At 73.5% G+C, this 42,730-nt stretch carries 37 protein-coding genes; 18 read left to right on the top strand and 19 right to left on the bottom strand.

Annotated elements, in window-relative coordinates:
* Nucleotides 1–113 precede the first annotated feature (113 nt).
* Genes ACFV9Q_RS06495 through ACFV9Q_RS06465 form a run of 7 tightly spaced genes read right to left on the bottom strand, consistent with a single transcriptional unit; the run spans nucleotide 114 to nucleotide 6,335 of the window.
* Nucleotides 114–626, bottom strand: coding sequence for a Dps family protein (locus ACFV9Q_RS06495; RefSeq protein WP_377231338.1), 513 nt, complete (start codon nucleotides 624–626; stop codon nucleotides 114–116).
* A gap of 51 nt (nucleotides 627–677) precedes the next feature.
* The gene (locus ACFV9Q_RS06490) at nucleotides 678–1,295 is read right to left on the bottom strand and encodes a hypothetical protein (protein ID WP_377233689.1); all 618 of its coding nucleotides are present in this window, start codon (nucleotides 1,293–1,295) and stop codon (nucleotides 678–680) included.
* Nucleotides 1,292–2,752, bottom strand: a complete 1,461-nt coding sequence (locus ACFV9Q_RS06485) for a DUF58 domain-containing protein (RefSeq protein ID WP_377233688.1) — start codon at nucleotides 2,750–2,752, stop codon at nucleotides 1,292–1,294. Before ACFV9Q_RS06485 ends, ACFV9Q_RS06490 begins: the two co-directional genes overlap by 4 nt.
* Nucleotides 2,749–3,771: an AAA family ATPase gene (locus tag ACFV9Q_RS06480; RefSeq protein ID WP_377233848.1), complete on the bottom strand. Its 1,023-nt coding sequence runs from the start codon at nucleotides 3,769–3,771 to the stop codon at nucleotides 2,749–2,751. The genes ACFV9Q_RS06485 and ACFV9Q_RS06480 overlap by 4 nt, the downstream gene beginning before the upstream one ends.
* A 1-nt stretch (nucleotide 3,772) precedes the next feature.
* Nucleotides 3,773–4,306, bottom strand: coding sequence for a hypothetical protein (locus ACFV9Q_RS06475; RefSeq protein ID WP_377233687.1), 534 nt, complete (start codon nucleotides 4,304–4,306; stop codon nucleotides 3,773–3,775).
* On the bottom strand, nucleotides 4,303–5,157 hold the full coding sequence (locus ACFV9Q_RS06470; protein ID WP_377233686.1) for a DUF4129 domain-containing protein: 855 nt from the start codon (nucleotides 5,155–5,157) through the stop codon (nucleotides 4,303–4,305). The genes ACFV9Q_RS06475 and ACFV9Q_RS06470 overlap by 4 nt, the downstream gene beginning before the upstream one ends.
* The gene (locus tag ACFV9Q_RS06465) at nucleotides 5,154–6,335 is read right to left on the bottom strand and encodes a DUF3866 family protein (RefSeq protein ID WP_377233685.1); all 1,182 of its coding nucleotides are present in this window, start codon (nucleotides 6,333–6,335) and stop codon (nucleotides 5,154–5,156) included. Before ACFV9Q_RS06465 ends, ACFV9Q_RS06470 begins: the two co-directional genes overlap by 4 nt.
* 34 nt (nucleotides 6,336–6,369) lie before the next feature.
* Between ACFV9Q_RS06465 and ACFV9Q_RS06460 the strand changes: the two genes are divergently transcribed.
* The 9 genes from ACFV9Q_RS06460 to lnt all read left to right on the top strand — a co-directional run bounded on the left by ACFV9Q_RS06460 (nucleotide 6,370) and on the right by lnt (nucleotide 17,841).
* Nucleotides 6,370–7,536, top strand: a complete 1,167-nt coding sequence (locus ACFV9Q_RS06460; RefSeq protein ID WP_377233684.1) for a helix-turn-helix transcriptional regulator — start codon at nucleotides 6,370–6,372, stop codon at nucleotides 7,534–7,536.
* The gene (locus ACFV9Q_RS06455) at nucleotides 7,529–8,569 is read left to right on the top strand and encodes a helix-turn-helix transcriptional regulator (protein WP_377233683.1); all 1,041 of its coding nucleotides are present in this window, start codon (nucleotides 7,529–7,531) and stop codon (nucleotides 8,567–8,569) included. Before ACFV9Q_RS06460 ends, ACFV9Q_RS06455 begins: the two co-directional genes overlap by 8 nt.
* An 11-nt stretch (nucleotides 8,570–8,580) precedes the next feature.
* Nucleotides 8,581–8,913, top strand: a complete 333-nt coding sequence (locus ACFV9Q_RS06450; RefSeq protein WP_377233682.1) for a hypothetical protein — start codon at nucleotides 8,581–8,583, stop codon at nucleotides 8,911–8,913.
* A gap of 214 nt (nucleotides 8,914–9,127) precedes the next feature.
* The gene (locus ACFV9Q_RS06445) at nucleotides 9,128–9,865 is read left to right on the top strand and encodes a hypothetical protein (RefSeq protein ID WP_377233681.1); all 738 of its coding nucleotides are present in this window, start codon (nucleotides 9,128–9,130) and stop codon (nucleotides 9,863–9,865) included.
* Nucleotides 9,866–10,061: 196 nt separating this feature from the next.
* Nucleotides 10,062–10,346 carry a Sec-independent protein translocase subunit TatA gene (gene tatA / locus ACFV9Q_RS06440; RefSeq protein WP_377231328.1) on the top strand — a complete coding sequence of 95 codons (285 nt, stop codon included), beginning with the start codon at nucleotides 10,062–10,064 and terminating at the stop codon, nucleotides 10,344–10,346.
* A 36-nt stretch (nucleotides 10,347–10,382) separates the two neighbouring features.
* Nucleotides 10,383–11,123 carry a twin-arginine translocase subunit TatC gene (tatC, locus tag ACFV9Q_RS06435; protein WP_377231327.1) on the top strand — a complete coding sequence of 247 codons (741 nt, stop codon included), beginning with the start codon at nucleotides 10,383–10,385 and terminating at the stop codon, nucleotides 11,121–11,123.
* Between the two features lie 109 nt (nucleotides 11,124–11,232).
* Nucleotides 11,233–14,151, top strand: a complete 2,919-nt coding sequence (locus ACFV9Q_RS06430) for a DEAD/DEAH box helicase (protein WP_377233680.1) — start codon at nucleotides 11,233–11,235, stop codon at nucleotides 14,149–14,151.
* Between the two features lie 95 nt (nucleotides 14,152–14,246).
* On the top strand, nucleotides 14,247–16,028 hold the full coding sequence (locus ACFV9Q_RS06425) for an amidohydrolase (RefSeq protein WP_377233679.1): 1,782 nt from the start codon (nucleotides 14,247–14,249) through the stop codon (nucleotides 16,026–16,028).
* Between the two features lie 79 nt (nucleotides 16,029–16,107).
* Entirely contained in the window at nucleotides 16,108–17,841 is a 1,734-nt protein-coding gene (gene lnt, locus ACFV9Q_RS06420; protein ID WP_377233678.1) for an apolipoprotein N-acyltransferase, read from the top strand.
* A 142-nt stretch (nucleotides 17,842–17,983) separates the two neighbouring features.
* Here lnt and ACFV9Q_RS06415 read toward each other — a convergent pair whose 3' ends face one another.
* Complete coding sequence (locus tag ACFV9Q_RS06415) at nucleotides 17,984–18,328, bottom strand: RNA polymerase-binding protein RbpA (protein WP_026365682.1); 345 nt, start codon at nucleotides 18,326–18,328, stop codon at nucleotides 17,984–17,986.
* 328 nt (nucleotides 18,329–18,656) lie between these two features.
* Between ACFV9Q_RS06415 and ACFV9Q_RS06410 the strand changes: the two genes are divergently transcribed.
* The 6 genes from ACFV9Q_RS06410 to ACFV9Q_RS06385 all read left to right on the top strand — a co-directional run bounded on the left by ACFV9Q_RS06410 (nucleotide 18,657) and on the right by ACFV9Q_RS06385 (nucleotide 25,390).
* The gene (locus ACFV9Q_RS06410; RefSeq protein WP_377232414.1) at nucleotides 18,657–19,811 is read left to right on the top strand and encodes an LLM class flavin-dependent oxidoreductase; all 1,155 of its coding nucleotides are present in this window, start codon (nucleotides 18,657–18,659) and stop codon (nucleotides 19,809–19,811) included.
* A gap of 1 nt (nucleotide 19,812) precedes the next feature.
* A complete protein-coding gene (locus ACFV9Q_RS06405) occupies nucleotides 19,813–20,478 on the top strand; it encodes an FMN reductase (RefSeq protein WP_377233677.1) in 666 nt (221 codons plus the stop codon).
* Between the two features lie 143 nt (nucleotides 20,479–20,621).
* Nucleotides 20,622–21,641, top strand: coding sequence for a hypothetical protein (locus ACFV9Q_RS06400; RefSeq protein ID WP_377233676.1), 1,020 nt, complete (start codon nucleotides 20,622–20,624; stop codon nucleotides 21,639–21,641).
* A gap of 421 nt (nucleotides 21,642–22,062) precedes the next feature.
* Nucleotides 22,063–22,647, top strand: coding sequence for a hypothetical protein (locus ACFV9Q_RS06395; RefSeq protein WP_377233675.1), 585 nt, complete (start codon nucleotides 22,063–22,065; stop codon nucleotides 22,645–22,647).
* 224 nt (nucleotides 22,648–22,871) lie between these two features.
* A complete protein-coding gene (locus ACFV9Q_RS06390; protein ID WP_377233674.1) occupies nucleotides 22,872–23,798 on the top strand; it encodes a ChbG/HpnK family deacetylase in 927 nt (308 codons plus the stop codon).
* A 14-nt stretch (nucleotides 23,799–23,812) separates the two neighbouring features.
* Nucleotides 23,813–25,390, top strand: coding sequence for an MFS transporter (locus ACFV9Q_RS06385; RefSeq protein ID WP_377233673.1), 1,578 nt, complete (start codon nucleotides 23,813–23,815; stop codon nucleotides 25,388–25,390).
* On the opposite strand, the gene ACFV9Q_RS06380 is transcribed toward ACFV9Q_RS06385, so the two are convergent.
* The 6 genes from ACFV9Q_RS06380 to ACFV9Q_RS06355 form a co-directional block, all read right to left on the bottom strand.
* Complete coding sequence (locus tag ACFV9Q_RS06380; RefSeq protein WP_377233672.1) at nucleotides 25,380–26,738, bottom strand: CehA/McbA family metallohydrolase; 1,359 nt, start codon at nucleotides 26,736–26,738, stop codon at nucleotides 25,380–25,382. The genes ACFV9Q_RS06385 and ACFV9Q_RS06380 overlap by 11 nt on opposite strands.
* A gap of 106 nt (nucleotides 26,739–26,844) precedes the next feature.
* Entirely contained in the window at nucleotides 26,845–28,878 is a 2,034-nt protein-coding gene (locus ACFV9Q_RS06375) for an alpha/beta fold hydrolase (protein ID WP_377233671.1), read from the bottom strand.
* Between the two features lie 258 nt (nucleotides 28,879–29,136).
* Entirely contained in the window at nucleotides 29,137–30,867 is a 1,731-nt protein-coding gene (locus ACFV9Q_RS06370) for a DUF222 domain-containing protein (RefSeq protein ID WP_377233670.1), read from the bottom strand.
* Nucleotides 30,868–30,998: 131 nt separating this feature from the next.
* Nucleotides 30,999–31,424, bottom strand: coding sequence for a VOC family protein (locus ACFV9Q_RS06365; RefSeq protein ID WP_377233669.1), 426 nt, complete (start codon nucleotides 31,422–31,424; stop codon nucleotides 30,999–31,001).
* A 123-nt stretch (nucleotides 31,425–31,547) separates the two neighbouring features.
* A complete protein-coding gene (locus ACFV9Q_RS06360) occupies nucleotides 31,548–32,498 on the bottom strand; it encodes a DNA-binding protein (protein ID WP_377233668.1) in 951 nt (316 codons plus the stop codon).
* A gap of 348 nt (nucleotides 32,499–32,846) precedes the next feature.
* Nucleotides 32,847–34,076 (bottom strand): erythromycin esterase family protein, encoded by a 1,230-nt coding sequence (locus ACFV9Q_RS06355; protein WP_377233667.1) that lies wholly within the window; start codon nucleotides 34,074–34,076, stop codon nucleotides 32,847–32,849.
* A 92-nt stretch (nucleotides 34,077–34,168) separates the two neighbouring features.
* On the opposite strand from ACFV9Q_RS06355, the gene ACFV9Q_RS06350 reads away from it, so the two are divergent.
* Nucleotides 34,169–34,996: a TioE family transcriptional regulator gene (locus ACFV9Q_RS06350; protein WP_377233666.1), complete on the top strand. Its 828-nt coding sequence runs from the start codon at nucleotides 34,169–34,171 to the stop codon at nucleotides 34,994–34,996.
* Here the strand turns inward: ACFV9Q_RS06350 and ACFV9Q_RS06345 are convergent.
* The 4 genes from ACFV9Q_RS06345 to ACFV9Q_RS06330 all read right to left on the bottom strand — a co-directional run bounded on the left by ACFV9Q_RS06345 (nucleotide 34,962) and on the right by ACFV9Q_RS06330 (nucleotide 39,669).
* Complete coding sequence (locus ACFV9Q_RS06345; RefSeq protein WP_377233665.1) at nucleotides 34,962–36,161, bottom strand: RNA polymerase sigma factor; 1,200 nt, start codon at nucleotides 36,159–36,161, stop codon at nucleotides 34,962–34,964. The genes ACFV9Q_RS06350 and ACFV9Q_RS06345 overlap by 35 nt on opposite strands.
* A gap of 15 nt (nucleotides 36,162–36,176) precedes the next feature.
* On the bottom strand, nucleotides 36,177–36,593 hold the full coding sequence (locus tag ACFV9Q_RS06340; RefSeq protein WP_377229882.1) for a YciI family protein: 417 nt from the start codon (nucleotides 36,591–36,593) through the stop codon (nucleotides 36,177–36,179).
* Nucleotides 36,594–36,781: 188 nt separating this feature from the next.
* Nucleotides 36,782–38,308, bottom strand: coding sequence for a tyrosine-type recombinase/integrase (locus ACFV9Q_RS06335; RefSeq protein ID WP_377233664.1), 1,527 nt, complete (start codon nucleotides 38,306–38,308; stop codon nucleotides 36,782–36,784).
* A gap of 107 nt (nucleotides 38,309–38,415) precedes the next feature.
* Nucleotides 38,416–39,669, bottom strand: a complete 1,254-nt coding sequence (locus ACFV9Q_RS06330; RefSeq protein WP_377233663.1) for an MFS transporter — start codon at nucleotides 39,667–39,669, stop codon at nucleotides 38,416–38,418.
* A 162-nt stretch (nucleotides 39,670–39,831) separates the two neighbouring features.
* Here ACFV9Q_RS06330 and ACFV9Q_RS06325 point away from each other — a divergent pair, with 162 nt between their 5' ends.
* The gene (locus ACFV9Q_RS06325) at nucleotides 39,832–40,719 is read left to right on the top strand and encodes a winged helix-turn-helix transcriptional regulator (RefSeq protein WP_377233662.1); all 888 of its coding nucleotides are present in this window, start codon (nucleotides 39,832–39,834) and stop codon (nucleotides 40,717–40,719) included.
* 3 nt (nucleotides 40,720–40,722) lie between these two features.
* Here ACFV9Q_RS06325 and ACFV9Q_RS06320 read toward each other — a convergent pair whose 3' ends face one another.
* A complete protein-coding gene (locus ACFV9Q_RS06320; RefSeq protein ID WP_377233661.1) occupies nucleotides 40,723–41,421 on the bottom strand; it encodes a LysE family translocator in 699 nt (232 codons plus the stop codon).
* Nucleotides 41,422–41,530: 109 nt separating this feature from the next.
* Between ACFV9Q_RS06320 and galE the strand changes: the two genes are divergently transcribed.
* Entirely contained in the window at nucleotides 41,531–42,553 is a 1,023-nt protein-coding gene (gene galE, locus ACFV9Q_RS06315) for a UDP-glucose 4-epimerase GalE (protein WP_377229887.1), read from the top strand.
* Nucleotides 42,554–42,730: the final 177 nt, after the last annotated feature.

Here is a 42,730-nt window from a genome sequence, read left to right as displayed (position 1 = left end):
GGGGAAGTCCGAGCCCGGAGGTTTTTTCGTGGGCCACCCGTGCGGAATGGGCAAGACGCCCGGGCCACGGGGGTACCTGGGTCTTTTGCCACGTTCGGCGGCGGGAGCTGAGCTCAGGACTCCGTGAGCGCGCCCGACGTCGACTCCAGGTGGGCGCGGACGAACCAGTGGAACTGCTCGAGGTCGTGCAGGTGCCCGATGAGCAGGTCGTTGGTGACGTCGTCGAGCTTGGCCGTGGCGTCCGCGGCGTTGCGGTGCGCGGTGATGACGCCGGCGTACACGTCGTCGAGGGCCGCGAGGTGCTGGATGGCGGGTGCGCGGCCGAGGGCGTAGTCGTCCCAGGTGCGGGAGGCGACGAGCGCCCCGGGGGTGCCCACGGGCACGACGCCGAGGGTGGCGATGCGTTCGGCGATCTGGTCGACCATGGCGCGGACGGCGTCGACCTGCGGGTCGAGCATCTCGTGGACGCCGATGAAGTGCGGCCCCACAACGTTCCAGTGCACGTGCTTGAGGGTGAGGTGCAGGTCGTTCAGCGCGTGCAGCCGCTGCTGGAGGATCTCGGCGACCTCCGCCCCCTGCTCGGGTGTGAGGGACGGGACGGTGTAGCGGGGCAGCTTCGGGGACATCGGTGGTCCTCCTGTTCCGGCCGGCGGTGGGACGCGTCCATCGTCACGCGGTCAGCGGTGAGTCGCCAGCGCGACGAACGCGATCCCGGCCACGCCGACGGCGGCGAGCAGGACGGCCCCCGGCAGCGTGGCCCCGGAGACGAGCATCGCGAGCGCCGCGAGGAGGGCGGTGCCGCCCAGGACGACGAGGTCGCGCCGCCAGCCGGTGAGCAGGGCGGCGATCTCGGCGCGGCCGCGGAGGGGGACGTGCGCGGCCCACCAGGTGAGGCGGGCGACGAGGTAGCCCAGGAGTGCGACGAGGAGGGACCACGGGTCGAACGACAGGCCTGCGGCTGGGCCAGAGGACAGGCCCCAGAAGAGCAGGGCGGCCAGGACGAGCGCCCCGGCGGCTGTCGCGGGGGTGGGGCGTACCACCAGGAGGATCGTGAAGAGGGCGGCCAGGCTCCAGACGATCCCGGAGGACAGGTCGGGGGTGCGGGAGGCGGCGGTGAGGAACAGGGCGGGGACGAGGACGACGAGGGCGAGGCGGAGGGTCCAGCCGCGCAGGGTGGGTCCGGTCTCGATGGTGATCTCGGGCAGGGGGCGCGCGGTGGGGTCGCTGGTCAGGCGCAGGCGGGTGCGGGCCGAACGCAGGAGGTGGGACCAGTCGGCGGGTCGGGTGGGGTTCATGGGGTGCCCGTCCGTCCGGGGACGTGTCGTTCGGCGGCGCGGGCGAGGGCCTCGAACCTGATGGCGGCCCGGTCGCGTTCGGAGCCGGCCCAGCGGACGACGGGTACGCCCTCCCCGGTGAGGGCGGCGAGCCGGTCCTCGCGTTCCAGGCGGGCGATGCGCCAGGCGATGCGGAGGTGGCTCTCGGTGACGGGGTGGACGTCGGGCAGGGTGTCGATGACGACGACGGGGTGGCCCTTGGTGCGCCAGGTCCGCACGAGGTGCAGGGGCTCGTCGTCGAGCACCGTGGTGAAGAGGTAGACGATGGCGTCGGCGGGGACCTGGGGCGGGCGGACCCGGTGGCCGGCGGCCCGGTCTTTGGGGTGCGCGAGGGCGAGGCCGTGCACGATGCGGCGCAGGTGACGGCGGCCGGACGCGGGCGGCAGGGGCCGGCGGCGTCGGGCGAGGTCCTCCAGGCCGACGCGGTCGCCGCCCTCGACCAGCGCGCGCGCTACGGAGGCGGCGGCGTGCCGGGCGAGGTCGAGGGAGGTGGGTTCGTCGACGCGGAGGGTGCCGTAGCCGCGCCAGGTGTGCAGGTCGGGTCCGACGTCGTCGCGGGAGTCGACGACGAGCACCGCGGTGGCCTCGGCCGTGGCGTAGGTGCGGCGCACGTAGAGGGTGTCGAGGTCGGGCGAGCGGCGGGCGGTGGTGCGCCAGTCGATGCGGCGCAGGCGGTCGCCCGGGGTGAAGGGGTGGATGTCGCGCAGCTCGGCGCCGTCGCCCAGCCGGCGCGAGGAGTGGGGGCCGGTGAGGCCGCGCAGCCGCTGCGGCAGGGGCAGCCTGCCGAGGGGCGCCGCGGCGGGCAGGACGAGGCGGCGGGTGCCGCCCACCTGCACGGGCTCCTGCTCCCAGGTCGCATGCAGCGAGCCGCGCAGGTCGATCGCGAAGGTGTCCTGCGGCCCGGTACGGACGGACGACAGGCGCAGCGGGACGTCGCGGGCCGTCGTCTCGTGCGGGGTCTCGTGCGGTGCCTCGTGAGATGTCGGGTGCTCTGTCGAATGCTGTGTCGCGCGCAGGGCCACCTCGGTGGTGCGGTGCCCGGCGGCGCCGATGCGCAGGTGGACGACGTCGGCGGCGCCGGGGGCGATGCGGAGCGTGGCGGTGAGCTCGCCGGCGGTGGCCGAGCCTTCGGGCTCCCGGAGGGTGCCGCGCGGCTCTGCGGCTTTGTCGTCCGGGCGCCTCGACCGGGCCCAGGCCGCGGCGAGCAGGCCGGGCACGCCGATCAGGGCCAGGTCGGCTCGCCCGGCGAGCACGCCCAGGGCGAGCAGGACGACGCCGGCCACGACGGCGGCGGTGTACACGGAGGTGAGTTGCCAGCCCTGGGCGCCGTCGGACTGCGCAGTGCCGGACCGGGCGCCGCCGGACCGGGCGCCCCGGGAGGATCGACCCTCGGAGCCGATGACGCCGCCGAAACTCATCGCGACCGGACCGTGGCAGGGGTCGGCACGGCCCGCAGGAGGTCGGACACGACGGTCTCGGGGCGGGTCGCGGAGGCCCACGCGGTCGGGGTCAGGGTGATGCGGTGCGCGAGCACGGGCACGGCGACGCGCTTGACGTCCTCGGGCAGCACGTAGTCGCGACCGTCCAGGACGGCGACGGCACGGGCCAGGAGCACGAGGTTCTGCGAACCGCGGGGCGAGGCGCCGACCTCCAGGGCGGTGTGCCCGCGGGTCGACGCGGCCAGGTCGACGCAGTAGCGCACGACGTCGGGGTCCACGGCCACGGCTTCGGTGCCGGCCTGCATGGCGAGCACCGTCGCGGGATCGACGACCTGGCGCACGGGCGCGGCCTCCTGTCGGCGGGCGAGCCGGCGGGTCAGCACCTCGGCCTCCTGGTCGGCGTCCGGGTAGCCGACGGCGAGGCGGACCATGAACCGGTCGAGCTGCGCCTCGGGCAGCGGGTAGGTGCCCTCGTACTCCACGGGGTTGGACGTCGCCAGCACGTGGAACGGGCGGGGCAGCGGCCGGCTGGTGCCCTCGATGGAGACCTGGCGCTCCGCCATCGCCTCCAGCAGCGCCGACTGGGTCTTCGGGGCGGTGCGGTTGATCTCGTCGGCGAGGAACAGGCCGGTGAACACCGGGCCGGGCCGGAACTCGAACGTGCGGGTGGCCGGGTCGAACACGGACGAGCCGGTGATGTCGGCCGGCAGGAGGTCCGGGGTGCACTGCAGACGCGCGAAGTCGAGACCCAGCGCGGCGGCCAGGGACCGGGCCGCGAGGGTCTTGCCCAGCCCGGGCACGTCCTCGAACAGCACGTGCCCGCCCGCGAGGATGGTCGCCAGCGCGATCTGGAGCGCGTCCCGCATGCCGACGACGGCGGTGCCGACCTCGGCGAGGACCCGCTCCCCGAGCGCGGCGACGTCGGCGACGGGCAGGGGGCTCGCGGTGCTTGTGCTGCTCGCGCTCGTGCTGGCACCGGCGTCCGGGGCTTCGTTCAGGTCAGGCACGGTTCTCCTCGGGGGTGTGGACGGGCGCGGTGGCGGCCGGGCGTTCGGCGGGGGCCGCGCCCAGGCGTTCGATCGCGTCGAGCCAGGACTGCAGGGTCCGGGCCGTCGGCGCGTGGCGGGACGAGAGGCCGCGCACCACGCGCGCGCCGAGCAGCCGCTCGACGTCCTCCGTCGCGGCGGGGTCGGAGGGGTCGACGCCGTGGGCGCGGACCCGGTCGGCGGCGAGCGCCCGGACGCGGCGGACGACGCGTTCGGTGACGCGTCCGTCGCGGGTGAAGGTGGACCAGCTCAGGTCGGAGACGTCGTGCCGTCCGCCGGCGCGGGCCTCGGTGACGACGTGGGGCCACTCGGGGTCGGGGTCGGCGTCCTCGGTCCTGGACCACAGGGCGGCCAGGGCGACGACGACGGCCACGGCCGCGGCGGCGTGCCAGGGGTCGATGATCTGCCAGAAGGCGAGCCCGGCGGCGGCGACGACGGCGGTGACCGTGATCGCGGTGAGGCGCTGCCAGTTCCAGTGCCGCTTCATCGGGGCCTGGGCTCCTCTCCGGGGCCGGGTCGCGCCGGCCCGGTCTCGTCGGTGCTGGGCTGGTCGACGTCGGGCTGGTCGACGTCGAGCGTGCGCGCGATGTCCGCGAGCGCCGTGCGGGCCTGGGCGACGGTGGTGGTGTCGATGGGGCGGTCGGTGAAGCGGGCGCGCTGGTAGAGGGTGCGCAGGCGGGTGACGGCGTCGGGTGGGGCGGGGGTGGCGGCCAGGACGGTGCTGGTGAACTCGGTGGGGGTCTGGGCGGGGTCGCGGCTGGCGCCGGCGCGTTCTGCTGCTTCTTCGAGGGCTACCCAGGCGGCGACGACGGCGTCGCGGGGTCGGGCGTGTCCTTCGAGGTGTCTCAGGGCGCGGGTGACGGCGTCCTGCAGCTCGGGGAGGTCGATGTCGTCGCCGAGGGTGTCGGTGGTGGTGCCGGCGGCGAGGTTGTCGGGGTCGAGGTCGGTGGGTTCGCGGCGGATGGACAGGAGCTTGCGGACGGCGAGGGTGAGCAGGACGGCGATCAGCAGGCCGACGAGGGTGACGAGGACCAGGACGACCCAGCGGTTGTCGGCGGGGTCGGGTTGCTGGGCGGGTGGTGCTTCGGGGGTGCCGGAGGGGGCGGGCTGGGACTGCGGGGCCTGGGAGATCTCGACGGTGGGCAGGCGGGGTGTGCTGAAGGTCCAGGGGGTGGCGGTGGCGGCGCCGAGCACGGCGACGACGACGAGCGTGCAGATCAGGGCGAGGCGTGCTCGGGGTGCTGTGCGTGGTGTCGGCTGTGGCATCCGGCGCTGGCTCCCGTGCTGGTCCTGCTGCTGGCTCTGGTGCTGGTTCTCGTGCCTGTTCCGGTCCGTCATCCGGTGGTGAGCCGGTGGGCGTGGACGCCGGCGACGGCGGCCGCGACGAAGGAGGCGGGGTCGGCGTCGAGGCCGCGGCCCATGGTGCGCAGCCCGGCGGGGGAGGTGCGCAGGGTGTCGAGGAGGGTGGTGTCGGCGGGGACGTCGACGAGGGTGTGCGGGGTGGTGTCGGCCAGGGTGCGGGCCTGGTCGTGGACGCGGCCGGTCAGGGGTGCGCCCCAGGCGGGCAGGTTCTCGACGTCGGCGGTGGGGACGGGTACGGGGACGTCGGCGGGGGCGAGGGCGACGCGGCCGTAGGCGGTCAGGGAGTGGTGGGAGATGCCGAGGTGGCGGTCGCGGGGGTCGGCGCCGGAGACGCGCAGGGAGGCGACGGGGCGGCCGGCGAGGGTGGCGGTGGCGTTGACGGCCTCGCCGGCGGCGACGCCGGAGTAGCCCCAGCGGGTGCCGGTGCCGAGGTTGCCGGGTCCCTGGGTGACGACGGCGACGTCGCACCCGGCGACGTGCCGCGCGGCCAGGAGGCCGGTGTGCACGGTGACGGCCTCGAGGTCGCCGCCGTAGGCCTGGCCGACGGTGACGCAGGTGGTCAGCCAGTCGGTCTCGCGCAGGGCGGCGACGGTGCGGGAGAACGCGGCGGGCAGGGCGCCGCCGTCGGTCATGACGTAGGCGACCCGCAGGTCGCCGGGCGCGCGTCCGGCGGCGGTGGCGGCGTGGCGCAGCCCGGCGACGACGGCGGGCAGCGCGGAGTGCAGGTCGGCGACGACGACGGGCATGCCGTCGAGGCTGTCGGCGTCGGCCAGGGTGGTGTGGTGGGGCGACTCCTGCTCGTCGACGCCGAGCACCATGGTCTGCAGGGGCGTGTACCGGGCCTTGACGAGGTGGCCGGGCCCGACGACGGGGTCGGGCGGCAGCCTGGTGCCGGGCGCGGCCGGGCCGACGACGAGGGCGTACCCGCCGGTGCCGAGGCCGCGGGCCAGCGCGGACACGTTCAGCAGCAGCGCGTCGCCGACGGCGGGCTCGCCCACGAGGTCGGTGTAGGCCAGGGCGCGGACCGTCAGCGGTCCGGACGCGGCCTCGCCCGCCCGGCCGGGCAGGGGCCGGTCGAGCGTCACCTGGAGCTCGAGGGCTCCTCGCCACGACTTGCCTGTGGAAATCACGGTCCCGATCCGCCACGTCATCACACGGTGGAGGTTACCGCCCGATACCGTTGTCCTGATGTCCAGCGACCTGCCCCCCACCTCATCTCCCACGGTGCCACCCGGTGCGTCATCCGGCACGCCGTCGGCCCCGTCCTCGAACCAGTCGTCGAGCCAGCCGGTCAACCCCGCGCTGAACCCGGCCGAACGCCTCCTGAATCTGGTCATCGCGCTCGTGAACACGAACGCGGCCATGACCAAGCAGCAGGTGCGCACCGCCGTGGCCGGCTACTCGGACGCGCCCAGCGACGAGGCGTTCGAGCGGATGTTCGAGCGGGACAAGGACATGCTGCGGGCCCTGGGCATCCCCGTGGTGACGGTCGGGACCGGCGGGCACACCGACGAGCTCGGGTACCGGATCGACCAGGACGCGTACGCGCTGCCGTCGATCGACCTGACGCCGGCCGAGCTCGGCGTGCTGTCGCTGGCCGCGCAGTTCTGGCAGGACAAGACCCTGCAGACCGACATCACGCGCGCCATGGTCAAGCTGCGCGCCGCCGGGGCGGGGGACCCGTCGGCCGACGCCCTGGCCGGGCTCGCGCCGTCCGTGCGCGCCGTCGGCGACGCCTACGGGCCGCTCATGGAGGCGATCGAGGCGCGCCGCGTGGTGACGTTCAGCTACCGCGCCGCGTACAACGGGGCCGTGCTGACCCGGCACGTCGAGCCGTGGCGCATCGCCGCGCGCGACGGCGGCTGGTACCTCATGTGCTTCGACCGCGACCGGCAGGCCCCTCGCGTGTTCCGCATGTCGCGCATCGAGTCGCGCGTGCGTGTCGTCGGCCCCGCGAACGCCTACGAGGTACCCGACTTCGACACCGACGCCATGCTGGGCGGCGGCCCGCACGGCGAGATGCGGCAGGCCGTCGTCGCCGTCCGCCCCGAGCGCGCGAGCGCGCTGCGCGCCCGCGCCAAGGCCGTGCCCGACGGCGAGCGCGCCGCCTACGACGCCCGCCTGGCCCGCACCACCCGGTCCAGCGAACCCGCCGGGTGGGACATCCTGCAGGTGCCCTACCGGTCCCTGACCGGCATGGCGTCCGAGGCAGCCGGGTACGGCGCCGCGCTCGTCGTCCTGGAACCCGAGTCCGTGCGCGAGGAGACGGTGCGCCGGCTCACCGCCGCCGCGGCGCTCGGCGTGTCGCACACCGATGCACGGCACGACGTCCGGGTGGAGGTGTCCCGTGGCTGAGCGCGCCGACGACAGGCTCCTGCGCCTGCTGGGCATCGTCGCCTACCTCGACGGCGCCGGGCCCGTGTCCGTGGCCGACCTCGCCGGCCGGTTCGGCACCACCCCCGCGCAGATCCAGAAGGACGTCGACGCCCTGTGGGTCTCCGGCACCCCCGGGTACTGGCCCGACGACCTCATCGACTTCGACGCCGCCTCCATCGACCGCGGCGTCGTGCACCTGACCGAGGCGCGCGGCATGACCCGCCCCCTGCGCCTCGGCACCCGCGAGGCCGTCGCCCTGGTCGCGGCCCTGCGGGCCATGAAGGCGACCGGCGCCGTCCAGGCCGACCCCGCGCGGTCCGCCGTCGTCGAGTCCGCGCTGCGCAAGCTCACCGACGCCACCGGCGAGGCCGCGAGCGCCGTCGACGTGCGGCTCGCTCCGGGTGGTGACAAGCAGGTGGTGGCGGCGATCTCGTCGGCGCTGGCGAACCGGCACCGGCTGCGGATCCGGTACGTGACGTCGTCGGACGTGGTCAGCGAGCGGGACGTGGACCCGGTGCGGCTGCACACGCAGGACGAGTTCGCCTACCTCGCGGCGTGGTGCTACCGGGCGGACGCGCCGCGTACGTTCCGGGTGGACCGCATCCTGGAGGCCACGGAGACGGACGTGCCGGTGCAGGCGCATCCCGGGCAGGAGCCGGAGATAGATTTCGGTGCGCTGTTCGCAGGTGGTTCCTCGCCGCTGGCGACGATCCGGTTCGCGCCGCGGGCGCGGTGGTTCGCGGAGGAGGTGCCGGTCGAGTCGGTGCGCAACCTGCCCGACGGCGACTTCGAGGTCACGCTGCGGGTGACGAACCCGGGGTGGCTGCGCAGCACCCTGATCCGGCTCGCGCCGCTGGTGCGCTCGGTCTCGCCGGAGGCCCTGGCCGCGGACGTCGCGGGTGCCGCCACGGCCGCGCTGGCCCTGTACGGGGACGGCGGCGGGGACGCGGCGGATGACGAAGTGGGTACCGGTGGCGTGCGCGACGCAGCCACATCGGCCGATCAGCACTAGGCTGGGCGACCATGTGGTTCTGGGTATGGACCCTCTTGATCGTGGGCACCCTCGTCGGAGCGTTCTTTCTGGCCCGTTCGCTGTGGCGGTCGGCCAGGGGGCTCCTGGAGGAGCTGGGCCGGGCGTCGCAGCGTTTCGGCGAGTCGGCCGACCGGATGCAGGAGGCGTCGGACCGGGCGCGTGAGGCGGCGAGCACGCAGCATGCCGGGCCGAGCCTGTTCGACGACGTGACGATCCACTACCAGCGCGTCCACGCGCAGCGGGTGGCGCGCGCGGGACGCCGGGATGCCCGGCGGGCGCGGAACGTCGCGACCTGGCAGAAGTGGAAGCACTTCAACGAGTAGGCGCCGTACGCGGCCGGCCCGGCAGGGCTAACACCCGGCAGGGCTAAAACTTGGCACCTTGATCAAATTCACCCCATGCTTTGAGGGCGTCATGACCCTCCGGGGGCGCTCCCCGGAGGGCCTTTCCTCACATCGGGTTTTCCTGACATCGCAGGGGGCTTCCTTGAAGAGATCAAGACGAAGGCTGGTAGGGGTCGCGGTTCTTGCCGCAGCGGTGCTGGTCGGGAGTCAACCCACCATCGCCTCGGCCGGTGCCGGTACCGTCCGGGGCGCGGCTGACGCACCGGTGACGGTCGGCGGGTCCGACAGGTCCGACAGGCAGCTGACCGCTGACGAGGAGGCGCAGCTGCGCTCGTTCTTCGACGAGTACGACGTGGCCGGCACGGACCAGGACGCGCTCCTCGCGTCGTACGAGAGCGGGGGCCGCTGGCTCTCCATGACCGCGGGCGCGGAACCCGTCGACGTGCGCACCGAGGACAAGGACGGCATGCGTTCGGCGGTCAGCACCTTCGCCGACGGGTCGGTCGGCGTCTCCGGGACCTCGATCCCGCAGGACCCGGTGCGGCTGGCATCCGTGACGGCTCCGTCGTCACCGGCGGCTCTGTCGGCCCCGCTGGCCCCGTCCTCAGTGACCGGCTGCCGGACGTCGGGCTCGACGCGCGTCATCACCTACACGAACTGCTTGGCCAAGGTGGACAACGGCCTGGTGATGATGTCGTTCCGCTTCACCTGGCGGCTGTACGTCGGGTCCAGCGCGAGCATCACCAGCTACAGCCCCAACAGCCGCGACCACCGGTGCCTCGGCTGCATCATGAGTGACCACCGCGTCTACCGGATCAGCCGCACCAACGTGCGCTACTCCGCGACGATCGGGCTGCCTCCGGGCGAGTACCTCGGGTGGATGGGCGTCCGGGTCGGTACGGGCGGTGCGTCGACCTACCAGGGGCCGTGAGCTCGGATCTGACACCGTCGTGGCCGGCTCGCCCGTCGAGTCCTGCCGCACGTGGGACGGCGATCGCCCGGGGATGGTGACTCTCCCCGGCGATCGCCATTTCATGTCCATCATCCGGCTACCGCTGTGCCCCCTCGGTTCGCGTAGGATCGGGCATATCCGCACCACAATCAGCACCGCACCGTAAGGAGTCACCATGGCTGGCGCAATGCAACCGTGGCACTGGATCGTCCTGCTCGTCGTCGTCCTGCTGCTCTTCGGGTCCACCCGTCTGCCGGGCCTGGCCAAGAGCGTGGGCCAGTCGATGAAGATCTTCAAGAAGGAGATCAAGGACATGCGCGACGACCGGTCGGACGCCGACGGCAACGCTGCCGACAACGCGCCGGGCGCCTCGACCACCACGACCACCGGTTCGACCACCGGATCGGGCTCGACCCCCGGCTTGATCGACCCCAAGGACCGCGACATCCCCAAGGCCTGATCGGTGGCACGTACGAGACGGGCGTCCGACGGTCGGATGCCACTGCTCGAGCACCTGCTCGAGCTCCGCAAGAGGTTTGTCCTGATAGCCGTCGGCCTGGTGGTGGGCGCCATCGCCGGGTGGTTGCTCTACGACCCGCTGCTGGTCCTGCTCCAGCGTCCGCTCGTCGTGGCGGAGCAGATGCGGGGCAACGAGATGACCCTGAACTTCGCCGGGCCGATGGCGGCGCTGGACCTGAAGATCAAGTCGTCGCTGTTCCTGGCCGTGTTCCTGACCTGCCCGTGGTGGCTGTACCAGGTGTGGGCGTTCATCACGCCGGGTCTGAACAAGAACGAGAAGAAGTACGCGTACGGGTTCGTCGGCGCCGCGTTCCCGCTGTTCCTCGGCGGGGCGTACATGGCGTGGCTCGTGTTCCCGCACGCGATCCAGATCCTGTCGGGGTTCCTGCCCGACGACGCGACCGCGTTCACCAACGCCCAGGAGTACCTGTCGCTGGTGATGCGGCTCCTGATCGCGTTCGGGCTCGCGTTCCTGTCGCCGGTGCTGCTGGTCGGCCTGAACTTCGCCGGCCTGCTGTCGGGCAAGGCGCTGCTGGGCGGCTGGCGGTGGGCCATCCTCGTGGCGTTCACGTTCGCGGCGATCATCACGCCGACGCCGGACGCGCTGACGATGGTCCTGGTGGCGCTGCCGATCTGCGTGCTCTACTTCGCAGCCGTCGGCGTGTCGATCCTGCACGACCGGCGTGTCGAGAAGCGGTTCGCCGACGCCGAGGTCTGACGACCCGCGGTACCTGGGCGGCACCGGGGCGTGACACACAGGTGTCACGCCCCGGTGTGATGCCAGGTGTCATACCGGTGTGTCAGACAGGGACCGTAGGCTGTGCACCATGAACGACCTGAGCCCCGCCGAGCGGTACTCGGCCTTCCGGTCCCAGAGCCGTTCGGCGGCCGAGCACCCGGAGCTGACCCTCTTCCGGGAGGTCATCGGCTTCGAGCTCGACGACTTCCAGGTCGCTGCCTGCGAGGCCCTCGAACAGGGGCGCGGCGTGCTGGTTGCGGCCCCGACCGGGGCGGGCAAGACCGTCGTGGGCGAGTTCGCCGTGCACCTGGCTCTCGCGTCGGGCCGCAAGGCCTTCTACACGACGCCGATCAAGGCCCTGTCCAACCAGAAGTACGCCGACCTCGTGCGCCGCCACGGCCCCGAGAACGTGGGCCTGCTGACCGGCGACTCCACGATCAACGGCGAGGCACCCGTGGTGGTCATGACCACCGAGGTGCTGCGCAACATGCTCTACGCCGGGTCCTCGACCCTGGACGGGCTCGCGTACGTCGTCATGGACGAGGTGCACTACCTGGCCGACCGCTTCCGCGGCCCCGTCTGGGAAGAGGTCATCATCCACCTCTCCGACGACGTGCAGCTCGTCTCCCTGAGCGCCACCGTGTCCAACGCCGAGGAGTTCGGCGACTGGCTGGAGATGGTGCGCGGCGACACCGCCGTCGTCGTCTCCGAGCGACGGCCCGTGCCCCTGTGGCAGCACGTGCTCATGTCCTCGCCCGAGCCGCGCGGCAAGCCCCGCATGCTCGACCTGTACGCCGGGCACGTCGACCCGACCGACCCCGGCACCAACCCGCCCATCAACCCCGACCTGAGCGCCGCGTTCCGCTCCGGGCGCGGCGGCAACCGCCCCGGCGACCACGGCGGACGGGGCCGCGGGCGCGGACGGGGCGACCGCGGGTACCGCGGCGGCAACGGACGGCGCGCCGACGGCCCGAGCGGCGCCGTCGGGCCCGGGCGGCGCACCCCGCCGCGGTTCATCGTCATCGACGCCCTGAACGCCGACGCCCTGCTGCCCGCGATCTACTTCGTGTTCTCCCGCGCGGGCTGCGAGGCCGCCGTCGACCAGTGCCTCAAGGCCGGGCTGCGGCTGACCACCCCGCAGGAGGAGGCCACGATCCGCTCGGTCGTGGAGGAGCGCACCGCCGCCATCCCGCCCGAGGACCTCGACGTGCTCGGGTACTGGGCCTGGTCCCAGGCCCTGGCGCGCGGCATCGCCGCCCACCACGCCGGCATGCTGCCCGTGTTCAAGGAGACCGTCGAGGACCTGTTCGAACGCGGCCTGGTCAAGGTCGTGTTCGCGACCGAGACCCTCGCGCTCGGCATCAACATGCCCGCGCGGTCCGTCGTGCTGGACAAGCTCGTCAAGTGGGACGGCTCCAGCCACGTCCCGGTCACGCCCGGGGAGTTCACCCAGCTCACCGGCCGCGCCGGGCGCCGTGGCATCGACGTCGAGGGCCACGCCGTCGTCGTCGACCACCCGGCCCTGGACCCCGTGGCGCTCGCCGGCCTCGCGTCCAAGCGCCTGTACCCGCTCAAGTCGAGCTTCCGGCCCACGTACAACATGGCCGTCAACCTCGTCGCCCAGGTCGGCCGCGACCGCGCCCGCGAGGTCCTGGAGACCTCGTTCGCGCAGTTCCAGGCCGACCGCGGCGTCGTCGGGCTGGCCAAGCAGGCCCAGGCGCACGCCGAGGCCCTCGACGGGTACGCCAAGGCCATGTCCTGCGACGTCGGCGACTTCGGCGAGTACATGGACCTGCGCAGCGCCATCAAGGACCGCGAGCGCGAGCTGTCCCGGGCCGCGTCGGGCGCACGCCGCGCCGAGATCGTCTCGTCCCTGGAGAACCTGCGGCGCGGCGACGTCGTCGAGGTGCCGTCCGGGCGCCGGCGCGGGTACGTGCTCGTGCTCGACCCGGGGGAGCCCGGCGGGTTCGACGGGCCCCGGCCCACGGTGCTGACCCAGGAGCGGCAGGTCAAGAAGCTGACCCTGGCCGACGCGCCCGACGGCCTGGAGACCGTCACCACGGTCAAGATCCCCAAGGCGTTCAACCCGCGCAAGCCCGACGCGCGCCGCGACCTGGTCTCGTCCATGCGCAACGCCCTGGGCGTCCTGGCGGACGACGTGCCGTCGGCGCACTCCACGACCTCGCCGTCGCGCAGCGCAGCGAGCCGGGCCGCGCGCGGCGGCAGGCCGGCGATCGGCCGCCGGTCGGACGCCGCGACCGACGCCGAGCTCGCCCGCCTGCGCAAGGCCCTGAAGGCCCACCCGTGCCACGCCTGCCCCGAACGGGACGACCACGCCCGCTGGGCCGAGCGCTGGAACAAGCTCAAGCGGGAGCACGACCAGCTCGTGCGGCGCGTCGAGGGCCGCACCGGGTCGATCGCCCGCACCTTCGACCGCACCCTGGACGTGCTGCTCACCCTCGGGTACCTGCAGCGCACGTCCGAGCAGCGGATCCGCGTGACCGACGACGGCCGGTGGCTGCGCCGCCTGTACGCGGAGAACGACCTGCTGCTGGCCGAGTGCCTGCGCCGCGGCGTGTGGGACGGCCTCGACGCCGCGGGCCTGGCCGCCGTCGTGTCCACGGTCGTGTACCAGGGCCGGCGGGACGACGCCCCCGACCCGTACATCCCGGGCGGGCCGACCGGCCGGCTCGCGGGTGTGCTGGACGACACGCAGCGCGTGTGGTCCGAGGTGGACGACCTGGAAGAGGCGCACGGCATCGACGCGACCGGACCCCTCGACCTGGGCCTGGTCGGCGCGATGTACCGGTGGGCGTCGGGCAAGGGCCTGGACAGCGTGCTGCGCGGCTCCGACCTGGCCGCCGGCGACTTCGTCCGGTGGTGCAAGCAGGTCGTGGACGTGCTGGACCAGCTCGGCGGCGCGGCGCCGTCGGACAAGCTGCGCGCCACGGCACGCAAGGCGCAGGACGCCGTCCTGCGCGGTGTGGTGGCCTACTCGAGCCTGTGAGCCAGCCCGCGAAGCCAGCCCCGAGCGGGTGACTGTGCGGGTTCACGCCCTGCTGACCAGGGCGTGGACCCGCCGCATCGCATACAGTTCCCACCGTGAGCCAGCCTGTCCGATCCATCCTTTACCGCAACGGCGTCGTCCACTCCGGGGCAGACCCGTTCGCCGAGGCGATCCTCGTGGACGACGGCGTGGTGGCGTGGCTCGGCGCCGACGACACCGCCGCCGGGCTCGCCGCCCGCGCCGACCGCGTGATCGACCTCGACGGCGCGCTCGTCACCCCCGGGTTCGTCGACGCGCACGCCCACGTCCTGGAGACCGGCCTGTCGGCCGACTCCGTGGATCTCACGTCCGCCGGCGGCGTGCACTCCCTGGCCGACGCGCTGGCCGCCCTGCACCAGGGCGCACGCCGGCTCGCGGCGGCCGACCCGTCCGGCGACCAGGTGCTGCTGGCCTTCGGCTGGGACGAGCAGGCCTGGCCCGAGCGGCGCGCCTTCACGCGCCAGGAGCTGGACGCCGCGTGCCTCGGCCGCCCCGTGTACGCGGCGCGCGTCGACGTGCACTCCGCGGTCATCTCCTCCGCGCTCGCCGCCCGCGCGGGCATCGAGCGCGACCCCGCCTGGACCGGTATGGGCCTGGCCGGCTCCGGCTGGTCCGACGCGCCCGCCGACACCGGCCTGGTCACCGCCGACCTGCACCACACCGTGCGCGAGGTCGCGCACGCCCTGTCACCCGAGCGCCGCACCCGCCTGTACCGCGAGACCCTGGCGGCCTGGGCCGCCCGCGGCGTCGTGTCCGTGCACGAGATGAGCGGCGAGCACCTCGACACCCGCGCGGGCCTGGCCGAGCTGTACGCCCTGGCGGCCGAGTCGGTCACGGCCGACGCCCTGGCCGACCCCGACGCGCTCGCCCTGCCGCACCTGGCCGCCTACCGCGGCGAGCTGTGCGCCACGCCTGACGACGCCCGCGCGCTCCTGGCCGAGCTGCCGTTCCTGACCGGGATCGGCGGCGACCTGAACGTCGACGGGTCGATCGGCTCACGCACGGCCGCCATGCGCAGCCCGTACTCGGACCTGCCCGCCGACCCGTCCTCCGGCTCCTTCACCGGCGCCCTGACCAACCCCGACGGCTCGCCGTGGACCGGGAACCTGTACCTGACCGCCGACCAGATCGCGAACCACCTGAGCGCCGTGCAGAGCGTCGGACGCCCGGCCGCGTTCCACGTCATCGGCGACCGCGCCATGGACGAGATGGTGCTCGGGCTGCAGATCGCCGCCCAGACCAGCGGCGAGAGCGCCCTGCGCGCCGGGCACCACCGCATCGAGCACGCCCTGTTCGTGGACGCCGTCACGCTCGCCGCGCTCCTGGTGCACGGCATCGGCCTGTCGGTGCAGCCCGCGTTCGAGTCCTCGTTCGGCGGCGCCAAGGGCGTCTACGCGTCCCGGCTCGGCGCCTCGCGCGCCGGGTCGATCATGCCGTTCGCCGACCTCGCGCAGGCGGGCGTGCCGCTCGCGTTCGGCTCCGACACCCCCGTCACCCCGGTCGACCCCTGGCAGGGCGTGCGAGCCGCGACCAGCCACGAGGACCCCGACCAGCGCATCTCGGCGGGAGCGGCGTTCCGCGCCCACACCCGCGGCGGCTGGCGCCTGGCGGGCCTGGACCACACCGGCGCCGGCCAGCTCCGCGTGGGCGCGCCCGCCCACCTCGCCGTCTGGCGGGCCGAGCACCTCGGCGTGCAGGCCGCCCCCGGGCGGCTCAGCTCCTGGAGCGAGGAGGCCCGCGCCGGAACACCGCTCCTGCCCGACCTCTCGCCCGACGCCGTGCAGCCCGAGTGCCTGCACACCCTGCGCGACGGCGTGGTCCTGCACGACACGCTCTGACCCGACACAGTTTGCCCGACACGCTCCGACCCGACACGAGACGCTCTGAGGGTCCCCTTCGCGCCGGTAGGCTGCGATCGTGCGCTTGCGTGAGCCGTCCCGGCTGCTGTCCTTGTTCCTCGCGGTGGCCGGTGGCCTCGTCCTCTGGTCCGCGTTCCCCGACGCCGGCGTGTGGCCCGCCGCGTTCGTCGCCGTCGCCGTCCTGTACTGGGCCCTCGGCCGCGACAACGCCTGGTGGAACCTGCTGATCGGGTTCCTGTTCGGCATCTCGTTCTTCCTGCCGCACCTGTGGTGGGCCCACGAGTCCACCGAGGCCGCGCCCTGGATCGCGCTGTCCGCGCTGGAGGCGCTGTTCATCGGCGGCTTCGGCGTGCTGTGGACCTGGGCGCGCCGCGCGCGGTTCCTGCGCCGGCGCGGCTGGCGCCTGGCCGCCGCGTTCGCCGTGCTGTTCGTCGCCGTCGAGCAGTGGCGCGCCGAGATCCCGTTCGGCGGGTTCCCGTGGGGCCGCCTCGCCTGGACCATGGCCGGCACCCCGACCGGCCGCGCCGCCTGGCTCGGCGGCACCGTCGCCGTCAGCCTCCTGGTCGCCTTCGCGGGCGCGCTGCTCGCCCTGGCCGTCGCGGGCCTGGTCCGGGCCGTCCGGATCTCCCGCGCTGCCCGTACCGCCCGCACAGCGCGGGTGTCGACGGCGGGGCAGGCGGAGGACGGGTCTGTCACAACCGGGTCTGTGCCCGCCAGCTCTGTCACCGTCCGTTCTTCGGTGGGCCGCTCCGTCGGCGCCCTCGCCCTCGGTGTCGCGGTCGCCGTCGTGCCGCTGGTGCTGCCGCTGCCCTCGTCCGCGAGCGCCGGTGCCGTCGAGACGCCGGAGGGTCAGCAGGTGTACGACGCCGGGAGCGACCTGGCGGAGGACGGGCAGCTGTGGGCGGGCGCCGTGCAGGGCAACGTGGGGGAGCCGGGCCTGGGGGCGTTCGCGAACCGGGCCGAGGTGCTGAACAACCACCTGGAGGGCACGTACGTGCTGGCGGAGGACTTCGCCGGTGAGCTGGACGTGGTGCTGTGGCCGGAGAACGGCAGCGACCTGGACCCGCAGACGACGCCGGACGTGGCGCGCGGCCTGGACAACGCATCGACGGCGGTGGGTGCGCCGATCCTGGTGGGGGCGCAGGAGTTCCCGGAGAGCGGCGGCCGGTACAACGTGTCGCTGCTGTGGCAGGCGGGGCAGGGCGTGATCGCCCGGTATGCGAAGCAGCACCCGGCGCCGTTCGGTGAGTACATCCCGCTGCGGTCGATCCTGCGGCTGTTCTCGGACCAGGTGGACCGGGTGACCACGGACATGATCCCGGGGGTCAACCCGCCGTACGTGGACGTGCCGAGCCGGCTGGGTCAGGACGCGTACCGGCTGGGCACCATCATCTGCTTCGAGGTGGCGTACGACGAGATCATCCGGGACGCGGTCCTGGAGGGTGCGCAGGTGCTGGTGATCCCGACGAACAACGCGTCGTTCGGGTGGACGGCGGAGTCGACGCAGCAGCTCGCGATGTCGCGGCTGCAGGCGATCACGACGGGGCGGGCGGCGGTGCAGATCTCCACGGTCGGTGTCTCGGGTGTCATCACGCCGGACGGCACCGTGGTGCGCGACACGGAGCTGTTCACGGCCGACCAGTTCGTGGTGGACCTGCCGCTGCGGTCCTCGATCACGCCCGCGGTGGCGGCCGGGTACTGGCCGGGCTGGATCGTGGGCGGCCTCGCGCTCGTGCTGGTGGTGGCGGGCGTCGTGGGCGGGATCGGCGCGCGGCGTCGGGCCCGGGGGTAGGACGCGACCGCCGCTGGACCCACACGTACGAGAAAAGACACGTACGAGAAAGACCGCCGGCCCGAACCGTGAGGTTCGGGCCGGCGGTCTTACTTGTGTCCTGCTTGCTTGTCCTGCTTGCTCGCTGGCTCAGGCGGCTTGCTCAGGCCGAGCGGCGGAGCTTGCCGGCGCGCAGCAGCTCGAGGCGCTCGTCGAGCAGGTCCTCGAGCTCCTTGACCGTGCGGCGCTCGAGCAGCATGTCCCAGTGGGTGCGCTGCGGCTTGGTCGCCTTCGGCTCGGGCTTCTCGGCGTCGCGCAGGAGCGCCTCCTCGCCGCAGCGGCACTCCCAGATCGGGGGTACGTCCGCGTCGGTGGCGAAGGGCAGGATGATGGTGTGGCCGTTGGGGCAGTCGTAGTAGGCCTGGAACCGAGGGGCGAAGTCCACGCCCTCGTCGGACTCCATGCTCTTACTACCGATGCTCATACCGCGCAGGGACCGGTCAGGCACGATGTCCTCCAGAGGGTTGTCGGGATTGGTGGCGGAAAAAGGTCCGTATAGCCAACGCAGGGACCCTCTGTGATGTTCCAGCCCAGGTTTCAGCGGTCTGACGACCAGCCGTGCCAATCCAGGCTACCGACCGGACGTGCGCGCGCAAGCGCACTCCGGGCAAACTGGGTGTGGATGTGCGCGATCTCACGTACGTCGCGGCAGGTGACCGTGTTTGTGGCGGGAACAATCAGCACGGGTCGCCGGTTGAGACCCATGTTCATGCAGATGCATGAACAGCGCGAGCGGCGACCCGCTCAGGAGCACCACGATCGAGGAGCACAGCATCATGCAGTTCGGGATCTTCAGTGTCAGCGACGTGACGACGGACCCGACCACCGGGCACACCCCGGACGACACCGAGCGCGTCCGGGCCATGCTCACCATCGCGAAGCACGCGGACGAGGCAGGCCTCGACGTCTTCGCCACCGGTGAGCACCACAACCCGCCGTTCGTGGCCTCGAGCCCGACGACGATGCTCGGCTACCTCGCGGGCGTGACCAAGGACATCACCCTGTCCACGGCCACGACGCTCATCACGACCAACGACCCGGTCCGCATCGCCGAGGAGTACGCGATGCTGCAGGTCATCTCGAACGGTCGCATGGACCTCATGATGGGCCGCGGCAACACCGGCCCCGTCTACCCGTGGTTCGGGCAGGACATCCGCCAGGGCATCCCGCTGGCCATCGAGAACTACGCCCTGGTTCGCCGCCTGTGGACCGAGGACGTCGTGGACTGGGAGGGCAAGTTCCGCACCCCGCTGCAGGGCTTCACCGCCACGCCGCGCCCGCTGGACGGCGTGCCGCCGTTCGTGTGGCACGGGTCGATCCGCAGCCCCGAGATCGCCGAGCAGGCCGCCTACTACGGTGACGGGTTCCTGCACAACGCCATCTTCTGGCCGATGAGCCACACCAAGCAGATGGTGCAGTTCTACCGCCAGCGGTTCGAGCACTACGGCCACGGCCGCGCGGACCAGGCGATCGTGGGCCTCGGCGGCCAGGCCTTCATGCGCAAGAACAGCCAGGACGCCATCAGCGAGTTCCGGCCGTACTTCGACAACGCGCCCGTCTACGGGCACGGCCCCACGATGGAGGACTTCACGCGCGACACCCCGCTGACCGTCGGCTCCCCGCAGGAGGTCGTCGACCGGTACGGCTCGTTCATCGACGAGGTCGGCTACTACCAGCGCCAGATGTTCCTCATGGACCACGCCGGCCTGCCGCTGAAGACCGTCCTGGAGCAGATCGACATCCTCGCCTCCGACGTCGTGCCGGAGCTGCGCAAGATCGCCGACGCGAAGCTCCCGAAGGACGTGCCGGCCAACCCGCCGACGCACGCCGAGCGCGTCGCCGCCGCCCAGGCCAAGGGCCAGGCCGGCGCCACGCACGTGGGTGACGGCGGCGACGAGTACACCGGCACGCTGGCCGAGGAGGCTCTCTGAGATGACAGACATCGTTCCTGTCGAGGACCGGACCCGCCGCACGATCGCCGTCGTGCACGCGGGGCTGGGGCAGCCCTCGTCCACGCGCCTGCTGGCGGACCGCCTGGCGGACGCCACGGCGCGCGAGCTGGAGGCCCTGGGCCACGAGGTGACCATCGAGGTCGTCGAGCTGCGCGACCACGGTCACGCGATCATCGACGCGATGCTCACCGGGTTCCCCACGGGCGACCTGGCGAGCGACATCGAGACGATCACCCAGGCCGACGGCGTCATCGCCGTCACGCCGCTGTTCACCACCACCTACTCGGGGCTGTTCAAGTCGTTCGTCGACATCCTCGACAAGGAGGTGCTCACGGGCATGCCGGTGCTGCTCGGCGCGACCGGCGGCACACCGCGGCACTCGCTCGCCCTCGAGTACTCGATGCGCCCGCTGTTCACGTACCTGCGGGCCGACGTCGTCACGACGTCGGTCTTCGCGGCCACCGACGACTGGGCCCAGGCGGGCGACCGCACCCGGCGCGACGACGGCGCGAGCTCCCTCCCGGAGCGCATCGAGCGTGCCGGACGGTCGCTGGCCGCGATCGTCTCGGCCCGCGGGGAGCACGCCAAGCCGGACGACCCGTTCGCCACGACGCCCAGTTTCCTGGACATGCTGGGCGGGGACTGACGGAGAGGGCTGGCGGCGGGGACTGACGGCGGGGACTGACGGCATGCCAGGTCCGGGGCTTGCACGCCCAGGGCCTGGCAGGGAACATATGGGACAGCCACCGCAACGGGTCGTGGGCAGGTCGATGGTGAGGGAGCGCGGTCATGGCGGACGACACACAGGACCAGGTCTCGGACGACTCGAACGACACCGACGCGCCGGAGGCGGTCGCCCCGGTGGCGGCTGCTCCCGAGGCTGCTGCTTCCGAGGCTGCTGCTTCCGAGGACGGCGCAGCCGGGGCTGAAGACGCTGAGGCCGTAGCGGCTGAGGCCGTAGCACCGGACGACGCGTCCACGATCGACACGACCGTGTCCTCGCCCGCGGAGACCAGCGCCGCTACCGGTACGGCGGACGCCGACGCGACCATCGTCGACGCGACCATTCCCGACCTGGCGATCACCGACCCGGCGATCACCGATCTGGCGGACGCGGACCCGGCATCGACCGGCGCGAGCGGCCTGCCGACCGACACCAGCCCGCAGGCCGACACCGGACGGGTCGCCCGGATCGTCGCGGCGCTGCGGAAGGCGCACGCCGAGCAGGCCGCCCGTTCCGTCGAGCGGGCGGCTGAGCAAGCCGCCGGGCAAGCCGCCGGGCAAGTCGTCGAGCAGACCGCCGAACCTGCGGACTCCGGCGCCGAGACCGTCGAACCGGAACCCTCGGCACCCCGCCGCGCGACCAGCGGGGTGCGGACCACCGCGCCGCGCACGCCGACCCTGCGCTGGAACCCCGGCGCCCGCTACCGCGCCTCGCTGCTCGCGAACCAGCCGGTTCCCGTGTCGCCGGCACCTGTGTCGCCGGCGACACAGGTGCCGGCACCTGTGTCGCCAGCACCCGTACCACCGGCACCACCCATGTCGTCGGCGCCCGTGCCGCCCGTGCCCCCGCCCCCGGGACCGGTGCCTCCCGTGCCCCCGCCGCCCGCGCTGGCCGGCCGGCTGTTCCGTGGCCCGGCCCGGCGGACCGCCGTCTTCGAGCGGGAGATCTGGTACCCGTCGGCGCGGTCCTCGCGCGTGCCGAGCGACGTGGGCGAGGCGCTTGCCGCCGCCGTCGAGCGCTATCGCAAGGGCTCGATCTCGACGTCGGGCCTCGTCCGGGCGATCGGCAGCGCCCACGCCGCCTGACGACAACCGGACACCTGACTGCTGGGTCTGACAGCCGGACAGGTCTGACAGCCGTATGGGTCTGACGGCCGGACCGGCTGGGACGGCCGGGTGGTACCGCGAGACCGCGGGCGCCACCCGGCCGTTTTCCGTCTGCTTTCCCTCCGTCTCGGCGGTTCTTTGCCGAGTTTCCAGATGGCGGCAAAAAAAGGGGCCTGGCGACGCGGGTTCGCCCTGATGGGGTCTTGTCCCGGGTTCTTGCCACGGGGCAGCATTCGTTGCACTGCAAGCGAGTACATGAAGCAGCCGCACCACGCGCCGCGACCTGTCGCTCTCTGTCAGTGGGCGCCGACCTCGTGTCCGACGAGACCCGGCATCCGATGAGACCGAGCATCCGACGAGACCAGGCATCCGTGGACACGACGAGGGGCGGGAGCGGCTGATGCGTACGTGCACGCGGGCCAGGTTCGGCTTCCTCGCCCTGAGCGGGGCAGTCGCGAGCGGCGTCGTCGCCGGCCTGCTCAGCGGCTGCGGCCAGGACGCGAGCGCCGCCAACTTCACGGCTCCCGAGGAGTACGGGTCGGTCGAGCAGCTCGTCGCTGACGCCGACGTCGTCGTGCTGGTGCAGGCGGGCCGCTCCGGCGTCGACGTCGTGGACCGGGTGCCGTACACCCGCACCGAGCTGGAGCTGCGGAAGGTGCTGCTCGGCGCGGTCGGCCAGGACGACGTGCTCGCCGTCACGCAGGTCGGTTCGGCGTCGTCGCCCCCGGGGGCCGAGCTGCCGTCCATCTTGCGCAAGGGGCGCGAGTACGTGGTGGTGCTGCACCGCAACGACGCGGGCGAGTTCGAGGTGGTGGGGCCCGGCGTCTGGCGGGCGGACAGCCTGGGCACCAGCCTGACGCTGCACACGGGCAAGCCGTCCTGCGTGACGTCCGACATCCCGCACGTCACGACGCCCTGGGAGCTCGAGGTGGCGCTCGGCAAGGCGCGGGCGGTGCTCGGCACGAGCGTCGTCGGCGAGACGTGAGCCGGCTGTCCGGGCAGGGCGGTCTGAGCTGTGCAGCGCCGTCTGAACTGAGCCGTCTGAGCCGGGCAGAGCGACCGGAGCTGACCAGAGCCGTCTGAGCCGGGCAGAGCGACCGGAGCTGACCAGGGCCGTCTGAGCTGTGCAGGGCGGCCCGGCCCGAGAACGTTCCAGGTCAGACGTCTGGGACGGGGTCGACTCCTGGTCCGCTGGGCCAGACTGGGCGTATGACGCGCAGCCTCGTCCTCACCGCCGACGACGCCGGGACCGACCCCGACGCAGACCGCGAGATCGCCGCCCTCCTGGCCGGTTCGCCGCTGACGGCGGTGGGGGTGATCACCACGGAACCGGACGGCGGGGTTGAGGACTGGGTCGAGGCCGGGGGCGAACGGGATGACGGGCCGCACCGAGACGGCGCGGACAGACCGGCAAGCCCGGGCCAGAGTCAGAGGCAGTGTCAGAGCGAGAGCTTCGGCGAGCGCCCAGGCGAGAGCCCGGGGGCGGTGCGCGCCGTCGGGCTCGTCGCCCGGTCCGCGCCCGACATCGCGCCCGGGGTGCACGTCGTGCTCCCGACGCCCGGTCCGGCGGGCGGCTTCGACGACGTCGTCGACCGCATCGCCACCCAGGTCGACGCGCTGATGCGGGCCACCGCCGCCGTCGGCGCGCCGCCGCCCCGGCGGCTGGACTCCCACCAGGGCACCCTGTACGGCCTCCAGGGCCGTTCCTACCTCGGCGAGGCGATCGGGTTCTGCGCGCGGCACGGGCTGGCGTTCCGCCTGCCCCGCAGCCTGGACCTGTACGGTGACGGCGACCCGGTGCTGGCCACGGCCGACGTCCGGGCGCGGCATGCGAGCGCCGTGGTCGCCGCCGACGCGGCGGGGGTGCGCCTGCCCGAGGTGATCGCCACCCATCGCGGCGGCGACGCGGAGGCCCGGGACTACGTGTCGCTGCGGGACCACTACCTGCGCCTGCTGGGGCGTCTGCCCGAGGGCACGAGCGAGATCTTCCTGCACCCGGCGCCCGACACCGCGCGGCTGCGGGAGGCGTCGGCGACGTGGTGGCGCAAGCGGACGTGGGAGCTGCGGCTGCTCGGCGACCCGGTTTTCATCCGGGAGATCGAGCGGGAAGGCATCGACCTCGTCAGCGGGTGGTGAGTAGGCTCACCCGCGTGGAGGCCGATGACGCCGTGGAAGCGCCGCAGGCAGGAGTTCCGTCGGGGGCCGCCGGGCGGGATCCGGCGTCGGGCAGTGGTGCGGGCGGCGCTGTGGGGGGCGGGGCAGGCAGTGACGCGGGCAGGACGTCGCCGCTGCGCTACGGCGCCGGCATGTTCGGCACGTCGCTGCCGATCAACCTGGTCAAGGGCTCGATGCTCTACGTGTACGTGGAGCTGCTCGGCCTGGACGCCGTCGTCTACGCGACCGTGTACGCGATCTACGGGGTACTGGACGCGCTCGACAACCCCGTGTTCGGCTACCTGTCCGACCGAACGCGCTCGCGCTGGGGGCGGCGCCGACCGTACCTGGTGGTGGGCGCGCTGGTGCTGACGGCCACGACGATCGCGCTGTTCTCCGTGCCGGGCGCCGTGGCGGAGTCCGCGGTGGGGCTGGCGGTGTGGTTCGCGGTCTTCGCGATCACGACCGAGATGGCCGACTCCCTGATCAACGCCAGCTATGGCGCGCTGCTGCCGGAGCTGTTCACCGACGAGCGGCGTCGCGCGACGGCGAACGCGGTACGGCAGGGGTCGCAGCTCATCGCCCTGGTCATCGCCCTGGCGCTGACTCCGGTGCTCGCGCGGAACGTGCTGGGCACGGAGGGATCCGCCGTCGGGTACGGGCGGCTCGCGGTGATCTTCGGTGTGGTCGCGGCCGCGGTGATCCTGTGGACCGCGTTCGGCGTGCGGGAGGACCCGGCGCTCGACGCCGAGCCCAAGCCGCAGTTCTTCCGGTCGGTGGGGCAGATCCTGTCGACGTCGCACTTCTGGACGGTCGGGCTGGTCAACGCCTGCTACGGCGCGGCGATGGCGCTGGTGCTGGGCGGGCTGCAGCTGTACGTGGAGCACTCGCTGGGCGGCTCCGCGCTGGACGCCAGCATCCTGCAGCTCGTCGTGATCGCCGTGTCCATCGGCATGCTGAGCGTGTGGGCCGCCGTCGTGCGCCGCAGGGGTGCGGCCTGGACGTGGCGGCTCGCGCTGCCGGTCGCGGCCGTCGGGTTCGTGCCGCTGTACTTCGCGACGGACCTGATCACGGGGATCCTCGCCGGGCTCGCGGTGGCCGTCGGGTACTCGGGCGTGCTGGCGACGAACGACCTGGTGATCGCCCGAGTGCTCGACGCCGACGCCGCCCGCCACGGCACCCACCGCAGCGGCCTGTTCCTGGCCGCGTTCGGCGCGCTGGGCCGGCTCAACGGCCTGATCACGGCCGCGGCGCTGGCGTCGCTCGCGCTGTGGTTCGGCTACCGGTCGGGCGCGGACCCCGGCCCCGACCCGGGACAGGCGTTCCGCGTGTACCTGTCCGTGTACCCGTTCGCGCTGCTCGCCCTCGGCACGGCGGTGTCGCGGTTCATCCGCCTGCCGGGGGCGCCGGAGGCGGCGGGCGCCCGGCCGAGCGGCGCTGTAACCGACGGCGCTGTGACGGACGGCGCTGTGACGGACGGCGCTGCAACCGACGGCCCTGTCACGGACGGCCACGGAGCGCGCGAGCACGATGCGGACGACGACGGAGCGGGCGACGTGCCCCTCACGCGCTGATCGCGAGCAGGGTCCGGTCGGCCGCCTCCAGGCGGTAGGGGCCGTGCTCGGTCGGCGCGGGGAACGTCACGCGGTCGCCCCGCACCCGGCGACGGCGGTCCGTACCGCCGTCGGGCACACCTTCCACCAGGACGGTGCCGTCCGCGTCGACGGCGACCAGGTCGTCGCCCACACGCACCAGGACCGGCTCGCCCGGCCCGGGGAACCTGCTGATCGCGGTCCGCCCCTGCCGGACGGCGTCGAGGATCGCGTCGGGCGTGCGGTCCTCGGCGGCGACCCAGGTCGTGGGCGTGCCGGGCGGGAAGCCCTGGTCTGGCGTGTGGAAGTCGCTGCCGCCCAGGAACACGGGGTTGCGGGGTGCCCCGCCGAAGCCGCGCAGGTAGGCCCACGGTCCCGTAGCGGTCAGGTCGAGGAACCACGAGATGTGCCACAGCTCCAGGAGCCCGGTGCGCACGGGGAACTGCCAGCCGCAGTCGTCCTGCAGCGGGTGGTTCACGGACAACAGGCCGCCTCGCCCTTCGACGTCGGACAACCACTGCGCCGCCGGACGGCGGAAGTCCACCCAGCCGATGTCGCCGAACGCGTTGGCGTGCCCCGCGTGGGTGGTGACCTCCTGCCCGGGCAGGAGGCAGAGGTCGTACGCGGCGCCGACGCCCGGCAGGTGCGCGTGGTGCGAGACGGTGTTGTGGTCGGTCACGGCGAGGAAGTCCAGTCCCCGGCCGACGGCGGCCGCCGCGAGCTGGGCGATGCTCAGCGTCCCGTCTGAGTGCGTGGTGTGCGCGTGCAGGTCGCCCGCGTACCAGGTCAGGCCGTCGGGCGCGGGCAGGTCCCGCCCCAGGCGGGTGCGGCCGCGTCTTCCGGGGCCCGATCCGGCGGGGGCGCCCGACGGGGGAGGCGGCGCGGGCGGCTCGCCCTCGACGGGGCCGGCGTCGGAACCGGTGGCGATCGTGACCGTGACGTCTACCGGCTCGGCGGACAGCTTGTGCAGGCCGAGCACCACGGCCCAGGGGCCCGGGACGAGCTCACCCCGCTCGTACCCGGGAGTCGCGCGGCCGCCACTGCCGGCGCGGTCGCCGGGTACGCCTGATCCGCGACTGCCCGGGCCGGTCCCGCCAGATCCCGGCCGCGCGTCGATCGCGAACCGGGACCTGGCACCGCCCGACCAGCCGCGCCAGCGCTTCGGGTCGCGGCACCCGAGGTCGATCACGGCGGCGTCGCGGTCGTAGGAGAGCGTGACCTCCAGGGCGTCGACGTCCCGCCCCGGAGGTATCTCGAACGGCACCTCGAGGTACCGGTGCTCGATCTGGTCGTCGACGGACAGGCGAAGGCGGCGTTGCTCGCGGGTCACGTCCCGAGGGTAGCCGTCCGCCCTGCCGGCCGACCCTGCCGCCCGACGTCTCGTCATCTGACGTCTCGTCGCCGCCGGAGCACTGCCCGGGTTCACTGCCCGAGGATCACCGCCCGAGGATCTCCGTGAGGAACTCGACAGCGGCCGGGTAGGCGTCCTTCCGGTTCGCCCGCTTGGCCAGGCCGTGCCCCTCGTCGTGGTAGACCCGCAGCTCGTGCCGGATGCCGCGGTCCGCGAGCGCCGCGGCGATCTGCTCCGCCTCGGAGAGCGGCACCCGCGGGTCGTTGGCGCCGTGGATCACGAAGAGCGGTGCGCGGAGCTGGTCGAGGTAGGTGATGGGTGACGCGGTGACGAGGAAGTCGCGGTCGTGCTCGAGGCTGCCGTACTCCCGCTCGCGGGCGGCGCGGCGGTACTCGGAGGTGTTCTCGAGGAAGGTCACGAGCGACGACATGCCGACGATGTCGACGCCCGCGGCCCACAGGTCGGGCTGCATGGTCGTGCCGGCCAGCACCATGTACCCGCCGTAGGAGCCGCCCCAGAGGGCGCTGCGGTCGGCGTCGAGGCCGAGCTCGGGCAGCCAGGCGCGGAGCGCGGCGAGGTCGGCGACGGAGTCCAGGCGCTTGTCGACGTCGTCGAGGCTGACCCAGCGCTTGCCGTAGCCGGCCGAGCCGCGGACGTTCGGGACCAGCACGGTGAACCCGGCGCCGGCGAGCGCCTGGATGACGGGGGAGAAGAGGCGGTTCGCCTCGCCTTCGGGTCCGCCGTGCACGAGGACCACGGAGGCGCCGGCGACGGTGGTGCCGGCGGCGTTCCCGGTGGTGGAGTACGGGGCGTGGTCGTTCTCGTCGCCGGTGCGCGCCGTGCCGGCGGGCCGGTACACGAAGCAGGGGATCTGCTCGCCGTCCGGGGTGGGGACGCGGTGCACCGTGGGCAGCGAGATCGGCAGGCCCTCGGGAATCTGGGCGCGGCCGTCGACCAGGGTGGAGACACCGCCGGTGGCGGCATCGACGAGGTGGATCGAGCCGGGGTCGCCGGAAGCGGTCAGGTGCACGGCGAACCGAGAGGAGTCCGGGGCCCAGATGACGGTGGGCACGCCGTCGTCGGGCAGCGTGACGTCACAGCGGTGGGTGCCGTCGTGCTCGTGGACGGCCAGGGTGGTGACGCCGTCCTGGTGGTGGCCCACGACCATTGCGGAGCCGTCGGGCGACAGGACCACCTCGAGGTCGTGGTCGTCGGCCGCGACGAGGGTCTCCCAGACGGTCCCGTCGGTTTCGGCGGAGGCGGGGACGCCGTCGCCGGAACGCACCCGCACGACGGCGGCGAACTCCCGCTCGTGGTCCGACGACATGACCAGCGCGTGGTCACCCGCCGCCCAGGCGACGTGGATGTGGTGCGCGTGCTCGTCGGCCGCGGTGACGGCGACGGGACGTGCCGTTCCGGTGTGCGGCTCGGGGGTCTCGCTCGTCGTGCCGTGGCCCCCGGTCGTCCCTGTAGTGGGGCTCGTGGCGATCTCGCCTCCGGCGACGAGGATCTGCGTGGAGCGCGGCCGGCTGCTCAGCGTCGTGATCGCCACGGAGCGCCGGTCGTGGGAGGCGACGGCGTCGACGAGGTACCCGCCGCCGTCGTACAGCGGGGTCTCGGCGCCGGTCGCCAGGTCGTGCACCACGACGTCGAAGTCGACGCCGTCGCGCCGGTTGGTCAGGAACACCACGGACTCGGCGGACACGTCGGCCAGGTCGTGCTTGTACGCGGGGTCGTGGACCAGGGGAGTCAGGTCGACGAGCGTGGCGGGCAGGCGAGCGGCCCGGCCGGTGGGTAGATCTGCGGGCAGACCAGCAGGCAGATCGGCCGGCGGCGCGGAGGGTTCGATGTCCAGGAGACTGAGCTGCATCTGCTCGTCGCCGCCGTTGTCGTGCTGCACCACCACACGACGCGTGCCGGGCACGTAGCGGCCGGAGCAGCGCGAGGGCAGGGCGGTGAGCTGTGTCCGGGTGCCGTCGGGCGCGATCTCGACGAGCTGCATGCTGCCGGACTCGTCGTTCCCCGCGAGGATCCGCCCCTCCGGGTCGACGTCGAAGACGGTCCAGGCCGTCAGGTCGAGCAGGGCGCTGATGATCTCTGACGCGGAGGTCGGAGACACGGAAGCCGAGGGCGCTGCATTCGAAGGCACCGAAGTCGTATGCACTGAAGTCGAGGGCACGGCGGGCACGGGTGCGGAAGTCACACCGGCAACCTAGCGGGGGACGAGGAGCGTGTCCTGGATCGCCGTATCTCGGTCACGTCAGTCGGGTGCGCAGACGGCCAGGCCTCGACGGCCGCTCCCACGGCCGCGCACCTCCACAACTACGCACCTCCACAACTGCGCACTCTCACGACCGCCTGCAGCGCGCAGTAGATATCAGGCAGCCCGATCCCGGGCCCACGGCAGCCCGATCCGGCGACCGTGGCGGCTGGTGAAACTCCACCGCCCTGGCTGGTCCGGTGTCGGACCGGGCTCCCACGACATCGTGACCCCGGTGGTGTCCACCAGTGTGTGGTGATGCCAGCACAAGAGGGCGGAGTTCGCGACGGACGTCTCGCCGCCGTCGGCCCAGTGCCGCAGCGCATGGTGCACCTCGCACCGGCTGGGTGGCTGATCGCATCCGGGGTAGACGCAGTGCTGGTCACGGGCGATCACGGCCTTGCGCATCTGCCCGGTCACCGTGCGCTGTGCCCGTCCGACGTCGATCGCGGTGCCGTCGGCGCCGAACACGACCCGCGTGACCTCGGCGTCGCACAGAAGCCGGCGCAGGAGGTCGCGCGGAACGACGCTCCCTGTCGTGGACGCGCCCGTGAACGTCGCAGGCTGAGCGGTCAGCGCCGTCAGGTCCCCGGGACGGAGCGCGCCGCTACCGGCGGCACCGCCGTCGAGATCTGATCCGGTGCCACCGGACCCGTGCCCTGAGCCGGCCGCGTCAGGATTCCGGCTCGGGCCGGCACCGCGCTGGCCACCACCGGTCGCCCCGGTCTGTTCGCCGTGGGTGTTCGTCCGCCCGCTCCGGAGCAGCTCCGTCAGGGACACGGTGACGTGGACGTGCGGACGCACCGCCGCACCGGAGCCGACGCGGCCGTTGTCCAGGACGTCGCGCGCCAGGTCGGCGAGCGCCTGCGCCCGGCGCTGGGTGGGTGTGCGGTCGTCGCCGGCGGCCGGGGCGCCCATCATCGCGCCGAGCGCCGTCGACAGCAGGTGTCCGTGCTCGTCGGTGAGGAAGCCGTTGACGTGCCAGCCCCCGAATGTCGGCGAGACCTCCAGGTGCTGCCGCTCGGTCGCTTCCCGGTAGCCGCGGTCGTCCGCGTCGGGATCCGCGACCTGGCCGAACCGCTTCAGCACCCGACGGAAGCGCGCCGGGTCGCAGGCACCGGCCAGCCCCGTCAGATACCCCTCGCCGGTGATCGCTGGGGGAGCCGGGCTGCTGTCGCCCGCCGTCTCCGGGTCACCGTCGGTGGTGGCCGGCTCGGCCGGGGGCGCGCCGCCGACGACGTCGTCCTCCAGGCCGGCGCCGGTGTCATCCACAGAGTCGTCCGCACGGTCCCCGCCGCCAACCTGCGCATCCAGGGCCGCGACCGGCGACTCCGGGAGTTCCTCCGGCTCGATCGGCGCGGCCAGTGCCGCCCTGCGTGCCTCGCTGGTGGGCGCGACGTCCACCAGGGCGCGGACGTGGTCGACGCCGATGTCACCCGCGAGGGCCGCCGCGCGGGTCGTGGGCAGGTGGTCACGCAGCACCCGGCCGGTGCCGGCCTCCCGGTTGGCGGTGGTGGTGCTGACGTTCTCCGTCCTGGCGAGCCAGGCTGAGAACGTCCGCGCCCCCGTGGCCTGCCAGGGGTGCCGGGCTTCGATCACGGGCAGCCATGTCAGCCGGACCGTGTCGAGGCGGGCGCTGAGCGCACGCAGCCTCGGCGCGGCGTCCACGAGCCGGGGGACCGCGACACCACCCGTGCGGGCGGACTCTCCGACGCCGTCGACCGCGTCCGGTCCCGCTGAGGCCACCAGCTCGTCGGCGAGCACGTCGAGCTCGCTCAGCACGGTGTCGAGGGCGCGCGGCCCGCAGGCCTGACGGGACTCAGGTGGAGGCACTGGCGTGCGGTCCATCTCGTGTCACCCCCGCCCTGGTCCGTTGCTGTGCTGACCCTCCGATTCTATCGAACACACATTCGATCTGCTGGGCTCAGATAAAATCTGTGGATAACCGTTGAACCAGGTGGACGTGGCGTGTGGAGCGGCTACTCCGCCCCGGCGTCCGCGCCGAACTGCTCGACGTAGTGCGGGTTGTACATGACGCCGAGCACGTTGCCGAAGGGGTCCACGACCGCGGCGGTGACGAAGTCGTGCCCGCGCTCGGTGACGGGCTGGTACTCGGTGGCGCCCAGGTCGAGCAGACGGGCCACCGTGCCCTGCAGGTCGTCGACGTGCCAGTACATGAGCGCGCCCCCGGGCTGGTCGGGCAGCCCCGGGGGCGCGTAGGCCCGGCTGACGAGGCCGAGCTCGGCCTCGTTGTCCCCGATCCGGAACTCGGCGTAGGCGGGCGTGCCGTCCGGTCCGGAACGCTGGAAGTAGGGCTCGACGCCGAGCACCTCGGTGTACCAGGCGGAGGCCGCGGCGACGTCGTCGGCCCAGTAGTTGATAGTCGAAAATCCTCGAAGGCTCATGCCGCCATCTCAGCACCGGACACTGACACTCGCCGCAGCACGCGGGTGTTCTTCGTGCTCAGGGGCGGTTTTCACGCGCTCTTTCGCCCGTGCCTCACCCCGCCTTGTCTCGCCCCGCCTGTCTCACCCCGCCTGCGCCGCGGAGGCGGGCTCGGTCCCGGACGGATCGACCCGCTGAGCAGCCGCGCTCAGCGCCTCCCGCAGCCCCGCGGCGGTGCCCTCGGCCTGGGCCTGGCCGGCGATCGCCGCCACGCGCGCCTGCTCGGCGTCCGTCGCCTGCCTGCGCGCGGACTCCAGCGCGTCCCGGGACGCGGACAGCTCACCCTCCAGCCGGGCCACGGAGGCCTCGGCGCCGGCTCGCGCCGCATCGGCGGCGGCCCGGTCGCGGTTCGCCTGCGCGACGTCGCCCCGTGCGGCCTCGAGCGCGCCGCGCACGTCCGTCAGGGACTCCCGCAGGCCCACGGCGGCACCGTCCGCCTGCGCGCGCGCCGACTCCGCCTCGGACCGCGCGCGCTCGGCGGCCGCAGCCCCCGCCCGGGCCTCGGCGAGCTCGTCGCGCACGGCCTCCAGCGCCCGCCGCGCGGCGTCGAGCTCACCCTCCAGCCGGGCGGCGGACGTCGCGGCGTCGGCCCGGGCCTCCTCGGCCGCGTCCCGCTCGTCCTGGACCGACCGCGCGTGCTCGCGCGCGGTCTCCAGCAGGGTGCGGAACTGCGCGAGCTCGGCGTCTGCCTCGTCCACGCGCGCCGCCAGGGCGTCTGCCTCGCCGACGACGGCGCTCAGTGCCTCCTCCGACGCCGCCGCTGCCGCCTCGTGCTCCGCCCGTGCCGCCTCGACCGCCGCACCCCACAGGGCCTCCAGGCCGCGCTCCGCCAGCGCGCTCACCGTGGCGGGCAGGTCGGGGAGCGCGCTGCGCGCGTCGTCCTCGGCGGTCCTCGCGTCGCGCCACTCCCGCAGATATTTCGTGGCCGTCGCATTGGAGCAGCCGGCGCGCTCGCGCACGTTCGTCACAGTCAGCGCCGCACCCTCGGCCGCCAGTGCGTCCGCTGCCTGGAAGACCCGTTCCTTGTCCCGCACGTCGTTCCCCGCTCACGTCGTCGTCTCGACCGTCCCGGTTTCCGCAGTCCCCGGCTTCGACGGTCATTGCTTCGCCAGTCATTGTTACTGCTCGTAGTAGTACGAGTAGTAGCAGAATCCTACTCCTACTTTCACTCCACACACTGCGCACCCGCTTTCCTGAAGCGGGTGCGCAGAGGATGTGAAGACGGCCAGATACCGGGGTTCAGGAGCGCTCAGCAGGGCATTAATGGGCCTCCGGAGAGCAGATAGTGAGCGTCGAATCCGCGGGAGATCGGCCTCAGATCCACCCCACCTCGGTCGACGCCCTGACCGAACCGGCACGCACACCGCCGCGCAGACGCAGGATCAGTCCTCAGGTACGTCCTGGAGAAACACGACCCCGTCCAGGTCGGCGAGCTGGGCCGGGTCCAGCGGCGCGTAACCGAACCAGGGGGACACCCGCGCCACCGAGCCCTCGAGCAGCGCGGACAGCCCCGGCCCGTAGACGACGCACCTGTCAGCACCGAGCGCGGAGAGAACCCCCTCGACGCTGTCCGGCGGCGCGTCGTCCACGCCCTGGTGCCGGATGCTGCCGACCGCCGTGGCCAGGAACCCGTACCGCTCGCCGAGCCGGGCGCTCACCAGGGCGCCCGCACCCCACCACTCCAGCCGCGGGTGGTCCCACATGCGCATCGTGCTCAAACCGCGCTGCAGGTGACTGTTGTGCGCGCTGACCAGCACAGGGCCGCGCTCCGCGAGCGCCAGCAGGTTGTCCGCCATCAGGGCGTCGCGCACCGCGAGCAGCCGCGTCATGCGCGCGGGCGAGGGGTCGGCCATCCAGAAGTGGTAGCGCAGCAGGCCGGTCGCGGTGCGTCCGTACAGCCGCGCCCGGTCCCACTCCTGCACCGTGGAGGTGGCGATGAGCTGCGGGGCGTGCGAGTCGAGGAGCGCAGCCAGGTCGTCGGCGAGCAGGCGCAGCTCCCTGGCCTCGGCGGACTGCCCCACCGACCGGGCCGGATCCATCATGGCGGCAGGTTCGGTCCACCGGGCGTCCGCGCCGATCATCCGGTCGAGCACGTCCGCGGTACACGGCAGCAGCTCGGCGTCGACGCGCGCGGACAGATACTCGTACAGGGCCGTGAGCGCGGCCCGGGGGCTCGCGGCCGCCTGGATCTCCAGCGGCCCGTCGAAGCCCGCGAACCGGAGCCGGTCGGCGTCGGGTCGGCCCTCCTCGTCGGCACGCTCGTTCCAGGCGCGCATCCAGCGCACCAGCTCGCGGTTGGCGGGGAAGGCGCCCCACTCGTGGCTGAACCCGCGCGCCATGATGTCGTCGAGCACGGCGGCGTCGCGACCGCCCTCGCCGGCGGCGATGTAGTCGTCCACGACCTGCCCCGCGAGGCAGTCGGTCTCCAGGGCGATCGTGCGGTAACCCTCCTGCTCGACGAGCTGTCGGAACAGCTCGTTGCGCAGCCTCAGGAGGGCGCCCGCGCCATGAGTCGGCTCGCCCAGGGCGAGGATCTGCGGCCGGCCCGGGAACAGGCGCAGGACGGCGGCGGCGTCAAGGGGATGAACGGTGTGCTGGAGGTCTCTCACCATTCCCTCAACGGTATCGTTGACGTCCCGGTTGAGACCTGGGCCCGGCAGGGTCCGGAACAAAGCCCAAGACAGTAGGCAGAACAGGTGGGTGGATGCGGCAGAACCCTCAAAGCGCCTCTCGGCTGCGGCCGGTCGACCTCGCACGGGATCACGGTCTGTCCACACAGGCGGTCCGCAACTACGAGGACGCCGGCATCCTCCCGGCCGCCGTCCGCACGCCGTCCGGGTACCGCGCCTACACGCCGCGGCACGCGCGCGCCCTGCGCGCCTTCCTCGCCCTGGTCCCCGGGCACGGCCATCGGACGGCGGCCGCGATCATGCGGGCCGTGCACGACGGCGCGGTCGGCGAGGCGTTCCGGCTGATCGACGAGAGCCACGCCCAGCTCCTGGAGGACCGCAGGACGCTCCGCGCCGTCGAGGACGCGCTGCAGGAGCTCGACCCCTCGGAGACGGAGACGAAGAGCAAGCCCGAGGGGAGGCCGGAGAGGAAGACGAGCACGAACGCGGACCGGGGACGCGGCACCCTCACCAGGACGGCACCGGACGCCCCGCGCCCCGGCGACACCTTCATCGGCCCGCTCGCCGCCGCGCTCCGGATCCGGCCCGCGACCCTGCGCACCTGGGAACGTGCGGGCCTCGTACGCCCGCGGCGCGATCCGCAGACCGGCTACCGGGTCTACGACGAGGCCGCGCAGCGGGACGCCCGGCTGACCCACCAGCTCCGGCGCGGCGGGTACCTCCTGGAGCAGATCGCCCCGCTCATCGGCCAGGTGCGCACGGCCGGCGGGCTGGAACCCCTGGAGGCGACCCTGCACGAGTGGCACGCGCGCCTGACCGACCGCGGGCGCGCCATGCTCGCGGGGGCCGCCGCCCTGGAGGCCTGCCTCAGCGAGCCGCCCGCAGCCGCGCCGCCTGCTTGATGAGGTGCGTGCGCTCGGCCGAGCTCGCCGCCCGGTCGGCTGCGGCCGTGTAGTGGTCGATCGCCGCGGCGGCGTCGTCGGCACGCTCGTACAGGTGGGCCGCCACGGCGTCCCACCGGGACAGCCCCGGGTCGATCTCGGCCAGGGCCGCGAGGCCTGCCCGCGGGCCGTCGACCTGCCCGACGGCGACGGCGCGGTTCAGGGCCACGACGGGGTTGTCGGTCAGGCCGGCGAGCTCGTCGTACCACTCGAGGATCTGCGGCCAGTCGGTCTCCGCCGCGGTGGGCGCGTCGTCGTGCAGCGCCGCGATGGCGGCCTGCACCTGGTACTGCCCGAGCGAGTCGTGCCCGAGCGAGTCCTGTCCCAGCCGGTCCCGCGCCAGGGCGTCCTGCAGCACCTCCACCCCCTCGCTGATCATCGTGGTGTCCCACCGGGAGCGGTCCTGCTCGTCGAGCGGCACCAGCTCGCCCGAGCCGGTGTACCGGGCGTCGCGGCGGGCGTGGTGCAGCAGCATCAGGGCCAGCAGGCCGGAGATCTCGGGATCGACGCCCTCCGGACGCGCCGCCGACGCGACCGCGAGCTGACGGGTCAGCCGGATCGCCTCGTCCGCCAGCGAGATCTCGCCGGTGAACCCCTCGTTGAAGATCAGGTACAGCACGTGCAGCACCGCGCGGGCGTCGCCCGGCTGGTCGAACCGCTGCCCGGCCAGGGTGCGCTTGGCGCGCGAGATCCGCTGCGCCATCGTCGCCTCGGGGACCAGGAAGGCCCGTGCGATCTGGGCCGTCGTCAGCCCGCCGACGGCCCGGAGCGTCAGCGCGATCGCCGACGCCGGGCTCAGCGCCGGGTGACAGCAGCGGCTCAGCAGCAGCAGCGTGTCGTCCGACTGCTCGGTGGGACCGGGTGGCGGCTCGTCGTGGACCCGCTCCTCCCGCCGTCGTCGGGCGGCCTCGGACCGCTGGGCGTCGATGAGCTTGCGGCCGGCCACGCGCAGCAGCCAGGCCTTCGGGTCGTCCGGCGGGTCCTCGGGCCAGTGCCGCACGGCCTCGATGAGGGCCTCCTGGACGGCGTCCTCGGCCGTCGCGAAGTCTGCTCCGCGACGGACGAGGACGCCGAGGACCTGCGGCGCCAGCGTCCGCATCCGGTCGTTCACCGCGTCGTGGTCCACACCAGGCCTCTCAGGTCACTCGCTGATCGTCAGGTCCTCGCCGAGGAACGGCCGCACCTCGAGCCACTCGTGGATCGGGCGGCCGCCGGCGCCGGGTGCGGCGGACAGCTCGGCCGCCGCCTCGTAGGCCCGCTCCTGGGACTCGACGTCGATGATCATCCAGCCTGCGATGAGGTCCTTGGTCTCCGCGAACGGGCCGTCGGTCACGGGCGGGCGGCCCTCGCCGTCGTACCGGACGAACGTGCCCTCCGGCGCGAGCGCGCCCTCGCTGACGAACTCGCCGCTCTCGGTGAGCTTGTCGGCGAACCGGCGCATGTAGTCGATGTGCTCCGTGATCTCCTCCGGCGTCCACTGGTCCATCGGGACGTCGGTGCCCGGCAGCCACGCCGGGCCGCCGCGCCGGTAGTGCTTCAGCAGCAGGTACTTCGCCATGGTTCTCTCCCTGGGTCACGGGCCCCGCGGGGCCCTGCGTCGTGGACGCGGTACGGACGCCGTCTTGCGCCCTCGACCCTAGGACGGAGCCCCCCTCGCGTTCTCGACATCAGGATCGCCGATCCGCGAGAAAAAAGTTTGGGACCGATGAACGTGCAGGTCAGGCCGCCCTGCTGAGCCCACCCAGCTCAGCCGGCCCTGCTCCGCACGGCCCGGATCGGCGTGACCGCCGCCGGTGCGTCGAACCCATCTGCGTCGGTCCCCGGCACGACGGCGGCCGCCTGGAACGCCGCGCTCATCGTCTCGCCCAGGGCGTCGAGGTCGTCCTCGAACAGCCCGGCGTAGGTGGACAGCGTCAGGACGGGCGACTCGTGCCCCAGCATCCGCTGCACCGCCTTGACCGTCGCGCCGCCCGAGATGGCCAGGGACGCCGCGGTGTGGCGCAGGTCGTGCAGGGTGAGCGTGTCGAAGTCCTCGGCGCCGGGCCCCAGCGTGGTGCGCGACAGCGCCGCCAGCAGCCGGGTGCGGCTCACCTTCTCGCCCCGCGTCATCGTCTCGCGCGCCCGGTCCTGGTCCGCGACCAGGGACCACGTCGCGGGGTCGCAGATCCCGGTCGCCTCCAGGCCTGCGTCCGACTGGAGCCGGCGCACCGCGGCGACCACACCGTCGTCGTACAGGCCCGTGGCGCGAGTGCCTGTGGCGCGAGTGCCTGTGACGGACGGCCCGCCGGCGTAGCGGCCGTCGTCGTGCAGGCCGTCGTCATACAGGCCCAGCGCCTCGCGCAGGGTGCGGACGGCGCGGCCGGCCGCCAGCACGGCGGGCCGGAACGCCGACCGGTCGAAGCTCTCGCGCCGCAGCGCGGTGTCCCGGGTGCCGGTGAACAGCAGGTCGCCGCGCGCCCGGCCCGCCGCCTGCTCGGCCACGGCCGGGGCCAGGGACGCCGGCAGGGGTACCTCGCGGCGCGCGTGCGTCTTGGTGTCGCCGAGCAGGAGCGTGCCGTCGTCCAGGCGGGTGTACGCCTTGGTGACGTGCACCCGCCGGCGCAGCAGGTCGACGTCGGCCACCGTCAGCGCGCTGACCTCCCCCCAGCGCAGCCCGGTCAGCGCGGTGAGCAGCACGAGGGTGCGGGTCTGGGCGGAGGTGGTCGCGTCCGCGACGCGCCGGAGCTGCTCGTGCGAGAGGTAGCGGTGCGGCTTGGTCTTCGGGGCGCGCGGCAGGGCGGGCACCTTGCCCGACGGCGTCCGCGCGGGGTTGGTGCGCAGGCGCCGCGCGTCGACGGCGGCGTCGAGCAGGGCCACCAGGAGGCGGGCCGCGTCCCGGCGCCGGGCGGGCGAGGCGGTCTGCCCGGTGGTGGGGGAGGCCATGGTGGCGGCCCAGCGGGCGACGTCCTCGTGGGTGACCTGCCGCAGCGGCCGGTCGCCGAAGGCCGGGGCGACCAGGGAGCGGAAGCGTTCGCGCTCGGCCTCGATGGTGCGGGGCGCGCGGTCGACGCGGGCCTCCTGCCAGGTCGCGAACCACTCGGCGACGGTGACGCGGCCCGCGGACGGGTCGATCCACTCGGCGTGCTTGCCCGCCTCCTCCTGCCGCCGCGCCTCCGCGAGCGCCTCGCGCCGCACGGTGAAGCGGCGGGTGCTGCGCAGGCGGCCGTCGACGCGGTATCGCCCGATGTAGCCGGTGCGGCCCTCGGAGTCGGTGCGCTGCTCGGTGTACGCCACGGGGGCAGCGTAGTCGGGGCGTTCCGCCTGGTCGTGGGCGCGCGGGGCGTGTCGGCAAGCGGTGTGTCGGGGAGCGGTGTGTCGGGGAGCAGCGTGTCGCGGACGGCTCACGCCGCGGCGTGCTGGGGCTCGCTCGTGTAGTCCTCCAGGTTCCGCAGCCGTCGCACGGGGCTCGCCGCGAGGATCGCGGGTCCGGCGAGCATCACGAACGCCGACCCGAGCAGTACCGCGCGGGTCCCGGCCGTCTCGGCGACCGCCCCGGCGATCAGGCCGCCCAGCGGGATGCAGCCCCAGGACACGAAGCGCACGGTGCCCATGACGCGGGACAGGAGCTCGGGCGGGCTCGCGACCTGCCGGTAGGTGCGCGTGACGATGCTGCCGGGGACCACGGTGGCCGCGAAGACGAGGTTGCCGAGGGCGAAGCAGAGCCAGCCCCAGTGGCCGGCGCCGGCGGGGATCAGCAGGGCACCCGCGAACCCGACGAGCCCGTCGAACAGCACGACGCGCGCCGAGCCGAACCGTCGCACGAGCCAGGGTGTCGCCCAGGCAGCCAGCAGCGCCCCGACGCCCTCGGTCGCCAGCAGCAGCCCGACCACGGCGGCGGGCGCGTGCAGCTCCCGGACCAGGTAGATCGCGAACAGGGCGAGCTGGGCGCCGCAGACCGTGTTGACCACGCACGCCCACCAGGTGCACGGCGCCAGGACGGGGTGGCCGGTGACGAACCGCCAGCCCTCGGCGATCCGTCGGCGCAGCGGGGTCGGGTCGTCGTCGCCCGGCTGGCGGCGTTCGGGCAGGGTGCGCAGCAGCACGGCGGACGCGACGTAGGACACCGCGTCGAGCAGCAGCGCGGGCGCGGCGCCGACGAGCTGGACGAGCAGCCCGCCCAGCGAGGGGCCGCCGAGCTCGGTCACCGCGTGCGTCCCGGACATGAGCGAGTTGCGGCTGGTGAGCTGGTCGCGCGGCACCACGGAGGTGATGAACGTCGTGCTGGCACTGAAGAAGAGCACCTCGGCGAGGTTGAGCGTGAGCGCCACGACGAACAGCTGGGCGAGGGTCAGGTGGCCGGCCCACCAGGCCAGCGGCACCGAGACGATGGCGGCGGCCCGCACCAGGTCGGTGCTGATCTGGGTGCCGCGCAGCGGCCAGCGCTGCACGATCGCGCCGGCGGGCAGCCCGATGACGATCCAGGCCAGGTAGGACGCCGCGGCGAGCAGCCCGGTCTCGAACGGTCCGGCGTCGAGCACGAGGACGGCGGTCAGGGGCAGGGCGATCTTCGTGACCGCCGAGCCCATGTTGCTGGTCGTCGTGGCCGCCCAGAAGGTCCAGAAGGAGCGTGCGGCGGTCGGGGCCGTCGTCGTCATGGGTGTGCCTCCGGGTGGGTCGGGTGATGGGCCGAAGCAGTGGGTTCCATTTTGGAACCGACTGCCCGTACAGTGGCAGAAGGACGGCAGCGGGCGCAACACGGCCCGGCGCCGCGACCGAGTGACAGCACCCGGACGACGACGTGCGAGAGGATGGCGCGCATGCGCAAGGAGGACCTGGCCGACGCCGACTGCGGGATCGCGCAGTCGCTCGGCGTCATCGGCGACTGGCAGAGCCTGCTGATCGTGCGCGAGGCCGCGGCCGGCGTCTCACGCTTCGACGCCCTCGCCCACGAGCTCGGGTTCAGCAGGCGGGCCCTGACCGAACGCCTCGGCCGGCTCGTGGACGACGGCGTCCTGGAGCGGGTCCCGTACTCGGCGCACCCGCCCCGGTTCGACTACCGGCTCACCCGCCGCGGCGAGGGGCTCGTGCCCGTGCTCGTCGCGCTGCAGGAGTGGGGGACGCGCCACGTGATGGGCGACGGCACCGTCTCGGGCGCCGTCGGCGACGCCGAGGCGCGACGTGTGCACGCCCTCGTGGGGACGCAGGTGCCGGACGTGACGCTCACGGCCCACGACGGCACCGCCGTCGGCCTCGTGGACCCCGACCGCTGGACCGTGCTGTTCCTCTTCCCGGGCGCCTACGCCCCCGACACGGACGGGTACCCCGCCGGCTGGGGCGACATCCCCGGCACCCGCGGCTGCACGCTCGAGTGCGTCACCTACGCGGGGCGCACCGCAGCGCTCGCCGACGCCGGCGCCCGGGTGCTCGGCGTGTCCACCCAGCGCCCCGACCAGCTCGCGGCCTTCGCGGCGCACGCAAAGCTGCCGTACGCGCTGGCCTCGGACCAGGACGGCCTGGCGGCGTCCGCCCTGCGCCTGCCCGTGTTCCGCGCCGCCGGGACGGACCGCCTCAAGCGGACCACGCTCCTGATCGCGCCTGACGGCACCGTCCGCCGGGTCCAGGCCCCGGTGACCGACCCGGCGGGCTCCGTGGACGACATGCTCGCCGCGGTGCGTGCGGAAGCCGGGCAGGCCGTGCCCGGCTGACCGTCAGATCGCCCGGGCCTGCCCCGTCAGCGCGTTCCAGCCGATGCGCCCGGCGAGGGCCAGCAGCACGACGCCGGTCACCCGGTCGGTCACCCGCGCGATCGTGCGCCCGGACAGCCACCGTTTCGCCAGGCCCGCGGCGTGGATCAGGAGCGCGAGCCAGGCCAGCCCGAGCACGTCGTGCTCGACGGCCAGGAGCAGGCCCATCAGCAGGTGCGGCACGCCGTCGGGCAGGAACTGCGGGATCGTGGCCAGGTAGAAGACGCCGACCTTGGGGTTCAGCAGGTTGGTCGTGGCGCCGAGGGCGAAGGACCTCCAGGGCGAACGCTCGACGCTCGGCAGGGCGCCAGGCGCAGCACCGGACACAGCACTAGGCAGAGCGCCGTCCGGCAGCGCGTCGTACCGCCCGGCGCGGAAGCTCGACCACAGCATCCGGCCGCCGAGCCACGCGAGGTAGGCCGCGCCCGCCAGGGTGAGCGCCCGGTAGGCCGTCTCGGAGGCGGCGAGCACCGCCGTCGCGCCCACGGCGGCCGCGACTCCCCAGGCCAGGACGCCCGCGTTGATGCCGAGCGCCGTGGCATAGGCGTGCCTGCGGCCGCTGACGACGGCGGTCCGCAGCACCAGCGCGCTGTCCAGGCCCGGCATGATCGTCAGGGGGATCGCGACCAGCGCGAACAGGAGCATCGCCTCGGGAACCGTCACGCGCGCGAACGTACCAGCGCCCGGCCCGCCGGAGCCCGTACCGCCAGGGTCCGGCCACAGCCCGTCTCACCGATGCCGGCGTGCGCGACCGAGCCGGTAGTTTGGAGGCATGCGCGTTCTCGTCTCCGGTGGAGCCGGCTACATCGGCTCACACACCGTCCTTGCCCTGGTAGCCGCCGGTCACGACGTCATCGTCGTCGACGACTTCTCGAACTCGAAGCCCTCGGTGCAGGGCCGCCTGGAGGCGCTCGCCGGTCGCGCGATCCCCTTCCACGGCTTCGACCTGACCGACGCGGACAAGACCGAGCGGCTCTTCGCGCACGAGCGGATCGACGCCGTGATCCACTTCGCGGGCTTCAAGGCGGTGGGGGAGTCGGTGACGAAGCCCCTGGAGTACTACCGCAACAACCTCGACTCCACGTTCGCCCTGGCCGCCTCGATGGCGAAGTACGGGGTCACCAAGCTGGTGTTCTCGTCGTCGGCCACGGTGTACGGCGAGAAGGCCCCCGTGCCGTACCGGGAGGACTACGAGCACCTGTCCTCGTCGTCGCCCTACGGGCAGACCAAGGTGATGATCGAGCGCGTCCTGACGGACATCGCGCAGATCTCCGAGGGCTGGAAGGTCGCGCTGCTGCGCTACTTCAACCCGGTCGGCGCGCACGCGAGCGGCGACATCGGCGAGGACCCGCAGGGCATCCCCAACAACCTGATGCCGTTCATCGCGCAGGTCGCGGTGGGGCGTCGGGACAAGCTCACGGTGTTCGGCAACGACTATCCGACGGCGGACGGCACGGCCGAGCGCGACTACCTGCACGTCACCGATCTCGCCGCCGGGCACGTCGCGGCGCTGGAGCACCTGGACGACATGGTGGAGCCTGCGCGGGCGTTCAACCTCGGGACCGGCACCGGCACGTCGGTGCTGGAGCTGCTGAAGGCCTTCGAGCGCGCGGTCGGCCGCGAGCTGCCGTACGAGATCGGCCCGCGCCGCGCCGGCGACCTGCCCGCCTTCTGGGCCGACCCGACGCGCGCCAACACCGAGCTGGGCTGGCACGCGACCAAGACCATCGACGACATGTGCGCCGACACCTGGCGCTGGCAGTCCCAGAACCCCGAGGGGTTCCCGGGCAGCTGAGCCCGGCAGCCGAGCCGGGCAGCGCCCGGCCGACATCGGCTGACACGGGTCGGGGGGCGGGGCGAGGGGCGTGGGTCGCGACTTCTTTGTTCTTCCCCTCCCCCCACCCGCGTTCCCCCTCGGTTGGTTTCCTCCCCTCCACAACAAGACGAGGGGGGCCCCCCCCTCCGGTTCCCG

It is taken from the genome of Promicromonospora sp. NPDC059942 (assembly GCF_042731755.1).
Taxonomy (GTDB): Bacteria; Actinomycetota; Actinomycetes; order Actinomycetales; family Cellulomonadaceae; genus Promicromonospora.
The sequence above is the reverse complement of the archived record's forward strand: the minus strand, read 5'-3'. Positions and strand labels throughout refer to the sequence as shown.

Bases quoted from the DNA above. Each gene is read 5' to 3' on its own strand.
- tatA (WP_377231328.1), top strand. From the start codon at position 10,062: ATGGCTGGCGCAATGCAACCGTGGCACTGGATCGTCCTGCTCGTCGTC.
- ACFV9Q_RS06400 (WP_377233676.1), top strand. From the start codon at position 20,622: ATGGCGGACGACACACAGGACCAGGTCTCGGACGACTCGAACGACACC.
- ACFV9Q_RS06450 (WP_377233682.1), top strand. From the start codon at position 8,581: ATGTGGTTCTGGGTATGGACCCTCTTGATCGTGGGCACCCTCGTCGGA.
- ACFV9Q_RS06325 (WP_377233662.1), top strand. From the start codon at position 39,832: ATGCGCAAGGAGGACCTGGCCGACGCCGACTGCGGGATCGCGCAGTCG.
- ACFV9Q_RS06355 (WP_377233667.1), bottom strand. From the start codon at position 34,076: ATGGTGAGAGACCTCCAGCACACCGTTCATCCCCTTGACGCCGCCGCC.
- ACFV9Q_RS06485 (WP_377233688.1), bottom strand. From the start codon at position 2,752: ATGAGTTTCGGCGGCGTCATCGGCTCCGAGGGTCGATCCTCCCGGGGC.
- galE (WP_377229887.1), top strand. From the start codon at position 41,531: ATGCGCGTTCTCGTCTCCGGTGGAGCCGGCTACATCGGCTCACACACC.
- ACFV9Q_RS06405 (WP_377233677.1), top strand. From the start codon at position 19,813: ATGACAGACATCGTTCCTGTCGAGGACCGGACCCGCCGCACGATCGCC.
- ACFV9Q_RS06370 (WP_377233670.1), bottom strand. From the start codon at position 30,867: ATGGACCGCACGCCAGTGCCTCCACCTGAGTCCCGTCAGGCCTGCGGG.
- ACFV9Q_RS06460 (WP_377233684.1), top strand. From the start codon at position 6,370: ATGTCCAGCGACCTGCCCCCCACCTCATCTCCCACGGTGCCACCCGGT.
- ACFV9Q_RS06490 (WP_377233689.1), bottom strand. From the start codon at position 1,295: ATGAACCCCACCCGACCCGCCGACTGGTCCCACCTCCTGCGTTCGGCC.
- ACFV9Q_RS06330 (WP_377233663.1), bottom strand. From the start codon at position 39,669: ATGACGACGACGGCCCCGACCGCCGCACGCTCCTTCTGGACCTTCTGG.
- ACFV9Q_RS06395 (WP_377233675.1), top strand. From the start codon at position 22,063: ATGCGTACGTGCACGCGGGCCAGGTTCGGCTTCCTCGCCCTGAGCGGG.
- ACFV9Q_RS06475 (WP_377233687.1), bottom strand. From the start codon at position 4,306: ATGAAGCGGCACTGGAACTGGCAGCGCCTCACCGCGATCACGGTCACC.
- ACFV9Q_RS06350 (WP_377233666.1), top strand. From the start codon at position 34,169: ATGCGGCAGAACCCTCAAAGCGCCTCTCGGCTGCGGCCGGTCGACCTC.
- tatC (WP_377231327.1), top strand. From the start codon at position 10,383: ATGCCACTGCTCGAGCACCTGCTCGAGCTCCGCAAGAGGTTTGTCCTG.
- ACFV9Q_RS06430 (WP_377233680.1), top strand. From the start codon at position 11,233: ATGAACGACCTGAGCCCCGCCGAGCGGTACTCGGCCTTCCGGTCCCAG.
- ACFV9Q_RS06365 (WP_377233669.1), bottom strand. From the start codon at position 31,424: ATGAGCCTTCGAGGATTTTCGACTATCAACTACTGGGCCGACGACGTC.
- ACFV9Q_RS06470 (WP_377233686.1), bottom strand. From the start codon at position 5,157: ATGACGGACCGGAACAGGCACGAGAACCAGCACCAGAGCCAGCAGCAG.
- ACFV9Q_RS06495 (WP_377231338.1), bottom strand. From the start codon at position 626: ATGTCCCCGAAGCTGCCCCGCTACACCGTCCCGTCCCTCACACCCGAG.
- ACFV9Q_RS06340 (WP_377229882.1), bottom strand. From the start codon at position 36,593: ATGGCGAAGTACCTGCTGCTGAAGCACTACCGGCGCGGCGGCCCGGCG.
- ACFV9Q_RS06390 (WP_377233674.1), top strand. From the start codon at position 22,872: ATGACGCGCAGCCTCGTCCTCACCGCCGACGACGCCGGGACCGACCCC.
- ACFV9Q_RS06410 (WP_377232414.1), top strand. From the start codon at position 18,657: ATGCAGTTCGGGATCTTCAGTGTCAGCGACGTGACGACGGACCCGACC.